Source organism: Aerococcus viridans, assembly GCF_002871935.1.
Taxonomy (GTDB): Bacteria; Bacillota; Bacilli; order Lactobacillales; family Aerococcaceae; genus Aerococcus; species Aerococcus viridans_B.
Genome location: NZ_PNHQ01000004.1, coordinates 1 through 57671, shown reverse-complemented (window position 1 = coordinate 57671; position 57671 = coordinate 1). Strand labels below are relative to the sequence as shown.

General features: G+C 36.1%; 53 protein-coding genes and 1 tRNA gene (1 of these 54 running past the window's edge). 19 read left to right on the top strand and 35 right to left on the bottom strand.

The annotated features are described in order from the left end of the window. From CJ191_RS02500 to nox, 4 genes are all read left to right on the top strand, one after another. Positions 1 to 385, top strand: the 3' portion of a protein-coding gene (locus CJ191_RS02500) for an SIR2 family NAD-dependent protein deacylase (RefSeq protein ID WP_374754464.1). The gene continues 506 nt to the left of window position 1, outside the view; only the last 385 of its 891 coding nucleotides appear in the window; the start codon falls outside the window, past its left edge; its stop codon occupies positions 383 to 385. Continuing rightward, on the top strand, positions 382 to 1407 hold the full coding sequence (locus tag CJ191_RS02495) for a lipoate--protein ligase (protein WP_102198901.1): 1026 nt from the start codon (positions 382 to 384) through the stop codon (positions 1405 to 1407). The genes CJ191_RS02500 and CJ191_RS02495 overlap by 4 nt, the downstream gene beginning before the upstream one ends. 55 nt (positions 1408 to 1462) lie before the next feature. Continuing rightward, positions 1463 to 2683 (top strand): AI-2E family transporter, encoded by a 1221-nt coding sequence (locus CJ191_RS02490; RefSeq protein WP_102198900.1) that lies wholly within the window; start codon positions 1463 to 1465, stop codon positions 2681 to 2683. Positions 2684 to 3096: 413 nt separating this feature from the next. Beyond that, the gene (nox, locus tag CJ191_RS02485) at positions 3097 to 4434 is read left to right on the top strand and encodes a H2O-forming NADH oxidase (protein WP_102198899.1); all 1338 of its coding nucleotides are present in this window, start codon (positions 3097 to 3099) and stop codon (positions 4432 to 4434) included. Positions 4435 to 4515: 81 nt separating this feature from the next. On the opposite strand, the gene CJ191_RS02480 is transcribed toward nox, so the two are convergent. Then, positions 4516 to 5259, bottom strand: a complete 744-nt coding sequence (locus CJ191_RS02480) for an alpha/beta fold hydrolase (protein WP_102198898.1) — start codon at positions 5257 to 5259, stop codon at positions 4516 to 4518. A 259-nt stretch (positions 5260 to 5518) separates the two neighbouring features. On the opposite strand from CJ191_RS02480, the gene CJ191_RS02475 reads away from it, so the two are divergent. From CJ191_RS02475 to CJ191_RS02460, 4 genes are all read left to right on the top strand, one after another. Then, the gene (locus CJ191_RS02475) at positions 5519 to 7666 is read left to right on the top strand and encodes a beta-glucosidase (RefSeq protein ID WP_219721550.1); all 2148 of its coding nucleotides are present in this window, start codon (positions 5519 to 5521) and stop codon (positions 7664 to 7666) included. Positions 7667 to 7807: 141 nt separating this feature from the next. Then, a complete protein-coding gene (locus CJ191_RS02470) occupies positions 7808 to 8248 on the top strand; it encodes a pyridoxamine 5'-phosphate oxidase family protein (RefSeq protein WP_102198897.1) in 441 nt (146 codons plus the stop codon). Between the two features lie 64 nt (positions 8249 to 8312). Then, the gene (locus CJ191_RS02465; RefSeq protein WP_070468685.1) at positions 8313 to 9053 is read left to right on the top strand and encodes a CPBP family intramembrane glutamic endopeptidase; all 741 of its coding nucleotides are present in this window, start codon (positions 8313 to 8315) and stop codon (positions 9051 to 9053) included. A 377-nt stretch (positions 9054 to 9430) separates the two neighbouring features. Beyond that, positions 9431 to 11062, top strand: coding sequence for a C40 family peptidase (locus CJ191_RS02460; protein WP_102198896.1), 1632 nt, complete (start codon positions 9431 to 9433; stop codon positions 11060 to 11062). A 198-nt stretch (positions 11063 to 11260) separates the two neighbouring features. Here the strand turns inward: CJ191_RS02460 and CJ191_RS02455 are convergent, their stop codons facing one another. The 30 genes from CJ191_RS02455 to CJ191_RS02310 form a co-directional block, all read right to left on the bottom strand. Further along, positions 11261 to 12571 carry an ISL3 family transposase gene (locus tag CJ191_RS02455; protein WP_102198895.1) on the bottom strand — a complete coding sequence of 437 codons (1311 nt, stop codon included), beginning with the start codon at positions 12569 to 12571 and terminating at the stop codon, positions 11261 to 11263. Between the two features lie 146 nt (positions 12572 to 12717). Beyond that, positions 12718 to 13122, bottom strand: coding sequence for a GtrA family protein (locus tag CJ191_RS02450; RefSeq protein WP_257994104.1), 405 nt, complete (start codon positions 13120 to 13122; stop codon positions 12718 to 12720). A gap of 2 nt (positions 13123 to 13124) precedes the next feature. Further along, positions 13125 to 14075 (bottom strand): glycosyltransferase family 2 protein, encoded by a 951-nt coding sequence (locus CJ191_RS02445; protein ID WP_102198893.1) that lies wholly within the window; start codon positions 14073 to 14075, stop codon positions 13125 to 13127. Positions 14076 to 14095: 20 nt separating this feature from the next. After that, complete coding sequence (locus CJ191_RS02440) at positions 14096 to 16720, bottom strand: YfhO family protein (protein ID WP_102198892.1); 2625 nt, start codon at positions 16718 to 16720, stop codon at positions 14096 to 14098. A gap of 167 nt (positions 16721 to 16887) precedes the next feature. Then, positions 16888 to 16960 (bottom strand) — tRNA-Arg (locus tag CJ191_RS02435). 14 nt (positions 16961 to 16974) lie between these two features. Beyond that, on the bottom strand, positions 16975 to 17703 hold the full coding sequence (locus CJ191_RS09325; protein ID WP_102198891.1) for an acyltransferase: 729 nt from the start codon (positions 17701 to 17703) through the stop codon (positions 16975 to 16977). Further along, on the bottom strand, positions 17700 to 18983 hold the full coding sequence (locus CJ191_RS02425; protein WP_102198890.1) for a lipopolysaccharide biosynthesis protein: 1284 nt from the start codon (positions 18981 to 18983) through the stop codon (positions 17700 to 17702). The genes CJ191_RS09325 and CJ191_RS02425 overlap by 4 nt, the downstream gene beginning before the upstream one ends. A 3-nt stretch (positions 18984 to 18986) precedes the next feature. Next, positions 18987 to 19889 (bottom strand): glycosyltransferase family 2 protein, encoded by a 903-nt coding sequence (locus CJ191_RS02420; protein ID WP_102198889.1) that lies wholly within the window; start codon positions 19887 to 19889, stop codon positions 18987 to 18989. 8 nt (positions 19890 to 19897) lie between these two features. Further along, a complete protein-coding gene (locus CJ191_RS02415) occupies positions 19898 to 20989 on the bottom strand; it encodes an EpsG family protein (protein WP_102198888.1) in 1092 nt (363 codons plus the stop codon). An 18-nt stretch (positions 20990 to 21007) separates the two neighbouring features. Continuing rightward, positions 21008 to 22063 (bottom strand): hypothetical protein, encoded by a 1056-nt coding sequence (locus tag CJ191_RS02410; protein ID WP_102198887.1) that lies wholly within the window; start codon positions 22061 to 22063, stop codon positions 21008 to 21010. A gap of 4 nt (positions 22064 to 22067) precedes the next feature. Next, positions 22068 to 22871, bottom strand: a complete 804-nt coding sequence (locus CJ191_RS02405; protein ID WP_102198886.1) for a glycosyltransferase family A protein — start codon at positions 22869 to 22871, stop codon at positions 22068 to 22070. Positions 22872 to 22898: 27 nt separating this feature from the next. Further along, positions 22899 to 23651 (bottom strand): glycosyltransferase family 2 protein, encoded by a 753-nt coding sequence (locus tag CJ191_RS02400; RefSeq protein WP_257994103.1) that lies wholly within the window; start codon positions 23649 to 23651, stop codon positions 22899 to 22901. Positions 23652 to 23669: 18 nt separating this feature from the next. Then, positions 23670 to 24836, bottom strand: a complete 1167-nt coding sequence (locus CJ191_RS02395; protein WP_102198884.1) for a nucleotide sugar dehydrogenase — start codon at positions 24834 to 24836, stop codon at positions 23670 to 23672. A gap of 242 nt (positions 24837 to 25078) precedes the next feature. Next, a complete protein-coding gene (gene purR / locus CJ191_RS02390) occupies positions 25079 to 25906 on the bottom strand; it encodes a pur operon repressor (protein WP_102198883.1) in 828 nt (275 codons plus the stop codon). A 161-nt stretch (positions 25907 to 26067) separates the two neighbouring features. Then, positions 26068 to 26868 (bottom strand): metal ABC transporter permease, encoded by an 801-nt coding sequence (locus CJ191_RS02385; RefSeq protein WP_102198882.1) that lies wholly within the window; start codon positions 26866 to 26868, stop codon positions 26068 to 26070. Beyond that, entirely contained in the window at positions 26826 to 27521 is a 696-nt protein-coding gene (locus CJ191_RS02380) for a metal ABC transporter ATP-binding protein (protein WP_070468105.1), read from the bottom strand. Before CJ191_RS02380 ends, CJ191_RS02385 begins: the two co-directional genes overlap by 43 nt. A 26-nt stretch (positions 27522 to 27547) precedes the next feature. After that, on the bottom strand, positions 27548 to 28549 hold the full coding sequence (locus CJ191_RS02375) for a metal ABC transporter solute-binding protein, Zn/Mn family (protein ID WP_102198881.1): 1002 nt from the start codon (positions 28547 to 28549) through the stop codon (positions 27548 to 27550). A 148-nt stretch (positions 28550 to 28697) separates the two neighbouring features. Next, the gene (ispE, locus tag CJ191_RS02370) at positions 28698 to 29579 is read right to left on the bottom strand and encodes a 4-(cytidine 5'-diphospho)-2-C-methyl-D-erythritol kinase (RefSeq protein WP_102198880.1); all 882 of its coding nucleotides are present in this window, start codon (positions 29577 to 29579) and stop codon (positions 28698 to 28700) included. 160 nt (positions 29580 to 29739) lie between these two features. Then, positions 29740 to 29973, bottom strand: coding sequence for a Veg family protein (locus CJ191_RS02365; RefSeq protein WP_003143068.1), 234 nt, complete (start codon positions 29971 to 29973; stop codon positions 29740 to 29742). Between the two features lie 120 nt (positions 29974 to 30093). Then, the gene (gene rsmA / locus CJ191_RS02360; RefSeq protein WP_102198879.1) at positions 30094 to 30990 is read right to left on the bottom strand and encodes a 16S rRNA (adenine(1518)-N(6)/adenine(1519)-N(6))-dimethyltransferase RsmA; all 897 of its coding nucleotides are present in this window, start codon (positions 30988 to 30990) and stop codon (positions 30094 to 30096) included. A gap of 9 nt (positions 30991 to 30999) precedes the next feature. Then, positions 31000 to 31599 carry a ribonuclease M5 gene (gene rnmV / locus CJ191_RS02355; protein WP_102198878.1) on the bottom strand — a complete coding sequence of 200 codons (600 nt, stop codon included), beginning with the start codon at positions 31597 to 31599 and terminating at the stop codon, positions 31000 to 31002. 9 nt (positions 31600 to 31608) lie between these two features. Then, complete coding sequence (locus tag CJ191_RS02350) at positions 31609 to 32406, bottom strand: TatD family hydrolase (RefSeq protein ID WP_102198877.1); 798 nt, start codon at positions 32404 to 32406, stop codon at positions 31609 to 31611. A 61-nt stretch (positions 32407 to 32467) separates the two neighbouring features. After that, a complete protein-coding gene (gene metG / locus CJ191_RS02345; protein WP_102198876.1) occupies positions 32468 to 34486 on the bottom strand; it encodes a methionine--tRNA ligase in 2019 nt (672 codons plus the stop codon). A gap of 170 nt (positions 34487 to 34656) precedes the next feature. Further along, positions 34657 to 35172, bottom strand: a complete 516-nt coding sequence (locus CJ191_RS02340; RefSeq protein WP_102198875.1) for a C40 family peptidase — start codon at positions 35170 to 35172, stop codon at positions 34657 to 34659. Positions 35173 to 35361: 189 nt separating this feature from the next. Further along, complete coding sequence (tyrS, locus tag CJ191_RS02335; protein WP_102198874.1) at positions 35362 to 36627, bottom strand: tyrosine--tRNA ligase; 1266 nt, start codon at positions 36625 to 36627, stop codon at positions 35362 to 35364. A 387-nt stretch (positions 36628 to 37014) separates the two neighbouring features. Further along, positions 37015 to 37194 (bottom strand): hypothetical protein, encoded by a 180-nt coding sequence (locus tag CJ191_RS02330; RefSeq protein WP_102198873.1) that lies wholly within the window; start codon positions 37192 to 37194, stop codon positions 37015 to 37017. A gap of 52 nt (positions 37195 to 37246) precedes the next feature. Then, complete coding sequence (locus CJ191_RS02325; protein ID WP_102198872.1) at positions 37247 to 37927, bottom strand: NAD(P)H-dependent oxidoreductase; 681 nt, start codon at positions 37925 to 37927, stop codon at positions 37247 to 37249. Between the two features lie 99 nt (positions 37928 to 38026). Beyond that, positions 38027 to 39562, bottom strand: a complete 1536-nt coding sequence (locus tag CJ191_RS02320) for an AbgT family transporter (RefSeq protein WP_102198871.1) — start codon at positions 39560 to 39562, stop codon at positions 38027 to 38029. Between the two features lie 196 nt (positions 39563 to 39758). Next, a complete protein-coding gene (locus CJ191_RS02315; protein WP_102198870.1) occupies positions 39759 to 40364 on the bottom strand; it encodes a cyclodeaminase/cyclohydrolase family protein in 606 nt (201 codons plus the stop codon). 54 nt (positions 40365 to 40418) lie between these two features. Next, the gene (locus tag CJ191_RS02310; RefSeq protein ID WP_102198869.1) at positions 40419 to 41114 is read right to left on the bottom strand and encodes a DUF554 domain-containing protein; all 696 of its coding nucleotides are present in this window, start codon (positions 41112 to 41114) and stop codon (positions 40419 to 40421) included. Between the two features lie 207 nt (positions 41115 to 41321). On the opposite strand from CJ191_RS02310, the gene glnA reads away from it, so the two are divergent. Continuing rightward, entirely contained in the window at positions 41322 to 42656 is a 1335-nt protein-coding gene (gene glnA, locus CJ191_RS02305; protein ID WP_102198868.1) for a type I glutamate--ammonia ligase, read from the top strand. A 733-nt stretch (positions 42657 to 43389) separates the two neighbouring features. Here the strand turns inward: glnA and CJ191_RS02300 are convergent. The 3 genes from CJ191_RS02300 to CJ191_RS02290 all read right to left on the bottom strand — a co-directional run bounded on the left by CJ191_RS02300 (position 43390) and on the right by CJ191_RS02290 (position 46150). Further along, positions 43390 to 44223 (bottom strand): DUF975 family protein, encoded by an 834-nt coding sequence (locus CJ191_RS02300; protein WP_102198867.1) that lies wholly within the window; start codon positions 44221 to 44223, stop codon positions 43390 to 43392. Positions 44224 to 44381: 158 nt separating this feature from the next. Then, a complete protein-coding gene (locus CJ191_RS02295) occupies positions 44382 to 45080 on the bottom strand; it encodes a zinc metallopeptidase (protein ID WP_102198866.1) in 699 nt (232 codons plus the stop codon). 62 nt (positions 45081 to 45142) lie between these two features. Further along, a complete protein-coding gene (locus tag CJ191_RS02290; RefSeq protein ID WP_102198865.1) occupies positions 45143 to 46150 on the bottom strand; it encodes an alpha/beta hydrolase in 1008 nt (335 codons plus the stop codon). Between the two features lie 286 nt (positions 46151 to 46436). Here CJ191_RS02290 and CJ191_RS02285 point away from each other — a divergent pair, with 286 nt between their 5' ends. Together CJ191_RS02285 and CJ191_RS02280 are read left to right on the top strand one after the other, a co-directional pair. Further along, entirely contained in the window at positions 46437 to 47054 is a 618-nt protein-coding gene (locus CJ191_RS02285; protein ID WP_102198864.1) for a YkyA family protein, read from the top strand. A 26-nt stretch (positions 47055 to 47080) separates the two neighbouring features. Beyond that, positions 47081 to 48433 carry a putative glycoside hydrolase gene (locus CJ191_RS02280; RefSeq protein ID WP_102198863.1) on the top strand — a complete coding sequence of 451 codons (1353 nt, stop codon included), beginning with the start codon at positions 47081 to 47083 and terminating at the stop codon, positions 48431 to 48433. Positions 48434 to 48571: 138 nt separating this feature from the next. Here the strand turns inward: CJ191_RS02280 and CJ191_RS02275 are convergent, their stop codons facing one another. Then, positions 48572 to 49882 (bottom strand): ISL3 family transposase, encoded by a 1311-nt coding sequence (locus tag CJ191_RS02275; protein ID WP_102198862.1) that lies wholly within the window; start codon positions 49880 to 49882, stop codon positions 48572 to 48574. A 294-nt stretch (positions 49883 to 50176) separates the two neighbouring features. Here CJ191_RS02275 and CJ191_RS02270 point away from each other — a divergent pair, with 294 nt between their 5' ends. The 8 genes from CJ191_RS02270 (at position 50177) to rbfA (ending at position 57592) form a co-directional block, all read left to right on the top strand. Beyond that, entirely contained in the window at positions 50177 to 51661 is a 1485-nt protein-coding gene (locus CJ191_RS02270; RefSeq protein WP_102198861.1) for a DUF1538 domain-containing protein, read from the top strand. Next, on the top strand, positions 51661 to 52314 hold the full coding sequence (locus CJ191_RS02265; RefSeq protein ID WP_102198860.1) for a P-II family nitrogen regulator: 654 nt from the start codon (positions 51661 to 51663) through the stop codon (positions 52312 to 52314). The genes CJ191_RS02270 and CJ191_RS02265 overlap by 1 nt, the downstream gene beginning before the upstream one ends. A 142-nt stretch (positions 52315 to 52456) precedes the next feature. After that, a complete protein-coding gene (gene rimP / locus CJ191_RS02260) occupies positions 52457 to 52933 on the top strand; it encodes a ribosome maturation factor RimP (RefSeq protein WP_102198859.1) in 477 nt (158 codons plus the stop codon). Between the two features lie 30 nt (positions 52934 to 52963). Continuing rightward, entirely contained in the window at positions 52964 to 54289 is a 1326-nt protein-coding gene (nusA, locus tag CJ191_RS02255; RefSeq protein WP_070468976.1) for a transcription termination factor NusA, read from the top strand. Between the two features lie 18 nt (positions 54290 to 54307). Further along, complete coding sequence (rnpM, locus tag CJ191_RS02250; RefSeq protein ID WP_070468977.1) at positions 54308 to 54607, top strand: RNase P modulator RnpM; 300 nt, start codon at positions 54308 to 54310, stop codon at positions 54605 to 54607. Further along, positions 54597 to 54884 (top strand): L7Ae/L30e/S12e/Gadd45 family ribosomal protein, encoded by a 288-nt coding sequence (locus CJ191_RS02245; RefSeq protein WP_070468979.1) that lies wholly within the window; start codon positions 54597 to 54599, stop codon positions 54882 to 54884. The genes rnpM and CJ191_RS02245 overlap by 11 nt, the downstream gene beginning before the upstream one ends. Before the next feature lie 80 nt (positions 54885 to 54964). Further along, positions 54965 to 57184 (top strand): translation initiation factor IF-2, encoded by a 2220-nt coding sequence (infB, locus tag CJ191_RS02240; RefSeq protein ID WP_102198858.1) that lies wholly within the window; start codon positions 54965 to 54967, stop codon positions 57182 to 57184. 15 nt (positions 57185 to 57199) lie between these two features. Beyond that, positions 57200 to 57592 carry a 30S ribosome-binding factor RbfA gene (gene rbfA / locus CJ191_RS02235; RefSeq protein WP_102198857.1) on the top strand — a complete coding sequence of 131 codons (393 nt, stop codon included), beginning with the start codon at positions 57200 to 57202 and terminating at the stop codon, positions 57590 to 57592. The last annotated feature ends 79 nt before the right edge of the window (positions 57593 to 57671 follow it).

Sequence of the window (57671 nt, the reverse complement as noted above, 5' to 3'; positions counted from 1 at the left end):
TATGGAGATTCCTTATGATTTAATTCCTCATTGTCCAAAATGTGGCGCTGTGATGGAAGTAAATAAACGAAAGGCGGGTAAAGGGATGGTGGAAAGTCCAGATTTCTTTGCGCAAAAAGCTCGTTATGATGCCTTCTTGGATGAATACGAGGGACAAGCCATACTCTTTTTAGATATTGGGGTTGGCTATACTACCCCACAATTTATTAAGACACCTTTCCAGGAGCTGACGGCTAAAAACCCTAAAGCCATGTATGTACCGATGAATAAGAAATTATACCGTATTCCTGCTCACTTAAAACAACAAACATATCGTTTTGATGGGGATATTCAAGAAACAATTATTGGTGCAAATGCTTTAATGCAGGAGGCGTTAGCTGAATGATTGTTATCGAACCTATTCGAAACGGTGAATATATGATGGATGGTGCTTATGCCTTAGCGGTCCAAGTCTATGTGCAAGAGCATCTTGAAATTACTGAGCCGATTTTATTACCTTATATTGTAGGGCCAACTGTCCAAGTGGGGCGTTTCCAAAATTCCTTGGTAGAAGTTAACACGGAATATGTGAAGGCACATGATATTCTATTAGTCCGTCGTGATACCGGTGGTGGAACCCTTTATCAGGATGCAGGGCACGTCAATTTCTGTTTCGTATATCCTGGTGATATGGATATATATGGTAACTATGCTAAGTTGTATCAACCAACTATTGATGCCCTTAAAAAATTTGGGGTAAAAGATCTGAGTCAAAGCGGTCGTAATGACCTAGAGATTGCAGGGAAAAAGATATCTGGTGCAGCTATGACCATGAAGAATAATTTAGTATATGGTGGCTTTTCCTTAATGCTTGATGTCGACTATGATGCTATGGTCAAAGCACTCAATCCTAATGAAAAGAAAATCATTTCAAAAGGGATTCAATCCGTTCGCGCTCGAGTTACAGATATTAGAAGTCATCTCGCTCCTGAATATCAAGGCCTATCTAATTTTGCTTTCAAAGATCTTATGGCTGCAGAATTACTAGGGATTGATGATATGAAACAGGCCAAGCGATACATGCTTAATAATGAAGATTGGGCAATCATTGACCAGATGGTAGCAGACAAATATAAGAATTGGTCCTGGAATTTTGGTAATAATCCTAATTATGCCATCAATAATGATGTACGCGTTCCAGGTGTTGGTACAATTGAAGTAACCTTAGAAGTTTCAAAAGGCCATATTCAAAAATGTCGTATTTATGGAGATTTTTTTGGAAAGAAAGATGTCCAAGATATTGAAAACCTACTCATAGGCTGTGCATTAAAGGAAGACGCAGTTATGAACGCTTTAAAAGATATTGACTTAACACCGTATTTTGGTCCGGTTGATTCAACAATTCTAACTCACTTAATTTTAGCCTAATATGCTAAAATATAAATAATTCATAAATATTAAAAAGAGAAAGAGTTGAATTGAATTGAAAAAAATAACTGCCCCAACAAAACAAGGCGTACAATGGTTGGTCTTGATTGCAGTATTGATATTAGCTGTCATCAATTGGTCCTATCTTGTACAGACTGTCACGATGATTTGGTCAGTGATTTTTCCCTTAATTTTAGGTGGAATGATTGCCTTTGTCTTAAATTTATTGATGACTTGGATTGAAAAATATTTATACCCAAACGCAAAAAATAAGTATTTGAAAGGCTCTAGACGACCAGTTGCAATGATGTTAGCTATCTTAGTCGTCTGCTTAGTGATCGCAGCGACAGTTGTCGTTGTGGTACCACAATTGGCTTCAGCAGTGATGACCCTGATTGATGTGGTGCCTGAAGCTGTTGATAATCTAACAGATTGGTTTAACAGTCAAAAAGCTTTAGTTCCTTTAGTGAATCAGTTAGCAAACCAAGCGGATATCGATTGGGGCAGTATCTTTTCTAATGTAGCAAATGGCATTAACAACCTAGCTTCAGGCCTAGCGTCGACATCTATTTCGGTATTAACTACTTCAGTCGGTGCTGTAACGAATATCTTCTTAGGTATTATGTTTGCGATTTATATTCTTTTTTCAAAGGAAAAGTTAGCCAAACAAATGGATCGGTTGCTAGCGGTTTATGTCCGCGATGATATGAATCAATTAATTAAAAATGTGGCACGAGTTGCGAATGAAACATTTTCTAGTTTTATTTCAGGTATGGTAATTGAAGCGATCATCTTAGGTGCTTTAGTCACAGCGGGACTATTGATTCTGCAGGTGCCCTACGCAGCAATGTTGGGAGTCCTTCAAGGTGTAATGGCATTGATTCCAATTATTGGCGCCTTCTTATCTGGTGCAGTAGGGGTAGTGATTCTCCTAGCTTTAAACCCGACTTATGCAGTAGTTTATCTTATTTTTGTCCTCCTTGTTCAACAATTAGAAGGGGACTTAATCTATCCACGTGTTGTAGGAGATTCAATAGGTTTACCAAGTATGTGGGTTTTATTTGCCGTGACTGTTGGTGGCGGCTTAATGGGGATTCCAGGTATGCTGATTGGGGTGCCGTTCTTAGCTTCTATTTATAAAATTATCAAGATTGATGTAGCTTACCGTGAACGTATGATTCAACGGACAAGAGATCAGGATAGTGAACAAAAAGTACAATTTTTAGAGAGTTTACGTCATCAAACATTAACGAATAAAGAAATTGATAAAATATAACATCGTATAAAAATGCACAAACTTTTTCACATATAGAAAATTCACAAGTGAAAAAGGTGAAAATGTTGATATATAGGGAAAAAGCGCTCAATATTTGTGAGTGCTTTTTTCTTTTACCAACAAGCAAAAACACATTTAATACAAAAAATGTACTTAAGAATCCGAATTTGTGAAATAACGAATTTGGATTAAAGGAAAGAATTTATAGATAAATAACAAAAAATGCAATAAAACAACCGCTTTTGAAGATGTATAATAAGTTTTTCACAAACTATCGTTTAAAAATGCTTGATATAGACTTTGTGAGCTTTTAGATATTATACAACTTTGGTTTGTCATCCCTAAAAAATGGTGTTATTCTCACCTTGTAAATAAATGAGCAATAAATATATGCCCCAAGGAGGAAATGTTTCATGAAAGTTGTAGTAGTAGGAACTAACCATGCAGGTATTTCAGCAGCAAACACCTTATTAGATTCAGATCAAGACGTAGAAGTTACATTATTAGACCGTAACTCTAACTTATCGTACTTAGGTTGTGGGACTGCATTATGGGTGGGTCGTCAAATTGATGGTTATGAAGGTTTATTCTACACAAATGCTGCAGATTTCGAAGCTAAAGGTGCAAAAATATCTTTAGAAACAGAAGTAAAAGAAATCGACTTTGAAAACAAAGTGGTTTACGCAGAAACTAAATCAGGAGAAAAATTAGAAGAAAACTATGATAAATTAGTTTTAGCGACTGGATCTCTTCCAATCGCACCTAAATTACCAGGTCATGACTTAGATGGATTACACTTCCTAAAATTATTCCAAGAAGGTCAAGCTGTTGATAAAGCCTTAGCAACAGATGATGCAAATGTTGTATGTGTGATCGGTGCTGGTTACATCGGTGTTGAGATTGCAGAAGCAGCAGCTCGCCGTGGTAAAGAAGTACACATTTTTGACGCTGAAGCACATTCATTAATGAACTACTATGATGAGGACTTTGCAGTAGCTATGGATGAAAACTTACGTGCTAACGGTATTCACACTCACTTTGGTGAACTAGCTGAAGAATACTTAGGCGAAAACGGTAAAGTTACAGGACTTAAAACAACAAAAGGCGAATATAAAGCAGATGTTATCATCAACTGTATTGGTTTCCGTCCAAACGCTGGATTAGGTGCTGACCACTTAGAAAAATTTGTGAATGGTGCTTACTTAGTTGACCGTACTTTCAAAACAAGTGATGATGCTGTGTACGCAGTAGGTGACTGTGCAACAAACTACTCAAACGCTGTAAATGACACAGCTTATATTGCACTAGCATCAAATGCTGTTCGTTCAGGTATCGTTGCAGGTCAAAATATTTTAGGTAACCATGTAGAAGGTGCTGGTATCCAAGGTTCAAATGGTATCGAAATCTTCGGCTTGAAATTAGTATCTACTGGTTTATCAGTACGTGCAGCAGAGAAAAACGGCTTGAAAGTGAAATACACAGACATCGAAGATACACAATTACCAGGTTTCATGCCAGCAGATGAAAACGCAGAAGTGAAATTACGTATCGTATACGAAGAAGAATCTCGTCGTATTGTAGGTGCACAAATGGTATCTCATTATGACGTATCAATGGGTATCCACATGTTCTCATTAGCAGTACAAGAACAATTGACAATTGATAAATTAGCATTATTAGACTTGTTCTTCTTACCACACTTCAATCAACCATATAACTACATCACAAAAGCAGCTTTAAAAGCTGAATAATGAAATCTAGCATAATTTAAAAAAGGGCAACCCTCTTAGCGAACATTAGCTAAGAAGGTTGCCTTTTTTGATATTAGTTTATTAAAGGTGATCTAAAAAGAAAGCTGTCATCATATCCATAGTTTCTGTTTTAACCAAATGGTCCTCATCTTCGTGGATAAAAATAATATTATCTAAATCCGCATGTTCTTTCACAAACGCTGCAGTTTGGTCATAAGGTACACGCCAATCACGCTCACCATGCCAGATAAAGAAAGGTCTACCTGCTAATGTATCTATTTGGCTAGAGAGATCATACCGGTCAACCCAAGCGGTTAAATCGATTAAATCTTCAGGGACAAAATGGTTAGAGAATTGACGAGCATAAGCAATTAATTGGTCTCGATATTGAACGGGTGTCGGCGACCCCATCATACATGACGCTACTTTGATTTCTGGGTGGTGGGTCAATAAAGCGGATGAAGTAAAACCACCCATAGAAGTTCCCCCAACGCCGATACGATCATCTAGAATTAAATTCAGCCGCTTAAAGTGTTGGACAATAGCCCCAAATTCAAATAAGTTACTTTGGATACTTTGCCAAAAAGTTAAAGACGGAATAGCGGATACTGGTTGTTTACGGCTACCATGGTTCATGGCATCTGGTAATATCACCCGAAAACTGACTTGTGCTAATTTACGCCCTTGCGTTAAGTTTAATTCCTTATTTGACTGCCAACCATGGTAATAAACAATCAATGGGAGAGGTACATTGCGGTCTCTTACAGGGACAACTTCAAGTAAAGGTATTTGGCCGATGTGACGTCTTCTAATGGTTATTTTCAATTGTTCTACCCCACAATCATTTTTTCATGTTTTGTTTACTAGCTAGCATAGCGACAGGATTACAAGAATGCAAATATTTAGAATTTACTGTTGTTAGTAGACTCAGCTTGCTTTAACATGGATTAAAGTTTGCAAATCTTGTGCTTTTGGTGTGAGAGAACTGGTCAAAAGGCTAAAATTATTGTATGATAAAGAAAATGATAAGGGTTTCATAAATGCTGGGAGAACTGAAACAAAAATAAAAAAATGGGGGATATATATGGAAATGAATACAAAAGATATGCCTTGGCTAGATACAAGTTTAGAACCTAAGGAACGGGCAGAATTGTTAGTCGCACATATGAATATTGATCAAAAAATCCAGCAATTACACGGCGCAATGGAAACGATTGACATCTATGGGTCTATGGGTAAAATCACTGATGAAGAAGAAATGGCAAGACTAGCTAGTCAAATCCGTGTAGAACGTCACGTTAAAGCCAATGAAGAATTGGGTATTCCACGTTATCGGATTACAAATGGACCAGTTGGTGTTGGTATGGGGGACGGTACACCAAGTCCAAAAGCAACAGCCTTACCAATGACAATTGGTCTAGCTGCATCATTTGATCCGGAATTGGCCTATGCATATGGAGATATCATTGGTGAAGAAACCAAAACATTAGGCCAACATGTATTAGAGGGACCAGCTGTATGCTTACACCGACTACCCATATCAGGACGTAACTTTGAATACTTTTCAGAAGATCCATTCCTATCAGGTGTGATGGGGGTTGAAATTACTAAAGCAATTCAAAGTCATGATGTCATTGCTATGGGTAAACATTTTGCAGTAAATGACCAGGAAGATGAACGCTTCCGTTACTCTGTTGAAATCGATGAAAATGTGTTACGTGAATTATACTTACTACCATTTGAAATGTTAATAAAAGATGGTGAAGTAGCCTCTATCATGTCAGCTTATAACCGATTACGTGGTACTTATGCCACTGAAAATCGTTACTTATTAAATGATATTTTACGTAATGAATGGGGATTTGAAGGATATGTTCAAACTGACTTCTGGTCAGCTCGCTCAGCTGCAGCTTCACTAAACGCGGGATTAGACCATGAAATGCCTGATGCTAAATGGTTAAATGAAACAAATATTAAAGCCGCTTTAGCAGATCAATCACTTGAAGAGAAAACAATCGACCGGGCATTAATCCGTCGTTTCACGCAAATGTTCAAATTTAATGTATTTGAAAGTGAATATAAGCCAGGAGAAATTGATGCTAAGACTAACGGTCAACGTGCACGTCGTATTGGTGAACAATCAGCTGTCTTATTGAAAAATGATCAAAATCTCTTACCACTAGATGCAAAAGCACACGATAATATCTTAATTGTTGGTCAATCAAAATTTGCTGAGTTTGCTACTCAAGGTGGTGGTGGTTCTTCTAAAGTAGACCCATTATATACAGTGGCGCCTAAACAAGGAATGGAAGATGTTTTAGCCGATTTAGATAGTCACACAACAGTGAATACTTTCATTGTGGCGGATGATTTAAGTAACTTAAAAGAGGCAAAAGCAGCTGTAAAGGATGCTGATGCAGTAATTATTATGGCCGGATTAGTCGCAACAGAGGGAATGGACATGGAGACAGCTCACCAACCAAAAGACCAAGATACAATGGTAGATGCATTACTTGGTTTAAATGCACAAACGGTTGTTGTATTAAAAGATTCAAGTCCAGTCGTATTACCTTGGATTGATAAAGCTTCGGCAGTATTAGAAGTATGGAATCAAGGGGTTGAAGATGGCCATGTTGTTGCTGATTTAGTATTTGGTAATGTCAATCCATCTGGTAAAGTGCCAACAAGCTATCCAGCTCGTGATGAAGACACCATCTTTTATGGACATGCAGAACGTCATCCAGGTGTTGATGAAGGCGAAGGATTCCCGACAATTCGTTACTCAGAAGGATTGGAAATGGGTTATCGCTGGTACCAAGCTCAGGAGGTCAAAGCAGGATTTGCATTCGGTCATGGTTTATCCTATACAAGTTTTGCCATTGAAGAAGCTAGACTAGATAACTTAGTGTCAGACGGGCACGAACCAATAAATATTCAAGTTGCTGTAACCAATACTGGCGACCGTGATGGTGCAGAAGTAGTACAAGTTTATGTTGGCATTCCAGTCGATGGACAACCACCGATGCGCTTAGTTGGCTTCAAGAAAGTTCATCTAGCTGCTGGAGAAACATCGGATATCACAATCACTATTGACCCGTTCGCTACTAACCATCCACTAGGTGTATGGGATAATAATACCCACGACTTTATTATTGAACCTGGTGAGTACAAGTTCTATGTAGGAAATGCAAGTGACAACACACCGTTCACTTTAACGCATACAATTCAATAAAATTTAACTTGTCACAACTGGAAAAGACCATCTGTCATTTTCCAGTTGTTTTGATATATTTTTGATTTAGATTTTACTAAAGGATTTCTAGCATTTGCGTTATAATGGAAGAAAGAAGTACAATAAGGGAGATGTTGTAAAATGGCATTACAAGATTACATGAAGTTATTAGAAAATATTGGTGCAGTAGTTTTTGCTACGGTGGATAGTGATGGAAAACCACATACTAGATTTGCGAATATTGGTGTTGCTAATGAAAATGGTATCTTTTTTATGACAAAGCCAGGCAATGAATTCTATACGCAATTAAAAGACAACGAAAATGTATCTATTTCAGGGATGTCCAATGATGAAAATGGTATTCAAGCGATTACGATTGAAGGTAAAGTGCGTGAAGTTGACCAATCATATTTAGAAGATATTTTAAAAGATAATCCTTACGTAAAAGATGTCTATCCTGATGAAGAAGACCGTAAATCAGTTGTGCCACTTCAAGTATATGAAGGAAGTGGCTTCTATATGAATCTAAAAGAACATATAAATGATGCATTTGAATTTTCAGCAAATGAACACAATACTTAATGAATATAAATGAACCTTTTATATAGAAGGAAATTGTAATCAGACAAAAAGTTAGGGGAACTATATGGGGAAAAGGAAGAATAGAAATACTGAAGCTTACTACCAGAATCCAACTAGACAAAAATGGCTTGGCTGGATAGTGGGCGGGGTTAAGGTTATTTTGTGGACATTCGTTTATACGCTAATTGTCTCACTTCCTCAACTATATGTGATGTATGGTGGCCTTTTAGATAATACATGGGTAACTATCATAGGAATTATCAGCATAATCTATATGCTCGCAGTAAGCTACTGGTTCTACCGTCGTTATCAAAAGCAACATCCTGAAAATGTAATCAGTTTAACATGGGATGATGTGCTGAAGGATTTAGGGATATTTGTAGCAATTTTAGGGTTTAAACTGGCCATGTCTTATTTAATGTCTAGGATTTACGGCGAAGACACTACTGTAAATGATGAAGCAATTTTTGGATTACTAGCAGATAATACCAATATATTGTTAGCCTTGAATCTTGGATTAACTGTTATTACGATGGCACCCATAATGGAAGAAATTATCTTCCGCGGCATGATCAGTAAAGGCATGTTCAAAGATAAGCATTTTACGGTAGCCATTATATTATCCTCAATATTCTTCTCGAGTATGCATCTTTCGGGTAATATTATTTCATTTATCATCTATGCAGGAATAGGCGCAGCTTGCTTTATGGCCTATTGGCGAAGCAAAAATATAAATGATGCCATCCTAATCCACTTCTTGAATAATTTACCGGGTGCAATCATGTTAATATTCGGTCTATATTAAAGAATGTTATGTAACAAATACCACTTTGAACGATAGCGTGTCTATAAAAGCACTTGTTCAAAGTGGTTTTTTTACGTTGTTTTCAAGTAATGTTACATTTGTGTTACATAAATGTAATATTTTTGTGTTACGTATAAATGAAAAGTGCGAACTTGAGTATTCTTGAAAAGTTGATTTATTAAGCTTCTGGATAGCTTGTGAATATTTTGAATAGATTAAATTTATAAAGAAACAATAATCCATCTAAAAGTATTAGCTAAATATAAGGAAAAGTGTAAGAAAGAGTAAAGGATTTGTAACCTGATTGTTACGGAAAAGTGTCGATTGCTTGTATATAATAGCAGTTGTAATTAGAAATTTCAGGGGGTAGAAATTTAATGAAGTTTTCAGTAAAAAAAATGGTAGGGACATCGTTAGCGACGTCAGCGGCTTTAGCAGCCTTTTCAACTACTAATGTTTCAGCAGATGAAGTGTATACAATTGAAACGGGAGATACGCTAACTGCTATTTCACGTAAATTTGATTTATCTATTGCAGATATCGTTGAAGCCAATACAATTGAGAATCAAGATTTAATTTTCTCAGGTCATACTTTAAATATTCCGACTGTAGATGCACCAGTTGTTGCTAGCACAAAACGTGTAGCAGATGCATCTAACGTTTACACTGTTGTTGAAGGGGATACTTTAAATAAAATCGCGGCAGATTTTGACACAACAGCACAAAACTTACGTGAATTAAATGGTATTTCAGGTGATTTGATTTTAGTTGGACAACAATTAAAAGTTAAAGGCCAAGTAGAACAAGCAGCAACTGTTGTTGAAGAAACTTCAGTAGTAGATGCACCAGTTGAAACAGCAGAAATAGAAGCTACACCAGTAGAAGCAGAAACTGTGAATAACTACGTTGCAGATGAAAATGGTAACTATACTGTAGTTGCTGGCGACTCTATCAATAAAATTGCTAGTCAATTTGGCGTCTCAGTATCTGAATTACGTGCTCAAAATAACTTATCAAGTGATTTAATTTTAGTTGGTCAAACATTAGCTATTCCTGGTTTAGCTGTTGCGCCAACAGTTGAAGAAGAAGTGGTTGAAGAAGCACCAGTAGTAGCAGAAGCAACAGAAGTAGTTGCTGAAGAAGCAGCTGTTGTTGAAGCGCCAGAAGTTACACAAGTTTCAAATTCAGTAGAAGAAGTAGAAGCAGAGGCAGAAGCTCAAGCGGAAGCAGAAGCAGCAGCCCAAGCAGAGGCAGAAGCTCAAGCGGCAGCAGAAGCAGCAGCTCAAGCAGAGGCAGAAGCTCAAGCGGCAGCGGAAGCAGAAGTAGCAGCTCAAGCGGAGGCAGAAGCTCAAGCGGAGGCAGAAGCTCAAGCGGCAGCAGAAGCAGCAGCCCAAGCAGAGGCAGAAGCTCAAGCGGCAGCGGAAGCAGAAGCAGCAGCCCAAGCAGAGGCAGAAGCTCAAGCGGCAGCGGAAGCAGAGGCAGAAGCTCAAGCGGCAGCGGAAGCAGAGGCAGCGGAAGCAGAGGCAGAAGCTCAAGCGGCAGCGGAAGCAGAGGCAGCGGAAGCAGAGGCAGCGGAAGCAGAGGCAGCAGCTCAAGCGGCAGCGGAAGCAGAAGCAGTAGCTCAAGCTCAAGCACAGTCAGGTAATGTAACAGCATTATTAAATAATGCTTATGCACAAGTTGGCGTACCTTATGTATGGGGTGGAAAATCACCTGCAGGTTTCGACTGTTCAGGTTTCGTGAACTATGTTTACCAACAAACTTATGGGGTTAACGTAGGTGGCTATACTGGTGAGCAACAATATGCTGGTCCAAAAATTGCAGTTTCATCTGCTCAACCTGGGGACTTAATTTTCTGGGGTTCTTACGGTTCTCCATACCATGTGGCAATTTCATTAGGTAATGGACAATACATCCATTCTCAACGTCCTGGTGAAACAGTTCATTCAGAATCAATTAACCCATACTGGGCACCATCATTTGCTGTAAGTATGGCAGCTTATAATTAAGCAATCATTTAAATAATGAATACAAAAGGTCGAGATGATTACCCCCCTCGGCCTTTTTTTATTAGAAATAATTGGCTCTTCGTCAAATCGGACTGATGAGAATAATTTCCAAGTAATCATTGATTGCTTGGTTTTTTTATTTATCATTCATTTCCATTATTCATTATATAAATATTTATCTCCATATCCAAGCAGCCCTTAGGCTGCTTGCGTAATAGGGAGCCCATTTAAATATAGTTTGTTCGTAAGTAATATCCTTGTTCTAAAGTTTTGAAAGTTCCGATATCCATAAGCAATACGTTTAAGCACCTTAATTTTATTGTTAAGACCTTCAATACGGCCATTCGTTAGATGTTTATATTTGAAGGTGTTACCAATAAAGCGCTGTAATTTAATAAATGTGCGTAATACTCGTTTAAGTCCATTAGGGATTATAGCTAGCTTAGTGTGTGCAAGCTGGGTTAGAAATGCTTCAGAATCATTCTCCTGAAGTGCTTCACGCAAGTTATGTACAATGTTATAGGTTGCTTTTAACATCGGATTCTTATCTAATAAATATTCGACAATACCACCGGTATTGGTGAGCCAATCAAACAGCTTGAAGGATTGATAATGCCATGTATCTAGGTTTTCTCTAGGTGTCAAGAATAGTCGCCAGTAGCTTTTATATTTATTGTAAAGTCTATGATCGGAATGTCTAAATTCATTCATCACGGCTACACGTAATTTATTTAATTCTCGATTCAATGCTTGTACTAAGTGGAAACGATCAATAATAATTTTTGCATTAGGAAAAAGCTCCTGAACAATTTCCATATATGGCGTATACATATCCATCGTCACAGTTTTAACACGTTGTCTTGTCTTCAATGGATAAGCAAGGAAATAATCGCGTAGATGTACTTTTTTGCGATCACTTAATATATCTACGATCTGTGAGCTAGTGTTATCAATAAAAATAAAGCTCATGTTTCCTTCAGTATTCTTCACACCCTTGAATTCATCAAAAGCAATATGTTCAGGCAACGGATCAAATATGCTAGGTTTAAGATCATCACCAACGCCGTCAATCACGCGCTGTACAGTATGATCAGAAATATTGCATGTTTCGGCCATATGTTTTAGCGTCAATGATTCTGTCGCTAAGTCCATAACCATGCGCTTTACGCGCTTCGAGATGAAGCAGTTTTCACCCACAACATCTGATTTTGCTGTAAAATAACTCGCGCATTCTTTGCAGTAGTAACGTTGTTTTCGTAGTACTAGATAAGCAGGGAGGCCAGAAACTTTTGTTAACGTAATTCTTGAGGTCTTAGTCCCATTTTTAACGATGTTATGTCCTTCTTTTATACAGCCGCAGGCTGGACAGTACTGGGGATTTACCTCCAATTTAGCATGATAGAATAGCGATAACCTATTATTAAATTTCTTCTCTTCAACCACATTTTTAGTATCAAATATAATATTTTCATCTTTCAATTGTAGGGTAATATTGATAAAATTATTCATGCGAGGATCTCCTATCTATTAGTTGTCGTTAACTTAATGATAATGGAATCCTCGTTTTTTTGCGAAAAAAATTGGACCAATGACTTTTTTAGTCATCAGTCCTATATATTGTAGAGCCGCGATTTTTTGGTGATGAATATCCTCATTTATTTGAATATAAACACTTTACTAAAAATATAATTTAACAAGACGACTACAATTTGTGTGATAAGTTTTGCCCAGCCTTCTCCTATACTTAAATAAGTTAATAAAAGCATGCACAACATATCAATTATAAAAGATAATAAGCGGAAAGTAACAAAACTGGAAAATTCTTTAAGAACTGTGCCCACTGACCACTGTCTTGCTCTAAACACCCAAATTTTATTGGTAATATAAGCAAATATGATAGACAAAATCCAAGCCACTGTATTAGAAATAAAAAGACTTGATACTTGTCTCATCAAAAAGAATGACACAATATTGACTAATGTTGTTAATACACCAAAAACTACATAGATAACAAATTCTTGATTAAATAACTTTTGCTTCAACTGATCTATAAATGCCATCATTAATCCTCATTCAATTCATTCTTTAAATCTGCTTCAGTTTCTTTAATAATAAATATAGGTCTATTTTTAGTTTCTAAGAAAATTTTGCTAATATATTTTCCGATGATGCCGAGACAAAGTAGTTGAATACCACCGATAAACAAGATAATTACCACTAGAGAAGGCCATCCCGCAGTTGGATCTCCAAACATTAATGCACGTAGTATGATGATCAATCCTGCAATAATAGAAACGACAAACATCAAGGCTCCAGTATATGAAGCAATTGATAAAGGAATTTCAGAAAAGTTGATAATGCCTTCAACTGAATACTTAAACAAACTCCAGAATGACCAAGTAGTATTACCAGCGACCCTTTCTCTATTTTCAAATTCTAGATAGACCGTGTTAAAGCCTACCCACGAAAATAATCCTTTTGAAAAGCGATTGTATTCTGTCAATTCAAGAATAGCATCCACCATTCGTCTGGTCATCAACCGATAATCACGTGCACCATCTACAAATTCAGTATCGCTAATTTTATTCATGAGTGCATAAAATTGTTTCGCAAAAAAACTACGAATAGGCGGTTCCCCGTCACGGTCTACTCTCCTTGTCCCAACACAGTCAAGCGTGGGATCTTGGTATAATTTATCAAGCATTACTGGCAGTAACTCAGGTGGATCTTGCAAGTCTACATCCATTAAGGTCACAAAGTCTCCTTTGGCTTGTTTTAACCCTGCATAAATCCCTGCTTCTTTACCGAAATTTCTTGAAAAAGAAATATAGCGTACTTGATCATTCTCTTTAGCTAGCTTTCTCATTTCATTTAAAGAATTATCTGATGAACCATCATTCACAAAAATATATTCAATATCTTGATCCATCAATTGCTTGACCTTTTCCATTTCTTTGTAGAAAAGATGAATAGATTCTTCTTCATTAAAACATGGCACAATTACTGATAACATATTTCTCTGAATCCTCCTTTTTATTGTTGATTCAACAGATGATTTTTAATCCACCCACTAAATTTATTGCTGTTCAGCAAAATTAAAATCAATATAGACGCAATACTTACAACTATTGAACTATATAAATATGGTTGCACAAACTTCATTTTGATATTTAATTGGCCTTTTGGTATTTTAAATCCTATCATACCATTGTTGACATTTTCTATTGCTATTTTTTCATTATTGACTTCTAATTGCCAACCATCTTCATAGAATATCGGTAATACTAAATAGGTATAACCATCACTGTTATCAAAGTTAATTTCTAGTTCATCTTGCGCTAGCTCCAAATTGTAATCTAATTTCTTATCTTCATTACTTCTTGCTTCCAATTGATCATATGATAGTCCATATATATGTTTAATTTCAAAATCATATCCGCTACCTCCAACAAATTCAAAAGTAATTTGATTATCATATGGAATTGAAATTTGATGATGAAATTGTTGCAGAGCATATTTGTTATTTGGTGAGCTCATTCCTATTTCATTACCATTAATTAGATAATTATATTTACCAGTATTATTTTTCGTATCAGCTTTTAATGTATAATCAACCACTACTTCATCAAAATGCTGTTCTGAATTAATGTCTATAGTTAAACTAACATTTTCATCAGATTTCGTTATATAACCATTATTATAGAAATCATTATCTTCTATATGAAATTCTAAAGGATATTCAGAAGTTGATTCAGATATTTTTTCTGTATTCATTGATCTAAATACCCCATTTATTAATTTTGTATCCTTAAAATCATTAGTCGAAAAATGACCTTCATCATATTGTTCCTTCACAGGATGAATAAATGCAAATGGATATGTATTTTTATAAATAGAAAGGTCACCAAACGTTTCTATTTGTTCAAAACCTTCTGGGACGATATATTGATCATTTTCCGTTGCAATCACATAATCTATTTGGAATAAACTATTAATGATTTGTCTACCACCTAGACCATCAATCGAAACACTATTGTCTTTAACATTAGTAATACCAAAATAATCAATGAAATCCCGTTCATATTTATTTTGGAAACTTGAGTAATTATTAAAGGTACTTTGGTTATATGCCATGCCCAAATTAGCCATACCTACATATTCTATACGGTAAAAGCCATTAGCATCGTTCTCAATAAAGTTAATAGCTTGCGATATGTCCGTATTTGGATTTTCAAAAGTATCATATAAATAACCTTTAGTGACTTTTTCCATATTATATTGTTCGAATAGTCGTAAATTAAACTGATTGATAAATGGTATCGTTAATATGAATATCGCCATCAAAGCTCCGTACTGAATCCTAGATTGTTTAGCATAACTAAGCATTAAATAGCATACCATCGCAATACCTATAAGTATCATAAAATATTTTATATTAATGTCTGAGCTATTATCCATAAATTTTAACGTACTATAATAAATCAATAATGTAGGTCCAATAGAGAAGACACTTGATTTTAGAGATTTATGTTTCAATATTTGTTCAATACCAATACCAATGGTAATCGCAATAAATAAATAAGTTATGTAGTGCCATCTATATTGGGGCATACTCAATCCATTAAAAATACTTGCGACCTTAGGACTATATCTCAGCAAGATTAGGACTGTTGTAAAACTGCTAAAAAATCTAAAACCTTTTGATTTATAATTGTTCAATGTAAATATTATGGGTACATATATAAAAGGAATTATTTGTACAGGATCTGATACTAATAAGCTTTTAATTGTAAAAGATTCATTATCCCAAAATGGGGCGAATACTTCTATACTACTCCTGCTATTATCAAGAAATCCTTTAACAAAAGGTATAAATCCTACAGCTGAAATACCTAAACCAAGTAAGCCAAATACTACAATTTGTCGTAATTTTTTTCCCCAGTTTAATTCATTCTCATTTAATTTTATGAACAAACGTATAAAGATATAGCATCCACTTAATAATAAATTTGCAAAAGCAAAGTATCCATTATTAAATAATGTCAAAGCTACACCTAAACTGAATAACCAACCCTTTTTGCCTTCAAAAATATATTCTATTCCTAATAGTATAATTGGCAACCATAACATGGCATCAGTAAAGAATTCCCACAAAACAGCATGTCTAAAATAAATTGGAGAAAAAGCATAAAATGTTGCCGCAAATATGGACACCGGTCTACGTACATTAAATTTTGAAATCAATATAGTAGTCAAATAGGCAATTAAGCTAGATTTGACAATTGAAAGGAGCAAAGAAATTTCTCCCCAATATAAAATATCTGGCGTCCCAATAAGGTGACATTTTTCCAATATCCAAGTTACCAATACCGTCATATAATAAAATATAGACGTCGTATAATAGTAACTTAATTTTGTTAGAAAGTTTCCTCCTCCACTATAGTTAAAACTGTAGAAAAAATTTCCTTTACTAAATTCCTTATATAAGTAATCTTTAAAAATTAACATTTGTTGTGTTTGGTCATTTGGTCCCGCCATCAACAAACTATTATTAATTTGATTATCTAAAAATAATTTATGCATCAGAATGGAGGCAATCACTATTAGTAATAAGGTTAACCATTCTTCCAAAATTAACTTTCTTTTTATACTATTCATCTAATTCCTACTCCCACACTAAAAAATTAAATACAATATTCAACAATACTTTTTAAACGAACTAAACCTTCAAAAAAAAATCTATTAATAGATGCGATACATCTATCAATAGAATTTCTTATTGTAAGTAAAATTTCTAAAAATGTTAGATATAAAAATATAGTTTACGACCCCAAGAAGAATTGAACTTCCGACACCTCGTTTAGGAAACGAGTGCTCTATCCGCTGAGCTATGGGGCCACGACTTATTTATTTTATTCTAAATTCTTCACATAATCAATAAATTCATCATAATTATTAAATTTTGGTTGATTATGTTCTAAATCTCGAGCGAAAGACATAGCATCGTCACCATTCGCTCTTACATTGACACCAAGATTACGAAGTCCATCTAAATCACCAGAATAATAAAGGGGATAAAAATCCCCCATTTGACCAATTTCAGGATAAGATCCAGTAGCTTTCAAATATTCATTTGCATAAAAGACGGCTTCAGATAACAATTTACTTTGTCTTTTTTCAGCATGAGTATTTAAATCAGTAATCACTTTAGCTGGATTTCCAGCTACCACTACATTACTAGGTACATTACCACTAACTACTGCTCCAGCACCGATGATAACATTATCACCTATTATAGCACCTGGTAAAATTATCGTTCTAATACCTATAAATACATTATCACCTATTACAGTTTTTTTCGCACTTGTAACGGTGGTTCCTCCATTAGCTAATCTGAATACTGAACTGGAGTAATCATGTGTCAAAATTTGAGTATCTTTTGTAATCTTACAATATTTTCCAATACTCAATAGATAGGGCCTATTTACATCTATCTGTGTTGATATAGGATCAAAGAAATATGTTCCTTCACCTACCTCAACTCCTTTAGACTTTAAGTAACTCGTATATTTTTCTGAATTATATTTATTTGGAAAAGCAATTCTAAACAAGATTTTTCTAATTTTTAAAACTAACTTCATTTACTTTTCCTTTCTTTTTGACTAATTTTAATCCAGAAGTAAACATAGATGATCAAATACACAGCAAGGTAAGCTAGAGAATAAGTAATAAAGAAAGGTTCAGGGTTTGAAATTGCTAATATATTAAATAAAATAGTTAGGATTATAGATATTGACATTAGTGCACCATTAACTAGAATACCTAATTTTGTCTTATTCACGATATAAATTGTCCCCATAATAGGCGTAACAATAAATCGAGCTAGGAATACAGGCACTAATAATTGTAAATATGTTCCTGCAATGCCCCACTCTGCACCAAAGAAGATTCCAAAGAACCATGGGGCAATAACTGCTAAGACTATACCTATTGGGAATGCAATTCCTAATAGCATTGTAGATGTCTTCTTAAAACTCTTATATACATTCCCAGTATTTTTATACTCTATTGTAGCCTCTTTTAAATATACTTGACGAAGCGAGTTACCAATAACTGTAATCGGTACTCCTATCAGTCTATTGGCTAATGAATAATAACCTGTTACTTCTGAATTGTACAGAAATGAAATCATAATAGGTAGTAATTGTGTAGAAGAAATACTTAATAGCTCTGCAGGAAAAGCATATTTAGGATATTCTGCATATTGTTTAAAAGTGCTACCCAATTCGTTCAAGTTTGGTAGTTGAATTTTATATTGGACTTTTATAATCATATACACAACAACAGCAATATAAGATAATAGATTACCAACAATTAATCCCATATATCCGGTATTTAAAAATACTAGTCCTATTTGAGCTAACCCCATTACTACGACTTTCGCAATAGATACAATTGTCATATCTCTGTATCTTTGTTCACTAAGCAAAGCTTGGAAGAAGGTTTCATAAGCCCCAATAAACCACATAGAAATTGGCAGAACCCAGAACCAATGAGAAGATTCAACACCAAAAATTGCATTCAATTCATTAGGGAAAATTAAAGCTATTATTCCTATAGCGACTGCAAAGAATGAAGATGTACTTAAACTTAGTTCTGTTAATCTACTTCTCTCACTATTTTTATCTGTCATTGCAATTGGAGTCTGCAATCTAAGAGTGGCAAATACTGCTCCAATCAGTAAAAAGGAATTATAAATAGAATTTACTCCAAATTCTGAGGGTGAGTATAATCTAGTTAAAACAGGAGAAAGAATAAAAGAAATCACCTGAGCAACCGCTGTACCACTAAAAAGTACAGAGAAATTTTTAATCAACGAATCTTGCTTCGCTTTGTTAATTAAATTTTTTATAGCTTTCATTTACTATTTCTCCTTGATTATTTTCTTAATATGTTTAATTAAAAATTTAAAGGCATCACGTGTAAATTTAATAGGACGTTCTTTTAAATTGGTGGCTAATACATTTAATCCTAACTTATAATTCTTGTGATTAATGTGATTCCAAAAGGTAGATGCATAATGTTTACTATATATATCATCCTTTAATCCTGGAGAAGCTGCATCTAACTCCGCAATTTTACTTTCAAACGTTTTGAAATAAAAAGCTTTTAACTCATCTAATCTTTTGCCATACATTCTATTTTCACCCTGATTTTTACCACTATCCAACAAAATTTCAGATACATAACCGATAGTATGGTGTTCAAAAAATCTAAGCATAATCTCATAATCCTGATGTCTTTTAAACGATTCATCGAAGCCGTTTAAATGTTTAATCGCTTGACGTTTAAACATTATACTCGATGTCATCGGTGTATAATCCATCAATAGTAGTTCCTTAGCTAAACTACCTGCATATTCTGGATATATATCTACATTATCCTTATTCCAACCACAGTATACAGCATCAAAATTAAGAGTATCTTGTAAAAATTTTATCTGTTTTTCTATTTTATCAGCTCGAAATTGATCATCATCGTCAAGGTAACAAATATATTGACCTGTAGAATGTTGAAATCCAGTATTTCGTGCTGCAGAAGCATTTATATTCTGTGTATGTTGAAAATAGTGCACTCTACTATCTTTAACAGCTCCCATTAATTCAGATGTTTGTTTACGTGAATCTGTATCAGGATCATTATCATCTACAACGATTACTTCAATATTTTTATACGTACTATTTAGCACTGATTGAACAGCTGCCATTAATGTATCCGGTCTTCCATATGTTGGGATAATAACAGATACTAATTCGTTGTTATCCAAATCATCACCTACTCATTTGCTTTCATTAAAATTTTATTATGATAATTCGCTATTTCTTGTCTTAATTGATCATCGCTTCTACTTTCTCTTATAGTTAGTGGTCGCCATTGAAAATCTTGTATGTTATACGGATCAGTCACCATAAATCCTACAAAAACTACGATAAACACTGAAACTACAAGAATACGAGTTAGATATCCAGAGAATAAACGTAGCATGTTGATACTTAGCGCTAAGAATACAATCTCAAATATCTTAAAATAAAAACTCACTCTCATGAATGGCGCAAATTGGAAACTTGCACCATAGAAGAGCATGTACCAAATTAATCCGTTAAATAACATTTGTATTTCTCTAGTATTTCTTACTTTCATATTCCAAATTACAAACATAATGATTACCATCATAAAATAAAATTTAAAATAATGAAAAATACTTAAATTTACATTGAATATGCTATCAATATATTTTGAGTAAGCACTAAATAATGGTAATTTAAAGATCACGGATACATTAAATAACGGTAATATAGAAGCGAGTAACAGTCCATATAAAGCAGTGGCTTTATTGAATTTTATCTTTAAAAATAAGAATGGTATTAGAAAGAACCCTGAGATATGAAATAGCCCACCCACAACGCTAGTAAAAATAGCAGTTCTATATTTATTTTGATAAGCATAATAAAATGCATTAATAAAGAAACTAATGGCCATAAACTGTCTTACTTGAGACATCTGTGCAAAATATATCTCTGAAAACATGTATATGTATAAGACTAATGATACATTTGATTCTAGCTTTTTAATGAATCTAAAGTTGTTTATTAGTGTAATCAATAATGTAAGAAAAATAAATAAACCGAAATAAAGATTTAGGCCCGCAAATAACTCTTGTAGTCCAAAATATAAAGGTTCTCTACCAATATGGCTTCTAAGATAATAACCTAAGTAATTTGGAAAGTCAGTTCCAACCATCCAGCGTTGTCCGAAAACAAACAAGGAATATATAAATGTTGATTTTAGGAAAAAATCTTCGCTCTTCCGTAAATAACTAATTAAAAATAGGACATTTACAGCTATTATATGAACAATCCAAATCATGTCATTCCTCCCTTTAAATTATTCGTTGACTTGAATAATTTTAAGTGAAAGATTATCCAATTTCATTAGTTTCATTTGAGTATTAAACCATTTTCTAGAAGTTTTATTAGGTAATACCACCATGATTACTTCAGAAGATTCTGTCATGAGATTTTTTACACTGTCATCTGCTATATTAGGTATCACTTTAAATTTATTTCCGCTAATTTTTTCTTGAATATCAGAAACATTTAAGTCTTGGCCATTTTCTGAAAGAATTACCTTATTTTTAGAATAAGGAAAATTAACAAAATTAGCAATTTCATCAGAATTATTTAACTTCTCATCGTAAATCATAAAATCTACACTATCATCAATTGCATAACCGAAGGCATAATTTAATTTTTTACCGAATAAAGCATGGATTAAAGCTAATCCAATCCCCACCACAATGCCTAAAATAATACCAATTACAGCATATTTAATTAAGGATTTTATTGAAATACCTGTTTCTTCTTCATCATCATCAATTTGTTTATCCTTAACATTGTATGGACCATCAAATACATATAAGTTATCTTCATCCACAAACGGAATTGAGGAAAGTTTTCCGTAATAATAATTCGCAAGTTTTTCATTTAGTGATTTATCATCTGAAGATGCCACAAAAGTTAGTAAACCAGTACTGTTATTTTGGGTTACTGAAATAATTTGAGATTTTTCCATTAGCTCAGCTGGTAAAAAGTTAGATAATACTTCTTGATTTTTTTCATAATACTCTAGCTCAATTTGTTTCAAATCTATACCAACGTCTGCATTAAGCGTCTCTAATACATTTGGGGAACGGAAATATTCTTCAATAATTCCCTCATTCGTGTACATATTCCCTTCTGCATCTTCAATGTAAAAATCAAATGCTACTGCAGTCTCAATCGCCTCTTCTTCTAAAGCTTCCATACCCTCTGGTGCATTATTAGAAGTTCCTGTCATAAAAGCACCGAGTCCACCCAGTACTAAAGCGAATATTACACCAAAAATTGTGATGATCTTGATATTATCTTTTAAAAATCGTTGAATTTCTATCCAAAGCTGCATCTTTCTACTCCTTATTATTTATATCTTTTTTATATTCCCTTTTTCCATTATACATTTTTCTAATTGCACCCCACATAGTCGAATCTTCTTTGTATTCAGAATATTTTCTTAATGCAAATTGTAATATGAGTAACCAGTAAAATTTATTCGTCATATTATAATATCGGGCACCAATTGCTTTAAAATGTTTTTCATCATAACCTCTATGCCAAGATGAATCACTAATGTCTACTAGACCTATTTCAATAGGTAAGTATAAAATTTTTAACCCTTTACTCAAAGCCGCATAGAGAAAGGTACTTTCTTCCCCATTTGGAAAGTCAGTACCTGCACCGATATTCTCATTGAAAAATATATTATTATCTATGATACTTTTGCGTTTAAAAGTTATTTCAACAGAGGATATTTTCATTGAAGAAAGATAGTTCTCCCAATGTGGTTTTGTTCTAAATGTTTTTTCCCGTTTTGAATTACCGAATCTCTTCACTTGAAAAGCAATGATATCAGCTTCAGGATTTTCTATATAAGCCTTCTCAATTACTGCTGCATAATCATTGTGATATTTCATATCATCATCAGCGATTACACAAATATCTGCTGTTGCATTTCTTAAAGCCAAATTTCGGCTCTTACTCAACCCTGTTTCAGGTGTAGAAAATATTTTATTGATATAGCCATTTCGTTCAATTTCTACGTAATGCTCAAAGGTTCTTTGATTGACGATAACTGCATCAGTACTAAGATTTAAGCTTTCTATAATGTCAAAATCAGTACGATCCATCGTGGCAACAAGTGTTTCGATTTTCATGCTTTTACTCACTCCCTAGCCCCTTCATTAAATTCTACGTAAAATTGAATTCATCACATAATGACAGAAATAATACACAGCTTTTAAAAACGGCAGTTTCTCTAGACGATAATAAGTGTTCCAGGTTCTTTTTAATGCTTGAATCTTATTATCTGAAAGCGAACCCGTTCTAATTCTATAGCGATTAAGGGGTTCATCAAGTAAATAAGCAGCTGGATAATTTCTTAAAATTTGTAACCAAGTTGCAGTATCTTGTCCTTTACGGACTAAAGGCATTCTAAAATCACCTACCAGCTCACGATCAATACAAACGGTACTACATGCTATCGCTGTATTCTTCAATAAACCAGTATAGTTTAATTTGTCAGGTAATTTAGGCGAACTTTTTTTCAGTTCACCTTTTTCATCCATAAACTCAAAATTGGTATAAGTGAAACCATAATTATTATCACGCATAAAACAAAGCTGTTTCTTCAATTTATCTTTATGCCAGACGTCATCACTATCAATAAATGAAATATACCTACCAGTGGCAAGCTCAATTCCTTTATTTCTAGCTACTGCGGCCCCAGAATTTTCAGAAAGTTTTACATATTTTATCCTTGAATCAGAAGAATATTTGTCAATTACCAACTTACTGTCGTCTGTTGAGCAATCATCTACTAATATCATTTCAAAGTTTTTATATGTTTGATTTATAACTGAATCAATTGTATCTGCTATAAAACTCTCAGCATTATAAACTGGTGTAATAATTGAAACTAATGCATCTTGATTCAAATTGTCCAATCCCATCTATTAATTTTCATTAAATAAATCTCTAGTAAATACTTTTGATCTAACTGATTCTAATTCTTTAGCATCTCTATTAGAAATAATAACATCGGCTTCTTGTTTAAAGCTTTCAAAATCATTGTTGACATTTAAACCATTAAATGTTGTTTCTTTAACAGTAGGTTCATAGATAACAATTTCAATACCTTTTTCTACCAATAGATTAATAATCCCTTGGACGGCAGATTCACGGAAATTATCAGAATCTTGCTTCATTGTCAGACGGTAAACGCCGACTACTTTCGGATTTTTATTTGCTATTTCTTGTGCGATAAACTCTTTTCGAGTATCATTTGAGCGAATGATAGCCCCCATCAGTTCATTAGGTACATCCTTATAGTTGGCGTATAATTGTTTAGTATCTTTTGGTAAGCAATAGCCACCATAACCAAACGATGGATTGTTATAAAAATCACCAATTCTTGGATCCAAACTAATACCTTTTATAATTGATTGGGCATTTAGTCCCTTAGAAGCAGCATATGTATCTAACTCATTAAAGTAAGAAACACGCATTGCTAAGTATGTATTGGCGAACAACTTAACCGCTTCTGCTTCTGTCGGTTCCATAAACAGAACCTCTATATACTCTTTTACAGCACCTTCAACAAAAATTGGTGCAATTTTTTGAACAAAATCTGCCGTAGAACCGTAGATTATTCTACTTGGGTATAGATTATCATATAATGCCTTTCCTTCTCGTAAAAACTCTGGTGAGAAGAAAATTTTATCTGTTCCATATTTTTCTTGCATTTTAATTGTAAAACCAATTGGAATAGTTGATTTTATCATCACTGGTACATCAAGTTCCATCTCTTGAGTTTGGGCGATAACTGCTTCAACTGTACTAGTATCAAATGAATTCGTATCGACATCATAGTTAGTCGGTGTCGCAATAATTACTAACTCAGTATCTTTATATGCTTCTTCAGGATCAGATGTTGCTTTAAAGTTTAATTCTTTATTTTGTAGAAAATCACTTATGTAGTCATCTTTAATATGTGATTTCCCTGAATTTAATATTTCTACGATATTTGGATTAATTTCCAATGCTTTTACATTATTATGTTGTGCTAATAACATTGAATTTGCTAGCCCAACATATCCTTGTCCCACTACTGTTATGTTCATTTCTTTATCTCCCTATCTTACATATATGTACTTAACATCATAACATAATGATGTTAGGTATCATTTAAATATACAATTAATAATTATTTCTTAATAATTACTTTTTAAATTCTACCATGACTATTTGCAACATTTAAACATTTTATCCTAAAAAATTCTCTTTTACCTCATATTAGCTGTTTATCACTCAAAAAGACCTACAGACGGCATTTTCCAAATTCGTCTATAGGTCTTTATACTGGTTATTTATTTTCGTTAAACATTGTACCTAGTGTTAATTCGAATCCTTTAGCGAATGATGGGTCTTTTTGTACTTTAATCAATGATTGGTATTCAAAGTCAATTTCGCGGTCCGGTGTGTCAGACTCACATAATACAGCAATCCCTGCACATGTTGAGTTGAATTCTTTTAACATTGAATTCATTCCGGTAATCGTTCCACCACCATTTAAGAAATCATCAATGACTAACACGTGTGAACCTTGTGGTAATGAAGACTTTGTTAATTCCATTTTCTCTACACGACTTGTCCCTTTGGTTGCGTAGTTGATAGAAACTGTAGAGCCTTCGGTTACTTTTGAGTCACGACGTACAATGACAAATGGGATATTCAAGTATAATGCAACCATCTGTGCAATTGGTACACCTTTTGTAGCAATTGTCATGATAGCAGTCGCTTTTGAGTCTGCATAGTAGCTTGCAATAATTTTACCAATTTTACGTAGTTGATCTGGGTCACTCAATAAGTCTGTTAAGTAGAAATAGCCACCTGGTAAAATCCGATCATCTGCAGCTTCTAATTGGTAAATCAAGTTCTCAACTTCTACAACTGCTTCTTCTTCTGACATCATTGGAATATATATGACACCACCAGCAGCTCCAGCTACAGTTTCGATTCTTCCAAATCCACTTAATTCAAATTGTTCTTTTAAAATTGTCAAATCTTCAGAAATGGATGATTTCGCTGATTCATAACGTGACACAAAAAATGTTAAAGAAACCAACTTATGTGGATGGGATAATAGATATTGTGTCATGTCCACTAGACGCGGGCTACGTTTGATTTTCATATAGTCCAACCTTTCAAATTCTTCTTGTATTGATATTCATTATATATTGAATTTATCCAATATGAAAGGAAAATTTGTCATAATGTTCGTTTATTTTTTCTAAAACATAAAAAAATGAGCCAATTCATATATGAACTAGCTCATTTTCTAAACATTCGTAATTAGCCTTTAGTGATTTTAAGAAAACCACTCTCAATGATAAATAATATAACAAATATCCCTACAATGGTTGCACCTGGTGGTGTATCCAGATAATAAGACATTGTCAGTCCAGTAAACATGCCAAACATGGCGATAATAATGCCCACTATGATGACTGAATCAAAATTTTTCATCAGTCGAAGTGCAATTGCTGCAGGCATAACAATAATCGCGGATACTAGTAAGGAACCGGCAATTGGCATAATCAAAGCAATGGCCATACCCGTAATAATTGAAAAGATAACTGAAATCAATCGAACAGGTAATCCTGCAGTATAGGCCGTATTTTCATCAAATGAAATTAAATATAAAGGTCGTTTAAAAATTAAGTAACCAGCTGAGATAAAAATAGCTAAACCAACTAAAATATATACTTGTAAAGATGAAACCGTCACAATTGAACCAAACAGGTAAGCATTAACTGATGCAGCTGAATTCACCTGATTCAAAAGTAATAAAGCTAAGGCCATGCCCCCTGACATCATCATAGCTACGGAAATATCAGAGTAATTGGCATAAATTACCCGTAAATATTCTAAGATTAAAGCTGCTGCTGCCACAAATAAGATCGTTGTAATTGTTGGCTCTACACTAAGTAGATAACCAAACGCAACCCCAGCTAATGAAATATGGGCTAAAGTATCCGCCATTAATGATTGCTTACGCATAATTAATAGTAAGCCTAGAATTGGGGAAATAAATGAAATAGCAGTTGCGGCTATGAATGCCCGTCCCATGAACTCATACTGAAACATCTCCAAGGCGAATTCTCCTCTCTTACTAAATGAATCCTTTTATCGTAATAATCATCTATAATATTGTCATCATGGGTAACCATTAGAATAGCTTTCCCATGTTTCTCTGTATTGTGTCGTAATAAATCATAGAAAGCCGCTCGAGATTTCTTATCCATTCCGGTAGTTGGCTCATCTAATATAAATAAATCGGGGTCAGTCGCAAAGATGCGAGCTAAGCCTATTCGTTGTTTTTGTCCACCAGAAAGATCACCAATTTTTTTATCGCGCTGTTCTTCCATACCTACTGATTTTAAAGCTCTCTCGATATGTAATTTGTCATTTTCATCTAGTTTTTTAAACCAACGATCTTGTTGGAAACGGCCAGACGCTACGAATTCATACACTGTACTTGGAAAGCCTGCATTAAAGCTGTTTAAAGTTTGAGGTACATAGCCTACCTGTAATTTTTGTCCAGCTGCATTGGTTTTAGAAATCTTGGCAGTGCCTTGGTCAGGTGATAAAAGACCAAGTATATTACGTAATAAGGTTGATTTTGCTGCGCCGTTTTCCCCAGTTAAGATGACGAATTCTCCCTGATCTACAGTAAAGGAAATATCATTTAATACGGGTTCCTTGTCCCAGGAAAAACCTAAATTTTTTACTTCTATATAGTGCATCGTATCCCTCCTTTATTTTCTATTATTTAAATATCTTTTTGGATGCCCTTTGCCAAACTCTCTAAATTAGCTTTCATTACTGCAATAAAACCGTCCCCATCTGCTGGATATTGGCTGGTATCAATACGCTCCATTGACTGTAATTCACCAACATTTCCGTCAATTTCTGAAGCAATTGTTGTAGCAATTTCAGTAGCACCACCAGTTTGTCCATAGATCACAGATATATTGTTTTCTTCCATATAAGAAACGATATCGGCAATACGTTTAGGCGATGGTTCAGCTGAATCTGTTAATCCTGTAACTGCTGCTTGATGTAAACCATAACGATTGGCTAAATAGCCAAAGGCAGCATGTTCTGTTAAGAAGGTTTTTGTTTCTGCTGCTTCAAAAATGCTTGCATATTCTTCGTGAACAGCCATCATGTCGTTAGCAAATTGTTCAGCATTCTCTTGATAAGTTTCAGCGTTATCAGGATCTACTTCTGTTAACGCATTAGCAATCGTCCGCGTTTCAGCCACTGCATTTACTGGATCTAGCCAAGTATGTGGGTCCGTTTCATGACTATGTCCTTCAAGGTCATGGTCTTCTGTTTCTTGGTGCGCTTCATCCGAATGTGTGCCCTCTGTTGTTTCACCTACTGTTTCGACATCACCATCGATTAACGCAATGTCTGAAGCAGCTTTGATGATCGTTAAATCAGGATTATCAATCGATTCAAGTAAGGTTGGTACAAACGTCTCCATATCCTCACTATTATATACAAAGACATCTGCTTCATTTAACGTCGCAACATCTCGAGCACTTGGTTCATATTCATGCGCATCTGCATTTTCCATCATCACTGTCACATCAGCATCCTGTCCAACTACCGCATTGGTTAGTGCTTGCATTGGGTAAAAGGTGGTCACAATCTTTAAGCTAGCTTCATCATTTGTGCTTGATGTCCCTTGGTGATTACTACAGGCCGCTAAAAAAGCAATTGCTGTTAAGGCAAGTACACCAAGTATACGTGTCAATTTATTCACAATTTTCTCCTTTTCAAATGATTATTGATATCAACAGTAAACCAAAATAAATCGTAACCGGTACGATTTGACAAAAGCTAATATAGCACACTTACAAAAAGCTAGCAAGTAAAAAAGTCGAGTTCTAGCTCGACCTTTTCCTTAACATTTATATGTCTTTGAATGCATCGTTTATTTCAGGCATTATACGTACCATATAAACTTCTTTGCAAAAACCTCTTAAAGCGTTATAGATGCGCTGACCTCGGCTATGAACTTGTGTAAAGCCAATAATCGTTGGCCCTGAACCAGACATGGTTACCCCATCCGCACCAAAATGGTGCATTTGTTTTTTTAATTGCGCTAATTGTGGATGTTGATTAAACGTCACTGACTCTAATGAATTACCAATTGCAGCCATAAGGTCCTCATAAGACCCAGACTCTAGCGCTTTCAATACTTTTGGTGCATTCGGTTCATAGTTCAAACGTTCAATTTCTAATTGCTTGAAAATCTTTCGGGTAGAAACTGAAATAGCCGGTTTCGCTAGGATAACCCAACATTTAGGTATCGGTTGAATTTGGCGGATTTTTTCTCCACGACCTTCCACTAAAGCCGTTCCACCTGCAATCGAATAAGCTACATCAGATCCAACTTGGTTTGCCAATGTCTGTAATTCATTCAAAGGTAAGTTGATATCCCACAAAGTATTCAGCTTCCGAAATACCGCTGCCGCATCCGTTGAGCCACCACCTAATCCTGCTGCGACCGGGATTCGCTTATCGATAGAAATATGTACACCTGTTTTAATATTCCCTAGTTTTTTCATTAGCTGAGCCGCTTGATAAGCATGATTACGGTTATCCTCTGGCAAAAAAGCACGACTAGTTTCTACAATAATTTTATCTTCTGGAATCAACTCAAAAGTAAGGTAATCAGATAAATCAATAGATGCCATTACCATTGCCACTTCATGATAGTTGTCTGAGCGACGAAATAATATATCTTGAGCAAGGTTGATTTTTGCCGGTGCTACTTCTCCATCCATCATAAGCAAACCTCCCGTCCTATATTTTCCCGTGTAATTATCAATAAGTTTACCAAAAATATCACAGATTAAAAAGAAAAAACCACAATACCAAGCACTCAACTAGTGAAGCTAGATACTGACGGTTTTTAATGTCGTATAATAGATATATGATTTCAATCGCTTATTCGAATTCGATTTCGACTGACTCAGTTAACACATCGGAATAACTATAGCAGATGCGTTCGAATTTATTTTCCTCTTGGTCTAATTCAACCACGAAAACAGCAGGGAAAGTGTCGCTAAGCACCCCTTGGCGTTTCATCACGCGTTTGCGACCAATCTGTTGCGTTAGATGGACGCGTTCACCGATTTTTCCTTCAAGTTCAGCTTTAATAGTTGCAATATTATTTGGCATGCCCTCACCTCTCTACTTTATAGTATATCATAAAATGCAAGGAAATTAAATACCATTTTTGTCTTTTATTGTCAAGAAGTATAACTAAAAAAATTCGGTATATTTTTAGGTTAAATCATCTTAGTCTTGGAAGACTAAGTCGTGTTGATATAGCGCATCTGCTAGGCGTCCAAAATCAGCAATTGTCAATGTCTCTGCTCGTTGTTTTTGCTCAACACCAGCAATCTCAAGTGATTTTAGCATCTTTTCTACAACGGCTTCATCTTTACCGAATGCTGCACGTAAGTTATTCCAAATGGTCTTACGACGTTGTTTGAAGCTTGAACGCACCAAATGGAAGAAGAAGGCTTCGTCCTGCACATGAATTCGTGGTTTGTCTAGCTTATTTAAGGCCAAGATAGCAGAATCAACATTTGGTTGTGGATTAAAGACCGTCCGAGGTACTGTAAATGCAATTTCCGCATCACAATAATATTGGATAGCAACTGAAAGTGACCCGTACGCTTTTGTACCTGGTGCTGCCGTTAACCGTTCTGCCACCTCTTTTTGCATCATCAAGATAAACTGATCAAAGTGGAAGCTTGCTTCAAGTAGATTGAAGATAATGGGTGTTGTAATATAATACGGTAAATTTGCTACTACTACCGTACGGTCTGCAGGCGGAAATGCTGCCATTGTGGCATTCAAGTCGGCTTCCAAGATGTCTTGATGTTTAATGGTCACATTGTCATATGCACTCAAGGTATCGGCTAAAACTGGTAATAAGCGTTGATCAATTTCAAAAGCTAAGACTTCCTTAGCATTAATAGCTAAAAACTCTGTTAAAGCGCCTATACCTGGTCCAATTTCAATTGCATTCGTATCTTTATCCACCCCTGCTACATCAATCATATGCTGTAGAATTTGTGGTTCTGTTAAGAAGTTTTGCCCTAGTGATTTTTTGGCATCCAAATTGAATTTTTTTAGAATAGCACTCGTTCTTGATGGCGTTGCGATATATTTAAATGGTTCATTCATATTTTTCACCTATTTCTTTTGGTAATTTTCTAGTACCTTTGCTACTTGGTCTAAAGATATTTGGAAAAGGGCCAATCGTTTCGCAAGCTGTTTACCATTTACATAACCTAAATGTAGTTGACTAGATAGATACGCTCTACGGTCTTTTGCATCCGGTGTCCCAATCAATCGTAAAGCCATCAAATCTTTTTTTGCAATTAGTGTTAAGTCATGGCTTGCTGAACTATCCGCCAATTGGTAAACATTCGCCAAGGCCTTTTCAATTGCTAAATCAGACGCATGTTCTACCCCTAAACTACCTTTATGATGTGGTTTAGCTTCAGATCTTTCAATAAAAGCATGTTGGACTCCTGGTACAGCATCAACCACCGCTTGCCGTATTTTCGTCCCGGAAATATCTGGATCGGTAAAGACGATGACACCATGAAGTTCCTGTGCCTGTTTGATTTCATGCAATGTGGCCTGGTCAACAGCAGATCCATTCGTCTCAATGGTCGTTACATGATACAGACGTTTTAATCGTTGGGTATCTGATTTTCCTTCAACGACAATGACCTGTTTAATCACTTTCTTTTCATTTGTTGGTGTTCGCTTACTGTCAGTAGTCATATCACGCCACTACTTTCTCTTCACTAGTGCTTGACCATCAAAATCAAGCGCAAATAAATCTAGGGCATTTTGGAAAGTTTGTGCTTCAAAATCTGCTAACGAGCTTTCACGTGTCGCTGCCAATGTTTCTGCTACATAAGCTACAAATGCAGACTCATTGCGTTTACCACGTTTGGGTTCGGGCGCTAAATAGGGTGAATCCGTTTCAATCAAAAGCTTGTCATCCGGTACCAGTTTAGCCGCTTCACGAACTTCTACTGTCTTTTTAAAGGTCGCTACACCAGAGAAGGAGATATGCATACCTAAGTCTAAGAATTTCTCAACCCATTCCGGTGTCTCACCAAAAGAATGCATGATACCACCGAAGTCGCCCACTTTTTCTTCTTTTAAAATGCGGTAACAATCAGCTGTCGCCTCTCTATTATGGATGACAATGGGTAAATGAAACTCTCTGGCGATGGCTAATTGACGACGAAAGACCTTTTCTTGCACTTCACGCGGACTTGTGTCCCAGTAATAGTCTAATCCCGTTTCTCCAACAGCAACTACACGGTCGTCTTCTAAGTTAGAGAATAGATATTTTTCAGCCTCAACATTATAATCCACTGCTTCTGTTGGATGCCAACCGTAGATGCCTACCATATCCCCATTTGCCTTTGTCATTTCTTTGGCACGGTTAATCGTATGATAGTTAAATCCTACTAAAGCAAAACCTTTTACCCCGGCATGTCTCGCTCGAATAATGGTTTCTTCTCGATCCTCATCAAAATCATCTACATTTAAATGTGTATGTGTATCAAATAACATATATTTCCCTTCTTTACTTAGAAAAAGGGGCTGTGACAACAGCCCCTTAATCACATTAGCATTAAGCTATTTCACTACCATTTTCTGCGTTTTCAGGCGCAAATACAACTTGTAGTTTACCATCGTGTTCTGCAGAAAGGATCATCCCCTGAGAGATCTCTCCCTTCATTTTACGTGGTTTCAAGTTTGCAATAATACAAACTTTTTTACCGATTAAGACACTTGGATCTGGATAGAATTCACGAATACCAGATAAGATTTGACGATGTCCTTTGTCACCTGCATCCAATCGGAATTTCAATAATTTATCTGCCCCTTCAACAAAGTCTGCATCAATGACTTCTGCTACTTTGATTTCAACTTTATCAAATACATCATATTTGATTTGTTTGTCCTTAGTAGAAATTAATTCAGTTTCTTCCGGATTAAAACTTTCTGCTTCCTCTTCATCCTCACCAGGTTTTGTAGCTGCCATTTGTGCTTGAATATAAGCGACCTCTTCATCATGGTCTAGACGCGGGAAGATTGGTTGCCCTTTTTCAACTACTTTAATTGTCTCTGGGTATAAACCAACTTTAGCATTTTCAAACCCTGCATTTTCAGCGAAATCTAAGCCTAACTGTTCAAAGATATTCGCTGGTGTTTCAACCATAACTGGTTGAATTAAGATCGCAATAATACGTAATGAATCCACTAAATGGTACATTACTGACTGTAATTTTTCAGCTTCTGCTTCATCTTTAGCTAGAATCCAAGGTGCTGTTTCATCAATATATTTGTTGGTACGTGAGATGATTTCCCATACGTGGTCTAAAGCTACACTAAATTGCAAGTCATCCATTGCTTGGTGGTAAGCAGCTACTTCAGACGCAATACATGCTTCTAATGGTGCATCAAAGTCCGTTACTTGACCTGGGTATGCCCCCACTTGACCTCCCAAGTATTTATTTACCATAGATATCGTACGGTTTAATAAATTCCCTAAGTCATTTGCTAAGTCATAGTTAATGCGGTTGATAAAGTTATCTGGTGTAAATACCCCATCGGAACCAAATTTCACTTCACGCATTAAGTAATAGCGCAATGCATCCAAACCGTAGCGTCCTACTAACATTTCTGGATATACGACATTCCCTTTAGATTTAGACATTTTACCATCTTGCATTAATAACCATCCGTGCCCAAAGATTTGTTTTGGTAGCGGCAAGTCTAAAGCCATCAGCATAATTGGCCAATAAATCGTATGGAAACGTACAATTTCTTTTCCTACAAAGTGAATATTTGCTGGCCAGAATTTTTTAAAGTTTTCAGCATCCACATTAGGGTATCCTAAAGCCGTAATATAGTTTGCTAAAGCATCGATCCATACGTAAACAACGTGTTTAGGATTAGATTTAACCGGTATCCCCCAATTGAAAGACGTACGTGAAACCGCTAAGTCCTCTAGTCCTGGTTTAATGAAGTTATTGATCATTTCATTTTTACGCGTTTCAGGTTGGATAAATGAAGGGTTTTCTTCATAGTATTGTAAAAGACGGTCTGCATACTTGCTCATTCTAAAGAAGTAAGATTCTTCTTTTACTAACTCTACATCATGACCAGATGGTGCTTTACCCCCGATTACTTTGCCATTTTCATCCTTATAAACTTCTGCTAATTGTGTTTCAGTAAAGAATTCTTCATCAGATACTGAATACCAGCCTTCATATTCACCTAAGTAAATATCACCTTGCGCTAATAAACGCTCGAAAATCGCTTGAATCGCTTCAACATGTTGTTTGCTTGAAGTACGCATAAAAATATCATTTGAAATTTTCATTGTCTGCCATAATTCTTGCATACCTGCGGCCATACCATCAACGTATTCTTGAGGTGAGATACCTTGTTCTGCTGCTTTTTGTTGAATTTTTTGTCCGTGCTCATCTGCACCAGTTAAAAACATCACATCAAAGCCATTCGCACGTTTATAGCGTGCTAGTGTATCAGATGCAACAGTAGTGTATGTATTCCCGATATGTAATTTACCACTTGGGTAGTAAATCGGTGTCGTAATATAAAATGTTTCTTTATTTTCAGCCACGAATGAGTGCCCCCTAATATTTGTCTATTCTCGTTCCGTAATAGTATATCATAATTCATCCGTATTTTAAGGGGAACGTCGACATTTACTATCAGTCGTGTTTTGATTAAATGATATGATTTTTCGTATTTATTCAAGTCCTAGATAAAAAGAATGGCGAACTAAGTCTTTTAATTGAATATTACACGATTAGCGAATTGTGGTAAAAATCGATTAACATGACCATAAGTAACCCTTTTCCCTGGACTTGGTGCGTGTAAATAATAACCATCCGCTAGTGCCAGGGCAACATGGTAGACTTGTCCATCTTCTTCAAAGAAATAAAGGTCTCCCGGTTGAACTTGATCAAGCGCAATGCGTTCACCAATGTATTGCTGCTGGTGAGTAGTTCTGGGCATATAGATCCCATTATTCTTAAAAACATATTCGATCAAACCAGAACAATCAAATCCAGACAGATCATTGCCACCCCATATATAAGGTATGCCGATTAGGTCAGTAGCAGTCAAAATGACGTTTTGCCGTTTAGTGTTTGTATCGTAAACTTGGCTGCTTACTTGTTGGTCAGCTGGAATTATCCCTATGTTTACCTTACTTTTGGCAAAAATAGCTTCTGCTTGGAAGCTGGTGTACATCAATATACAAATACAAGTCAACAAGAATAATGGTCGTCTTTTAATAAACAATATAATCACTCCTCTGATTACTATATACGCATAAATAAGGTTAATCTCGACAAACCAAAGCTCTTGTGACTGTATGTTTTACTAAGCATTTTAAAGAGATTTTTACGTATACGAAACCATATGAAAATATGTTTAAAAAAAAAAGACCTGGAACAGTGTCCAAGTCTTAACGTAAAAATATATAATGGTTTATGCATCCTCGATAGTTACTAAGAAATATTTTTTCTTACCACGACGGATAACAATATATTTACCTTCAATTGCGTCTGCAGATGAGATTTCGTAGTCAACGTCTTGTATACGTTGGCCGTTGACGTAAATGGCACCATTGTTAATGTCTTCACGTGATTGACGGCGTGAGCTTTCAATTTCAGCGTCTACTAGCCAAACTGCTAAGTTGTTCGCCTCTTTTGGCATGGTTGATCCTGGCATATTTTTAAAACCTTGCTCAATTTGTTTTGCAGATAAGTCAGCAATATTTCCTTGGAATAAAGCGTCAGTAATCGTTTGCGCATCTTGAAGACCAGCTTCACCATGAACAAAGGTTGTCATTTCTTCTGCTAGACGACGTTGTGCTTCGCGTTTTTCTGGTTCAGTGGCAACCTTTTCTTCTAAAGCATCGATTTCTTCTTTACTTAGGAAAGTGAAGTACTTCAAGTATTTCACTACATCTGCATCATTTTGGTTTAACCAGAATTGGTAGAACTCGTATGGTGAAGTTTTTTCTGGATCTAACCAAATTGCACCACCAGCTGTCTTACCAAATTTTGTACCATCAGATTTCAACATCAATGGGATTGTTAATCCAAAAGCCTTGGTATCTGCACCGGCTTCTTTACGGATTAATTCTAAACCTGAGGTAATATTCCCCCATTGATCTGCACCACCAATTTGTAAACGCACGTCTTCATTCTCAAATAAGTGTAAGTAGTCCATTGATTGTAAAATTTGGTATGAGAATTCTGTAAATGAAATCCCTGTTTCTAGACGCGATGCCACGATATCTTTTCTAATCATCGTATTCACATTGAAACGTTTCCCGATATTACGCAAGAAATCAAGCAAGGTCATGTTTTTTGTCCAGTCATAGTTATTTACCATACGGAAATCTGCATCTTTTTCTTTCAAGAACAAGTTTTCCATTTGACTAGCTAGTTTACGCGCATTATTTTCTACTTGTTCCATTGTTTGTAGGTTTCGCTCTTCTGATTTACCGGATGGGTCTCCAATTGAACCCGTAGCGCCACCGATTAAGATCACTGGACGATGACCTGCTAATTGGAATCGTTTCAGGACCATAAATGGAATTAAGTGACCGATATGTAAAGAGTCACCAGTTGGGTCTACCCCACAGTATAAGCTAATTTTATTGTCTTCAATATATGCTTTTAAACCTTCTTCATCCGTTTGTTGGTTGATAGCACCACGCCATTCTAATTCTTCAATAATGTTCATTTTTTCACTCCTATTACTATTTATTTAAATAAAAAAAGTCCCTGTCATAAGCACTTCCAATTGGAAAAGCCTAGACAGGGACGATCAATTACCGTGTTACCACCCAAATTGTTATAAACACCTGGTTTATAACCACTCATTGTGCGTTATCGGGCACTAGCCGGCGGAATCTTTATGACTATGTGTAATTCACCATCAATCCTTGACTAGTTTGCACCCTCCACTAGCTCGCTTATTACCAGATTAATTGCTACTCCACCAAGATATTGGTGCCATAGTGACTCCCTTGCACAAGATTATTTGCGTATAAAGCATTCGCTTCTCACTGAATTCTATCAAAGTCATCCAATAAGTCAAGCAGTATAACCCTCTTTTTTAAGGTAAAATTTACCACTCTTCATGATTCCAAGCCAAACCATCTAACTGACCCTGAGCTTGAAATAGGCGTTTATCCGTTTCCGCAATTTCAGCTTTGATTTTTTTTAACATAGCGATAGTGGTATAGTCTGTAGCTGTTTCAATTGCTTCATCAATGATTGCCTCTGTCCACTTCAAATTTTTTTCCATATCTTTACTTCGCTCCTTATTCAACGATGCCGCAACAAGCGCTATTTCTCTTTTAACGCCAGCTGGTTTTAGGTAAGTGAGCTTCAATGTCACTCAAATTATCCATTTCCTCCGCCCATTCTGCCGCAACTAATTTTAATTGTTCTTGTAAGGGTTGCTCAAATTCATTGGCAATCAATTCTAATTGGTGAATCAACCAAGCATTACGGTCTGCAAATTTAGCTTGTGTTGGTAGTTCTAAGTATTGTCTAAAGCGAACTAAATTATCTTGTTGAATATGTTCTGGTTGATAAGAGTGTTGGGCTAATACAAAGGGGGAAAGATATTTTAAACCTATGGCACGGGCAAATGATTGATAGGGTCGTAACAATTCCGAAATCGTTACATCTTCTCGGCCACCTGCTTGATATTGTCTCAAAGGCACTCCCACTGAAATGATCACACCAAATTCCTTGCCCTTTAAATCTTTACTATAGCTATCCATGAATGTTTTACTAAAAACTTCTTGAATAAAATCAGCAACTAATCCTGGTGCTTGATACCAAAATAAAGGAAACTGCAAAAACCATCTATCTGCTTCTAGGATAGCTTCTTGATAAGCCCTAACATCTTCTTCAATGAAGGGGCTTTTAATCTGGATAAAAGGAATCGTATCTGGTCTAGCTTCATATAGAAATTGATGGGAAGCTGATGTTTCCATTTCTGGATGACCGCCAAAAATTACACTTACCATTTACTCGCCAACTTTCTCTTAATTTTTAGTCTTCACATTATATGCCCATTCTACATAAGAAAAGCAGCCTAACCAAGTAGACTGCTTTCAAACATATATTTATAGTGAAACTGGTGAGTTTGGCCCAACTGGTAAACCAAGTAGGAACCATATAATCGCCATGATAATCCAAACGATACCAATTGCGATTGAGTAGGGTAATACGTTTGATATTAAACTACCTAGACCAGATCTTTTGTCGTATTTGTATAATACCGAGAGTACAACTGGTATATACGCTTGCATAGGCGTTAATGGATTACTAATACCATCACCAATACGGTAAATAACTTGCGTAAATGCAGGATGGTAACCTAATAGCATAAACATTGGTACAAAAATTGGTGCAAAAATGGCCCATTTTGCGGATGCTGAACCAATAAAGAAGTTTACAAACACGGATAATAAAATAAAACCAATGATCAAGACGATACCATTCGCATTTTCAAGTAATCCTGCCCCTGCAATAGCGATAACAGTTCCCATGTTAGACCATGAGAAGTATGCCATCATTTGACTTGAGAAGAAGATAATCACGATAAAACTGCCCATATCCGCCATGGAAGTAGATAATATCCGAGCTAAATCATGTGAATCTTTAACTTGACCAGTCATCTTCCCATAGACAAAACCTGGTACAAAGAACATGATTGTCATAATGACTGTGATACCGTTCATAAATGGTGAATCAGAAATCAATGAGCCAGTTTCAGGGTTGGCCAAGAATGAATTGGGCATCAAAGCTAGAACGGCAACAATAACGATGGTTATTAATAACGACCAGTTTGCATATTTTACTGCTTTCACTTCTTGATCAGATAATGAACCACCCTCGTGAACAGCAGGTAATTCTTCACCCGCAAATTCAGGTTGATATTCTCCCATTTGTGGTAATGAAATCTTTGTCAATACGAAGTAAATTACCGGTACTAATACGAATGTTGATACGAAGATGAAGTAGTAGTTCATCGCAACATTTAGTTCAATATCTGGTAAAATCGTTTGTGCTGCAGATTCTGTAAACGGGAATACCAAAGCATCCGACATACCTAACATGATATTTGCTGCAAAGGCTGCTAGTGAAGATACATATCCTAATACTGCACCAGCCATTGGATTTAAACCAATTTTCAAGAATGTTAAAGCCGCTAATGGTGGCAATACAATTGGACCAGCATCTCCAGCGATATTAGCAATTACACCTGCAAAAATAATAATCAGTAAAATATATTTCTTAGGTGCTTTTTCTACAACATTCGTTAAGACTGCTTCAAAGTAACCAGTCTTCTCTGCCATCCCTACCCCAAGCATAATGACTAATACAGCCGATAAAGCAGGGAAACCTGCAAAGTTCGCGCCAGCTTCTGCTATCATGCGGGCAAAGTATTCACCAGTTAGTAAATTATTAACAGCAACTACTGAATTGTCTACCGGATTTACAACCGACACGCCAAGCATACTCATCACCCACGATGCTAGGATGACTAGAATACTCAGATAAATAAAAATCATAATCGGTGAAGGCATCTTATTACCCACACGCTCAATACCATTTAGAATCCGAAGTAATCGCGATTCTTTTCCTTTTTCTTCCAACTTGTTTCATCTCTTTTCTTATTGTGATTTTTGCCTATTCTTGCACTATTCTTTTAGAATTATAATGATTTCATTAAATATGTGCAAGTATTTGTTAAATTTTGCCCTATTTCCCTTCGTATTTTGGAAGATAATCTCCATTTTTTCGTAAAAAAAGATCCATATTCATTCTATATGGATCAATTTGTTAGCTTTTTTAACGAGTTGCAACTGTTTCTGTAATTTTATTGATAGCTGTTTCACTTTTTTGGATGAAGTCTTTGCCTTTTTGGTCGAATGCTGTCTGCAAGCTTTCATCTTTCAATAAGAGGACATTTTCTTCGACATTTTCGTTAGCGGCTTGAATAGCTGTTTTTAACATAGCTGTGCCAACGGTCACATCCGCCATAACAGACTTACGACCTAAACTAGCCACTTGTGTCATAATTTCTAATGCTGCTGTTGCATGTTGCATGATTTCTAGAGGAACTTCTGTAGCAATTTTTAAACCTGCTTGAATAGCCCGAGTCCGTTCAACCTTTTCTTCCTCAGTGGCTTTTGAAAGTTTAAATGCACCAAAAAGCTGATTAGATGCCTCTTCGTCTCCTTGTACCAAAGTATATAACGCTTGCTGATGAATGGTCATCTGATCAACAAGGCTTGTTAGTAAATCAACATCCGCTCCTGTCTGCTTTTCAATAGTAATATTTAAAACCATATTCCCAAGTGCTGCGCCCATTGAACCAGCATAAGCTGCTGCTGATCCTCCACCAGGTGCTGATTGACTTGAGGCAAGTGCTTCAATATAAGTATACATTTCCATAAAATTTTCTCCTCTATTTTGAATACGCATTGAACGACTTTCTTCTATTATAGCCTAAAATAAGTTGAAAATTGATATCAAGATTATCGGAATAAACATAGATGGAGAAATATTCATGACTTTAATGTCGGTAATTTGTAGGAGGTTAAAGCCTAACCCCATAATGAGTAAGGATCCTACTGCACCAATTTCTGTAGTCACCATCTCCCCTAATAACGGTGCGATGGATGCAGATAATAGGGATAGTCCGGATTCATAAATCAATAATGGTATAGCCGCAAAAGCTGCACCGATCCCGAGTGTTGACGATATTACAAAGACGAATACGAAATCTAAAATCGACTTGGCATACATCGTGCTATGGTCTAGAAATAAGCCACTTTGTAAGGAGCCAATAATTGCCATAGCACCTACAACGACAAATAAGCTAGCTGATACAAAAGCTTCTTGAAAGGTAGATGCATCACTATTACTGGTAACCTTTTCTTGTAATTTTAAGGCGAGGTGATTAAATTTTCCGTCAAAATCAACTATTTCTCCTATTATAGTGCCTACAACTAATGACAGTACCATAACGATAAGATTTTCTGTTTCAAGTGCACCTTGAACGCCGATAAAAATAACGACCAAGGCAACAGCTGTCATTATCCCTTTTCTAGTATTGTCTTTTAACAAGTGACCAAATGTAGTACCAGCTCTGGCCCCAAATACAATACTGATTGCATTGACTATTGCCCCTAAAATAACCATATTCTTCATCCTCATTTTTTCTTTTTCCATGCATTTCATTATAGCAAATATGAGAATTTTATGTAGTTTATGTGAGATTTTTGTTAATTTCTATTTTTGTGTTATATTTTATAACACAAAACGTTAATTTCTGCTTGCAATCTATTAAAAATAGTTTCATAATACACAAGTAATTAAATTTAGGACGACAAAAAGGAGCAATTTTTTATGCCAACTTGGACAAGAGAAGCAATTTTTGAAGACGCAAAAGAAAAAAATGTACATTTTATTCGCTTAGCTTTTTCAGATGTTAACGGTATCTTAAAAAACGTTGAAATCCCCGTATCACAGCTAGATAAGGCTTTAGATAACGAAATGGCCTTTGATGGTTCTTCTATTGATGGTTTTGTCCGTATTGAAGAAGCTGATATGAAGCTATACCCAGATTTAAATACTTGGACGGTTTTCCCTTGGGGTTCTGATGATAGAAAAGTTGCCATCTTAATTTGTGATATTTACACAACTGAAGGTGAACCATTTGCAGCTGACCCTCGGGGTAATTTAAAACGAGTGGTGAAAAAATTAGATGACTTCGGATTCTCAGCTTTCAACTTAGGTCCTGAACCAGAGTTCTTCTTGTTCAAACTTGCTGAAGATGGCAACCCCACTACGCGCGTAAATGATGTTGGTGGTTACTTTGATGTGGCTCCCGTAGACTTAGGTGAAAACTGTCGTCGTGAAATCGTATTAGTCCTTGAAGACCTTGGCTTTGAGGTTGAAGCTTCTCACCATGAGGTTGCTATTGGCCAGCACGAAATTGATTTTAAATATACTGATGTTGTTGATGCTTGTGATAAAATTCAATTATTTAAATTGATCGTTAAAACTGTTGCGCGTAAATACAACTTACATGCTACCTTCATGCCAAAACCAATTTATGGTATTAACGGTTCGGGTATGCACTGTAACATGTCTTTATTTAAAGGAAATGAAAATGTATTCTTTGACGAAAATAGTGAAACACAATTATCTGAAACAGCTATGCAATTTATCGCTGGTATCCTAGAACATGCAAAAGCAATCACTGCTGTAGCTAACCCAATTGTGAACTCATACAAGCGTTTGGTTTCTGGCTATGAAGCGCCTGTAAATATTGCGTGGTCTACACGTAACCGTTCTCCACTTATCCGTATCCCATCAGCTCGAGGCAAATCAACGCGTGTTGAATTACGTTCAGTTGACCCTGCGGCTAACCCATATTTAGCTCTAGCAGCTATCTTAGGTGCCGGTCTTAAGGGTATCGAAGATGAAATGGTTGCACCAGCACCTATTTCTCGTAACGTTTACAAAATGACTGCTGATGAATTAGTAAATGGTGGTATTGATAAATTACCTAGCTCATTATCCCGCGCTTTAGACGAATTAGAATTAGATAGTATTGTACAAGATGCCCTAGGTACACATATTACAGCTAATTTCTTATCAAGCAAACGTATTGAATGCCAAGAATACTTACAACAAGTAACTGACTGGGAATTAAATACATACTTAGAGCAATACTAATCTAGATAATGAAACACACTTCAAAGAAATTTGAGGTGTGTTTTTCTCAACTCCATAAAAAAGCACATCAACTAATGTGGAGTCCTCAAAAGTTAGATTTTTGGTCTAACTTTTGGGGTCCCCTATAAAGTTCGTGTGCTTTTTTGCTTTATGTAATTTTCAGTAGTCTTCCATCTTATGAGCGAGTTGATGCTTTAGCATATACTCGGTCAAATGCGTTAGAAGTCTCCTGTCTGGACGCCCTGTCTCACATCCTGTTTAGTCGGGTTCGCGTCTCCAGAAAGGACTGCGTTTCAGATGAACTTGTAGCTGACTGCGTCATCTACTGCCTTCATCTTCCAACGGTTCCTTTCTTGGCGTCGACGCTCACACCCTGTTTAGTTGAGCTTGTCAGGGCAGACAGGTGTCCGCTTCAGAAATAGATTGTGTGATGTGCCATCACTACATCTATTTCTTCCATCGTCTCCTGTCTGAACGCCCTGTCTCACATCCTGTTTAGTCGGGTTTGCTCTACCAGCTCAAGTCCTCTTCAGAATAGTTTGCATCACACTTTGTGTGATACGACACTATTCTTCCAGATTCATTGAGCTAAGCGGTCTCGCTCACACCCTGTTTAGTTGGGTTCGCGTCTCCAGAAAGGACTGCGTTTCAGATGAATTTGTAGCTGACTTCGCCATCTACTGCCTTCATCTTCCATCGGTTCCTTTCTTGGCGTCGACGCTCACACCCTGTTTTAAAAGTCGTTCCAGTTTTTGTCGTCTGTATACTGGTCTTCTATGAAACGGTGTTTTCTTTTGAAGATGGATGGTTTTTCTTTTCGTGTAAAGTCTCGGTGACTTGGTCGGGTTGTTTTCACCTTGGTTTGATGATCAGCTGCTAACTCATCTGCTTCAACAATGACTTCTTTAGTGCGATATTGTCTAGCGCGTTTAAGGTTCGATACTTTTTCTGGATAGCCTTTTTCATCTAATGTTTCTTCATAGAAGTTGATCAAAGCGAGGCTGTGGTATGGTTTAACATAGAAATAAGCTAAGCCTAATGTGAATGGTATCAGTAAATACCAGCCGATAAACCGTAAGTTTAACCAGATAAACCGCCATTTTCGCCCTCTCATCATCCGGCGACTTTCAGTAATGGCTTCTCTAGCTGTCAAAATTGGGAAGTCGATAATGAGATAATCTGTCATTGCATAACCCACTCCTTTATAAATCGCTGGTAAGAAGAATAATAATGACCACATGAATATATAAAAACCACGAAGGATATGTGACCAAGTAAATTTTATTGCGTCCCGTATAATTGGTCCTACAATATCACGGTGAATGCGGACTGGTCGTTGATTATTTTTCACCATCAATGAACGGAGATATGCCATATCTGCCCCAGCCATAAAAATGATTGTTCCAAGCCAAATGAAGATACTAATTGGAAAAAGGACAAAAGATATTGCTGTTGGTATTGTACTCATTATCCAAACAATAGCCCAATAAATAATCGTAAAAATAACAAACCAACCTGTATGCTGGTTGAGCGTTTCTTTCGCCTGTTCTTTTAAATTTCTTCTCAACCATGGTCACCCCCTCTTTACTTCTACTTCATCTAATAACAATATATTATCAAAAATCTACTTTTCGTCATCCACCCTAGGACCTATTTCACACAAAAGAATAACCCTGAGCACAATTGTACTCAAGGTTGTCTATTTATCATTATAGCGTATAACGATTAGTCGCGAGAGCGACCTCCAAATAAAATCAATACACGTAATAGTGACAATGCACCTGCTATTGCAGAAGCTACATAGGTCATAGCAGCAGCTTTTAAAGTCTTACGCGCATATGGTAACTCACTTGCCGTTAATACATGACCTTCTTCCATGATTTGTAAAGCCCGTTTCGATGCATCAAACTCTACTGGTAACGTCACCAATTGGAATAGTAAGGTTAGTGAGAACAACATAATGCCAATATTAATAAGGGTTTGGTTAAAACCAGCAATTGCACCAAGAATTAAAATTGGCCAAGATAGTGTAGAACCAATATTCACTACGGGTACAATTTTTTGACGTAATGTCATCATAAAGTACCCTTTGGCATCTTGGACAGCATGGCCACATTCATGGGCTGCAACGCCAATCGCTGCGATAGATGTTGAGTTCGCTGTAGCATCCGAAAGACGTAATACCTTATTACTAGGATCATAATGGTCAGTTAAGTTACCGGAAATACGTTCAACACGTACGTTAGTAATCCCTGAATATTGTAGGATGTACTCGGCAACTTGAGTCCCTGTCATCCCTTTTTCAGTGGTGTATTTACTATATTTATTAAATGTGCGGTTGACGTTAGCACTTGCGATTGACGCAATCACAGCACCAATAATAATTAAGATATAAGTCCAGTCAAACATCATGGGGAAATACATCGAATCACTCCTTTTCTAATATTATAACAGCTTAGCCCACCTTAACCAATACAGATGCTAGGCTATGGATTCATTATTTGTTGATAGATGATATCGATAACTTCCTGACGCTCTGGTATGTTATTCAAATAAAATTCATGATGCATATAATCAAACTGATAGTAGTTACTCATATGATTATGTGCACGCAACCGGCGGTGTAGCCACTTACCATCACAAGCATGACTATCATCCGAACCATTAATAAAATCCACTATTGGCAACGATTCTATCGGCATCTTAGCATAATTTAAAGCGGGGTTTCTTTCCTGCCAAATTGTCTTTAAAGCATTTACCTTTGTAGCATCAAATTGTACATCATCTGGATGAATATGGACATCTTCAAAAGTAGTGTTTAACCAAGGAGATAATAACATAACCCGTTTTATCGGATACCCTATTTGATCCATTCGATCAGCAACTAACAATGCTGGTATTGCGCCTGTATCTGACGCTAAAAAGTAAACGTTTTGAAGGGACCGTCCCATTTTTTTAGCAAGCTCTTCTATTAAAGAAGTGATTCGTCCAGCTTCACTCGCTAAATCATAGTTGGCAAATGAACGGAGTAATGGAATAGATACATTGGCGTCATCTTGAAATTCTTGGTTTATTTTTTGGACAAAATACCACTCACGCTCCTGTAGTGTATGGATGCCACTACCGCCATGAAAATAAATTATCCAGGGTTGATTTTTGTCTTTATCACTAACTTGTGGGTCTGGGGCCGTATTTTGCGCAGTCATGTCAATCATAACCCCCTGTTGTCCACGATGAATCTTTGAAGAATGGTCTCGTGTGATGAAGAATAAGTTTTCGTGGTTGATACTTCGCTTAGCTAAGTCTGCTGTTGCTTGCTGTTTCCTATTTTTAGGAGTGAATCGCTCAGCTTCTCGCTTAATGCGCATACCATCTTGAATCACTTTACTTCGCACCGAACGTTCTTGACTCATAGCATGATAAATATAGCCTACACCTGTTGCAGCTGCTGCGAGGCCTAATCGCCAAAGTCGCTGCTGGTCTTTCTTGCTCATGGTCGTATACTCCCCCTTGATTATTTGTCCATAACATTTTCACTCTTTCTAACATTATATTATATCTAAACCTTACACTTAAAATAGGGACTAAAGTCTTAAATTATGAAAACTAAATTTTAGCAAGTATGTGAGTATATGCTAAAAATTAGATTAATTTCTTGAGAAATCTAGGCTAGTCTCGTATCATTAAAGATACGTTATACTTTATTAATTATTATTGGGATACTATATTCAGTGTCCATCAACCGTTAATATTTAAAAAAATAGAATAAGGAGATAGATAATGGTATTGAAGAAATTATCCATTCTTGCAATTGTTACTGTAAGTATTGGCGCTTTATCAGCTTGTACAGCTTCACCTGACCAAGTAGTTTCAAAATCTGCGACTGATGCACAATCTATGATGACTCAATTGTCAGCTATTCAAACACAAGAAGATGCATTACAAGAGGCTTTTGAGACAGATTTAGCTGCTGATGAAAGTTTAGCTAATTTAACTGATTCTGGAACTGGTGCTACTCGAGAAAACCTACAAACCCGACAAGATGATTTTGAAGAATTATCTTCAATTTTTGAAGATTTCCAAAAACAAGTTGAAAGTCTCAATGGATTTGATGAAACTGATTTTACTGGTGAAGAAGATTTCGCAAACTTCGACCAATCACGTCAATTAGCTTCAAATGTTAACAGTCAAATGAGTGCTTATATTGAACATTATCAAAAAGTTTTAGAACTAGAAGATAATTACTATAATTCTTTAGCGGCTGAAGATAGCGACTTAGATACTTTTTCTAAAGGTTTGGGTGAAATAAATAGCCAATTTGAACAATCTCAAGCTGTGTTGAGTGATATTTTGCCTGACTTAACAAGTTTAGCTGAGAAAACAAATCAAGCACAATAACATTTAATAGAACGGAGGCCAAAACCTTGAATGATCAACAATCAAATTCAAATAATCACTCAACTTTAGACCCGAAAAATGAAGGACCTAAATTCAATTGGAAACTAGTCTTAGGATTACTGACAGCCATTGTATTAGGTTTAGCCTTAATTTTTGGCATCAGAACTGAATGGTTTGGTTTAGCTGATGAAAATCAGCAAGCCCAAACTACAAGTAACGAAAGTACTGAAGAAAGTGCAACAAGTAGTGAGGACAATAATGCGCAAGATCAAAAAATTGCTACTGATAAGACTGCCCTATTAGACCAACCCAAAAACTTACCTTCAAAATTCAGCTATGATTCGGGTTATCATATCGCTTATCCAGAAGATGGGGTAAAAGGGATCTATCTATCAGCAGACGGTGCAACTAATCCAGAGTTACTCCAAGAAAATATCGCCTTAATTGATGAAACCAACTTAAATTCAGTCGTTTTAGATGTAAAGGATGATTATGGTAATATCACAATGGACTTACCTTCAGAAAGTGATGTCTTAAATAACAATGAGACAAATGCGATCGATAACGAGCGTATGATGCAAACTTTTGAAGATAAACAAATTTATCCAATTGCACGTATCACGACATTCAAAGACACAAACTTAGCGACCGCGGATTCCTCTCGTACCTTCCTCACAGAATCTGGTGAAGTTTGGACGAATGACGGTGGTGATGCCTTCTTAAATCCATACAATAAAGATAACTGGGCATACTTAGTTGAAGTAGCTAAATCAGCTGCACGTGCTGGATATAAAGATATCCAATTTGACTATGTTCGTTTTCCTGAAGGTTTTGAGACCTTTGGTGAAACATTGACTTATGACATGGGCGACTACGCTGAATATGGTAAAGCTTCAACTGAAGCACGTCAAATGGTCATTGCTGACTTCCTTGCGTATGCTCGCGAAGAGCTTAAACCATATGATGTGGATGTTTCTGCAGATATTTTTGGTTATGTTACTGATGTTGTCGCTACACCTGGTATCGGACAAAACTATAATATGATGGCAGAAAATGTCGATGTAATTTCATCAATGATTTACCCTTCTCACTGGGGACCAGGCTATTTTGGTTTAGATTATCCTGATTTATATCCGTATGAGGTCGTTCAAGCCTACATGGAAAAAGAAAATGCTTTAAACGCTGAACTAGATGATGCACCGGTTTCTAGACCATGGTTACAAGACTTCACCGCTTCTTATTTAGCGGATGGTACTTATACCGAGTACGGCACCGCTGAAGTACAAGAACAAATTGACGCCATAATTGAAAGTGGCACAAATGAATACTTGTTATGGGACGCCTCTAACGCCTATACAAGAGGTGTGGATTATAAATAGTCATTAAAAAATCGGCTCTTCGTCAAATCGGACTGATGAGAATAATTTCCAAGTAATCATTGATTGCTTGGTTTTTTTATTTATCATTCATTTCCATTATTCATTATATAAATATTTATCTCCATATCCAAGCAGCCCTTAGGCTGCTTGCGTAATAGGGAGCCCATTTAAATATAGTTTGTTCGTAAGTAATATCCTTGTTCTAAAGTTTTGAAAGTTCCGATATCCATAAGCAATACGTTTAAGCACCTTAATTTTATTGTTAAGACCTTCAATACGGCCATTCGTTAGATGTTTATATTTGAAGGTGTTACCAATAAAGCGCTGTAATTTAATAAATGTGCGTAATACTCGTTTAAGTCCATTAGGGATTATAGCTAGCTTAGTGTGTGCAAGCTGGGTTAGAAATGCTTCAGAATCATTCTCCTGAAGTGCTTCACGCAAGTTATGTACAATGTTATAGGTTGCTTTTAACATCGGATTCTTATCTAATAAATATTCGACAATACCACCGGTATTGGTGAGCCAATCAAAAAGCTTGAAGGATTGATAATGCCATGTATCTAGGTTTTCTCTAGGTGTCAAGAATAGTCGCCAGTAGCTTTTATATTTATTGTAAAGTCTATGATCGGAATTTCTAAATTCATTCATCACGGCTACACGTAATTTATTTAATTCTCGATTCAATGCTTGTACTAAGTGGAAACGATCAATAATAATTTTTGCATTAGGAAAAAGCTCCTGAACAATTTCCATATATGGCGTATACATATCCATCGTCACAGTTTTAACACGTTGTCTTGTCTTCAATGGATAAGCAAGGAAATAATCGCGTAGATGTACTTTTTTGCGATCACTTAATATATCTACGATCTGTGAGCTAGTGTTATCAATAAAAATAAAGCTCATGTTTCCTTCAGTATTCTTCACACCCTTGAATTCATCAAAAGCAATATGTTCAGGCAACGGATCAAATATGCTAGGTTTAAGATCGTCACCAACGCCGTCAATCACGCGCTGTACAGTATGATCAGAAATATTGCATGTTTCGGCCATATGTTTTAGCGTCAATGATTCTGTCGCTAAGTCCATAACCATGCGCTTTACGCGCTTCGAGATGAAGCAGTTTTCACCCACAACAGCTGATTTTGCTGTAAAATAACTCGCGCATTCTTTGCAGTAGTAACGTTGTTTTCGTAGTACTAGATAAGCAGGGAGGCCAGAAACTTTTGTTAACGTAATTCTTGAGGTCTTAGTCCCATTTTTAACGATGTTATGTCCTTCTTTTATACAGCCGCAGGCTGGACAGTACTGGGGATTTACCTCCAATTTAGCATGATAGAATAGCGATAACCTATTATTAAATTTCTTCTCTTCAACCACATTTTTAGTATCAAATATAATATTTTCATCTTTCAATTGTAGGGTAATATTGATAAAATTATTCATGCGAGGATCTCCTATCTATTAGTTGTCGTTAACTTAATGATAATGGAATCCTCGTTTTTTTGCGAAAAAAATTGGACCAATGACTTTTTTAGTCATCAGTCCTATATATTGTAGAGCCTTTTTTTAGGCATTATTTTTGATGTCAATTTCAGATTATGTTAACATGATATTATGTTTAATGTTTTCAAATGAATTCATTTATTTAACAGTTAAATATGCAACAAATTATACATTATAATAAAAAAGTTTTTTGTTGCATTTTTTGTTATTAATTATTTAAAAAGGAGGAATTATATGCAGTTATTGCTAGATAAGTTTAAGGAAGTAATATCTTCTGTTTTACCAATCGTTATCCTTGTATTCGCATTATCATTTACATTAGTCGATGTACCCGGAGATATGATGATTAGATTTGGTATCGGTTCAATTTTATTAATTATAGGTTTAACCGTATTTCTATTCGGGGTAGATATTGGTATGACACCAATTGGAAATTATTTGGGAGATTCAATTATTCGCTCCAATTCCCACTTAATTGTGTTGCTTTTATCTTTTTTTATTGGATTCTCTATTACCGTAGCCGAACCAGACCTATTAATTTTAGGCCAACAAATTTCTGATGCAACGGGTGGCATTTTAGGGTCACAAATGATTGTTGTCGTTGTATCAATAGGTGTGGGGGTTATGATTTCCTTAGGTGTTTACCGCGTAATGAAGAACGTTGCGTTAAAATGGTTCTTCTTAATCGTCTATGGCTTGATTGCTTTATTATCATTTTTTGCAGATTCAACATTCCTAGCTATGTCGTTTGATGCCTCAGGTGCAACAACAGGGGCTTTAACCACCCCATTTGTTTTAGCTCTTAGTACCAGTGTATCAGCTAAAAAAGGTGGTAAAGGAGCAGAAGATGATTCCTTTGGTCTAGTGGGTGCCATGTCAACCGGGCCAATTTTAGCGGTACTAATCATGTCATTAATACAAACATCCACATTCCAAAGTAATAATGAAGCTTACCAGTATACAGATGGTATCCTAAGTCCATTTATAGAAAATCTAGGGCATACACTTCAAGAATCAATTGTATCGTTAGTGCCTATTTTAATTTTATTCATCATTATGTTTTATTTCCACAGAAGGATAAATAAACATGGTCTTCGTCGTATTGCTATTGGGATAATATATGTATTGATTGGGTTGACTTTCTTCCTAATTGGAGTTAACCAAGGATTTATGGATATGGGACGTTACCTAGCTACTGAATTAGCAACAAATCATGAAGCTTTATTGCCGTGGTTAGGTTTGGTTATGGGACTGGTGGTTGTCCTAGCTGAGCCAGCCGTACATGTTCTTGGTGACCAAGTTGAAGATGTAACTGGTGGACATATCCCTAATAAGTTGTTATTATTTTCCTTATCGATTGGTGTAGGTTTAGCTGTTACAATGTCAATGGTTCGTATTATGGTCCCTGGCGTTGAATTATGGCACTTCTTATTACCAGGATTTGGCTTATCTATACTATTAAGCTTCTATGTACCTAACCTATTCACAGGTATCGCCTTTGATGCTGGTGGGGTCGCATCTGGTCCAATGACGGCAACTTTCATTTTAGCCTTTGCTCAAGGAGTGGCCGCTACGTTACCACAAGCAGATGTCTTAATAGATGGATTTGGTATCATTGCGATGGTAGCAATGACACCAGTGTTAATGGTTCAGATTCTAGGATTAATTTACAAACTACGTGTTAAAGATAAAAAAACAGTGAATGAGGGGGTTAATTGATGACTGTAGAATCAGTGGCATTTTTTGCAATTGTCAACCATGGTATTGGACAGAAGGTACTAAAAATCGCTAAACAACATGGTACTGGTGGCGGAACATTGGTCTTATGTGAGGGCACCATTCCAAATAAATTTCTTAATTTAATGGGTTTGGATGAATCAAAGAAAGAGATGATGATTACATTAGCCCCTAAGGAATACGAAAAAATAATTCATGAAAAGATTACTGAGAAAATGAAATTAGATAAAAAAGGTTTGGGTATCTTGTTTTCTGCTGATACTTCAAGCGTGTACGGTAGTCATGTGTTTAATCGAGCATTTGAAAAAGAAGGTGGAAATATGGGTGAATATCAATTATTAGTAACAATCGTTGACCGCGATTCAGGAGACGATGTCGTAGTGGCAGCTCGTAATGAAGGCGCTAAAGGTGCGACAATTCTTCATGGTAGAGGGACAGGTACCACTGAGATTTCTAAACTTTTCAACATTGAAATTCAACCTGAAAAAGAAATCGTCCTTTTAGTTGTTGAGTCTGAAAAGGTTAAACCTGTTTCTGAAAATATACATGCTGCGATGGGATTAGATAAACCAGGTAGTGGGGTTATCTTTTCAATTCCAGTAAATCAAGTAACAGGTTTAGTGCAAAATCTGTAAAAATCGCACAGTAGCAACAATTATTGCTTATCAAATTTGTATATGCTATACTGTTTAAGTAGAAAGAAGACAGTGATGGAGTGAGCGGCGACGCTCACTTTTTTCATGGTAGTAAGTTAAAATCAGAAAAGCGAGGGGAAATATGGCTAAAGTAACTGACCAAATGCAAGAAATTGTTCAACCAATTATTGAAGACTTAGGCTTTATATTGTTTGATATCGAATTTGTTAAAGAAGGAAAATCTTGGTTCCTAAGAATTTACGTGGATAAACCAGGTGGTGGTATTGCAATAGAGGATTGTGTCACAGTTAGTGAACATATTTCTGAAGCGATTGATCAATTAGAGAATGACCCAATCCCGCAAGCTTATTACCTTGAAGTATCTTCTCCAGGTGCAGAACGCCCATTGAAGAATAAAGCTGATGTTGAAGCAGCGATTGGTGAATGGGTATTCTTGTCATTCTATCAAGCCATTGATGGACAAAAAAATATTCAAGGCCGTCTACTATCTGTTTCAGATAATGCATATGAGATTGAAACTAAAGATAAAACACGTAAAGTGGTAGTAACAGTAGATAAAACAAATGTATCCTTAATCAGATTGGCCATTGAATTTTAAAATTAATCATTTTTGAAAGAGGGAATTTAGATGAGTAAAGAGATGTTAAGAGCCTTCGAAGCGCTTGAGGATGAAAAAGGCATTTCAAAAGAAGTTATTCTGGACGCTTTAGAGGCTGCTTTAGTTTCAGCTTATAAACGCAACTATCAACAAGCACAAAACGTTGAAGTAAACTTCGATGCAAAAAAAGGTGACATTAAAGTATTCGCAGTGAAAGAAGTCGTAGATTTAGTGATGGACTCACAACTTGAAGTATCTTTACAAGATGCTCATGACTTAAACAAAGCCTATGAAATTGGTGACAAGATCAAATTTGAAGTAACACCAAAAGATTTTGGTCGTATTGCTGCGCAAACTGCAAAACAAGTCATTATGCAACGTGTTCGTGAAGCTGAACGTTCGATCATCTATAATGAATATATTGATTATGAAGATGACATTTTAACTGGTATAGTTGAACGTCAAGACCGCCGTTATGTATATGTAAGCTTAGGAAAGATTGAAGCAGTTATCTCACCGGAAGGTCAAATTCCCAATGAAACTTTCCAACCACATGAACGTGTACAGGTTTATGTTGAACGTGTAGAAAACACAACTAAAGGACCTCAAGTATATGTCTCTCGTAGCCATCCAAGCCTTCTAAAACGATTATTTGAACAAGAGGTACCAGAAATTTTCGATGGCACAGTTGAAATTAAAGCTATCGCACGTGAAGCTGGTGACCGTTCTAAAGTAGCAGTCGTTTCAAATGATACAAATATTGATGCCGTTGGTACCTGCGTGGGTCCACGTGGTTCTCGTGTACAACGAATTGTGGATGAGCTAAAAGGTGAAAACATGGATATTGTTCAATGGTCTGATGACATGGCGACATTTATTTCAAATGCCTTGAACCCAGCGGATGTATTATCTGTACACTTTGTACCAGGTGAAACATCTTGTGTGGTAGTAGTACCAGAAAACCACTTATCACTAGCAATTGGCAAACGTGGTCAAAATGCGCGTCTAGCTGCTAAATTAACGAATCACAAAATTGATATCAAATCAGAAGCTGACTTCGCTGCTTATGTACAAACAGAGGAATATGCAGAACGTTTTGCTGAAAAAGAATTAGTAGATGAAGATGTAGAACCAATCTTAGCCGAAGATATCGAATCTATAGAAGAATATGATACAGTAACAGAAGGCACTGAACCAATGGATGAAGCAGATTTGATAATTGCAGCCGATGTGAATGAGGGCAATGTTGACGCTGAGACTTTTGAAAGTCAAGTTGATGATGTTGAATTAAATAATGATGGTTTAATCGGGGAAGAAGATATAGATCAACAAGAACGTTTAAACGAAGAAGGCTAAGATTAGGTGGGATCAAACATGAAACAGCGGAAAGTTCCTATGCGAAAATGTGTTGTGACGAATGAAAGTTTTCCTAAAAAAGAATTAATTAGAATTGTTCGTAATCCTGAAGGTATCGTTGAAATTGATCCAACAGGAAAGAAAAATGGGCGTGGTGCTTATGTATCACTAGATCCTGAAGTTGTGCAAAAGGCTTGGGATAAACATTTGTTAGATAGACACTTAAATGTCACCATTTCGGATGACTTTTATAGTGAATTGAAAGCTTATGTTGCACATCAAAAAGCCAGAAAAGAGCTTTTTGAAAATGAACAATAATAAGTTAAAACTATTAGGATTAGCTCAGACAGCAAGTAAACTTGTTTCAGGTACAGAAACTGTTATGAAAACAATTCAACAAGGAACAGCTATACTAGTTGTCTTTGCATCCGATGTTAGCGAGCAAACTAAGAAGAGCATAGAGAACAAATGTGCTTTTTATGAAGTGGAATGTATTCAAATGTTTACAACAGAAGAAATTTCCAGTGCGCTTGGTAAAAAGAGGTCAATGATTGCTTTCTTGGACCAAGGATTTGTAAAGAGCTTTAAAAAATAAATTAGAATTTTACGTATATTTTTACATCAAATAGGAGAGTAAAAAGTATGAGAGATTAGTAGAATAAGGAAGGTGATGACATGTCAAAAAAACGTGTCTACGAAGTTGCTAAGGAAATTGGCGTATCAAGTAAAGAGTTATTGAAAGCTGCAGAAAGTGCAGGTTTTGAATATTCAAGCCATATGGCATCAATGACTGAAGACGAAGTGAATAAGCTGAAAAGTAGCTTTGCAAATAAATCAGCAGCAAAAGATGAACATAAAAATCAACCATTTAAAAAAGCTGCAGAAAAGCCTGTTGCTAAAGGTACTGATAAAGCAAATGCTAACCAAAAACAGCAGCAAAACAAGTCACAAAATCGCAACAACCCAGCAAAAGAGAATAAAAATATGAATAATCAAAAAAATAATTCTAAAAATAACAAGAATAATAAAAACGGCGGATTTAAAGGAAAAGGCAAGAAAGGGAAGAAAGGTCGTTTTAACAATGACCAAAATCGTCCTCAAGGTAACCCGGTACCACAAAGAAAAAATAAGCCACTACCAGAAAAAGTGGAATATTCTGAAGGTATGACTGTTGCAGATATTGCTAAAAAGATTCACCGTGAGCCAGCTGAGATTATCAAAAAACTATTCTTGATGGGTGTACCAGCTACACAAAACCAAGCGTTGGATAAAGATGCGATTGAATTGATTCTAGACGAGTATGGTGTGGTAGCTGAAGAGAAAGTAATCGTTGATCAAGCAGATTTCGATCATTACTTTGAAGATGCTAAGAATGCAGACGAAGAAGAATTGGAAACTCGTCCTGCAGTTGTTACAATCATGGGGCACGTCGACCATGGTAAAACAACTTTACTTGATTACTTACGTAACGCTCAAGTTGTTGATGGTGAAGCAGGTGGTATTACTCAACATATTGGTGCCTACCAAGTACGTGAAAACGATCGTTTAATCACTTTCCTAGATACACCAGGACATGCAGCATTTACGACAATGCGTGCACGTGGTGCTGATGTAACAGATATCGTTATACTAGTTGTCGCTGCTGATGATGGTGTTATGCCACAAACCGTTGAAGCGATTAACCATGCAAAAGCAGCTGGTGTGCCTATCATCGTTGCAGTAAACAAGATTGATAAACCTACAGCTAATCCTAATCGCGTAATGCAAGAACTAACTGAATATGGTCTAGTTTCTGAAGAATGGGGTGGGGACACAATCTTTGTGAACATCTCTGCTAAATTTGGACAAAATGTAAGTGACTTATTAGAAATGGTCTTATTAGTTGCTGATGTTGAAGAATATAAAGCCGCACCTAATCGTTTAGCTTTAGGTTCTGTGATTGAAGCCCGTCTTGACTCGTCTAAAGGGGCTATTGCAACCCTATTAGTCCAAGAAGGTACGCTACGAGTTGGAGATCCAATCGTTGTTGGAGATACCCATGGACGTGTACGTGTAATGACTAATGATACTGGTCGTCGTATTAAACAAGCGGGGCCATCTACACCAGTAGAAATCACTGGTTTGCAAGAATCACCACAAGCTGGTGACCGATTTGTAGCATTTGATGATGAAAAAACTGCCCGTGCAGTTGGTGAAGAACGTGCTAGTCGTGCATTACAACAACGCCGTCAAGCCAACCAAGCCGTAACGCTTGATAACTTATTCGAAACGCTACAAGAAGGTGAATTGAAGTCTGTAAATGTTATCATTAAAGGTGATGTGCAAGGGTCTGTTGAAGCATTGGCTGGAAGCTTGAAAAAAATTGAAGTTGAAGGTGTTAAAGTAAATATTGTTCACCAAGCAGTTGGTGCTATTAACGAGAGTGATGTTACTTTAGGTCAAGCGTCACAAGCTTTAATCATTGGTTTCAACGTGCGTCCTACACCGCTAGCTAAAGCACAAGCAGATGCAGATGAAGTAGAATTGCGTCTATATAATATTATTTACGATGCGATTAATGATGTAGAATCAGCTATGACTGGTATGTTAGACCCAGAATTTACGGAAGAAGTAACGGGTACAGTACAAGTTCGTGAAACATACAATGTTTCTAAAGTGGGGACAATCGTTGGTGGTTACGTATTAGATGGTACTATTTACCGTAATTCAAAAGTACGTGTTATTCGTGATTCAATTGTCATCTATGATGGTCAATTAGCTTCATTGCGTCGTTTTAAAGATGATGTAAAAGAAGTAACTCGTGGTTTCGAATTAGGTCTTACAATTGAAAACTACAACGATATTAAAGTTGACGATGAGATTGAAGCATATCGCATGGTTGAAGTTAAAAAATAAATGAGGTGAAGCACAATGGCAAAATTTAGAGCTGAACGTGTAAGTCAAGAAATACTTCGTGAAGTTAATGACATCTTGAGAAAGACTGTCAAAGACCCTCGTGTTGAAGGTATTACAATTACTGATGTAGAAGTTACAGGTGACTTACAGCAAGCAACTATTTTCTACACTACATTGAGTGAATTAGCCAGTGAACGTGACAAAGCCCAAAAAGGTTTAGAAAAATCTAGCGGATTAATCCGATCAGAAATTGGTAAACGCCTAAATATTTATAAAACACCAGAAATATTCTTTGAGCGTGACCGTTCAATCGAATATGGTAATCATATTGATCAATTGCTAGCACAATTGAACCAAACAGATAATTTAAGTGGTTCTGTGTCAAATAGTGTTGGTGACCAAAAATAAATAATCACAGTTATTTTTTTAATTAAGTTTTTAATAAAGGAGGGGTCATGTTTATTTACAAGATAAGCATGGCCCTTTT

Excerpts from the sequence above, each read along its gene's own strand:
- CJ191_RS02495 (WP_102198901.1), top strand. The coding sequence starts at position 382 with ATGATTGTTATCGAACCTATTCGAAACGGTGAATATATGATGGATGGT.
- nox (WP_102198899.1), top strand. The coding sequence starts at position 3,097 with ATGAAAGTTGTAGTAGTAGGAACTAACCATGCAGGTATTTCAGCAGCA.
- CJ191_RS02475 (WP_219721550.1), top strand. The coding sequence starts at position 5,519 with ATGGAAATGAATACAAAAGATATGCCTTGGCTAGATACAAGTTTAGAA.
- CJ191_RS02470 (WP_102198897.1), top strand. The coding sequence starts at position 7,808 with ATGGCATTACAAGATTACATGAAGTTATTAGAAAATATTGGTGCAGTA.
- CJ191_RS02465 (WP_070468685.1), top strand. The coding sequence starts at position 8,313 with ATGGGGAAAAGGAAGAATAGAAATACTGAAGCTTACTACCAGAATCCA.
- CJ191_RS02460 (WP_102198896.1), top strand. The coding sequence starts at position 9,431 with ATGAAGTTTTCAGTAAAAAAAATGGTAGGGACATCGTTAGCGACGTCA.
- CJ191_RS02455 (WP_102198895.1), bottom strand. The coding sequence starts at position 12,571 with ATGAATAATTTTATCAATATTACCCTACAATTGAAAGATGAAAATATT.
- CJ191_RS02450 (WP_257994104.1), bottom strand. The coding sequence starts at position 13,122 with ATGGCATTTATAGATCAGTTGAAGCAAAAGTTATTTAATCAAGAATTT.
- CJ191_RS02445 (WP_102198893.1), bottom strand. The coding sequence starts at position 14,075 with ATGTTATCAGTAATTGTGCCATGTTTTAATGAAGAAGAATCTATTCAT.
- CJ191_RS02440 (WP_102198892.1), bottom strand. The coding sequence starts at position 16,720 with ATGAATAGTATAAAAAGAAAGTTAATTTTGGAAGAATGGTTAACCTTA.
- CJ191_RS09325 (WP_102198891.1), bottom strand. The coding sequence starts at position 17,703 with ATGAAGTTAGTTTTAAAAATTAGAAAAATCTTGTTTAGAATTGCTTTT.
- CJ191_RS02425 (WP_102198890.1), bottom strand. The coding sequence starts at position 18,983 with ATGAAAGCTATAAAAAATTTAATTAACAAAGCGAAGCAAGATTCGTTG.
- CJ191_RS02415 (WP_102198888.1), bottom strand. The coding sequence starts at position 20,989 with ATGATTTGGATTGTTCATATAATAGCTGTAAATGTCCTATTTTTAATT.
- CJ191_RS02410 (WP_102198887.1), bottom strand. The coding sequence starts at position 22,063 with ATGCAGCTTTGGATAGAAATTCAACGATTTTTAAAAGATAATATCAAG.
- CJ191_RS02405 (WP_102198886.1), bottom strand. The coding sequence starts at position 22,871 with ATGAAAATCGAAACACTTGTTGCCACGATGGATCGTACTGATTTTGAC.
- CJ191_RS02395 (WP_102198884.1), bottom strand. The coding sequence starts at position 24,836 with ATGAACATAACAGTAGTGGGACAAGGATATGTTGGGCTAGCAAATTCA.
- purR (WP_102198883.1), bottom strand. The coding sequence starts at position 25,906 with ATGAAAATCAAACGTAGCCCGCGTCTAGTGGACATGACACAATATCTA.
- CJ191_RS02380 (WP_070468105.1), bottom strand. The coding sequence starts at position 27,521 with ATGCACTATATAGAAGTAAAAAATTTAGGTTTTTCCTGGGACAAGGAA.
- ispE (WP_102198880.1), bottom strand. The coding sequence starts at position 29,579 with ATGATGGATGGAGAAGTAGCACCGGCAAAAATCAACCTTGCTCAAGAT.
- CJ191_RS02365 (WP_003143068.1), bottom strand. The coding sequence starts at position 29,973 with ATGCCAAATAATATTGCAACTATTAAAGCTGAACTTGAAGGAAAAATC.
- rsmA (WP_102198879.1), bottom strand. The coding sequence starts at position 30,990 with ATGAATGAACCATTTAAATATATCGCAACGCCATCAAGAACGAGTGCT.
- rnmV (WP_102198878.1), bottom strand. The coding sequence starts at position 31,599 with ATGACTACTGACAGTAAGCGAACACCAACAAATGAAAAGAAAGTGATT.
- CJ191_RS02350 (WP_102198877.1), bottom strand. The coding sequence starts at position 32,406 with ATGTTATTTGATACACATACACATTTAAATGTAGATGATTTTGATGAG.
- tyrS (WP_102198874.1), bottom strand. The coding sequence starts at position 36,627 with ATGAACATTATTGAAGAATTAGAATGGCGTGGTGCTATCAACCAACAA.
- CJ191_RS02330 (WP_102198873.1), bottom strand. The coding sequence starts at position 37,194 with ATGGAAAAAAATTTGAAGTGGACAGAGGCAATCATTGATGAAGCAATT.
- CJ191_RS02325 (WP_102198872.1), bottom strand. The coding sequence starts at position 37,927 with ATGGTAAGTGTAATTTTTGGCGGTCATCCAGAAATGGAAACATCAGCT.
- CJ191_RS02315 (WP_102198870.1), bottom strand. The coding sequence starts at position 40,364 with ATGGAAATGTATACTTATATTGAAGCACTTGCCTCAAGTCAATCAGCA.
- CJ191_RS02310 (WP_102198869.1), bottom strand. The coding sequence starts at position 41,114 with ATGGTTATTTTAGGGGCAATAGTCAATGCAATCAGTATTGTATTTGGG.
- glnA (WP_102198868.1), top strand. The coding sequence starts at position 41,322 with ATGCCAACTTGGACAAGAGAAGCAATTTTTGAAGACGCAAAAGAAAAA.
- CJ191_RS02295 (WP_102198866.1), bottom strand. The coding sequence starts at position 45,080 with ATGTATTTCCCCATGATGTTTGACTGGACTTATATCTTAATTATTATT.
- CJ191_RS02290 (WP_102198865.1), bottom strand. The coding sequence starts at position 46,150 with ATGAGCAAGAAAGACCAGCAGCGACTTTGGCGATTAGGCCTCGCAGCA.
- CJ191_RS02285 (WP_102198864.1), top strand. The coding sequence starts at position 46,437 with ATGGTATTGAAGAAATTATCCATTCTTGCAATTGTTACTGTAAGTATT.
- CJ191_RS02275 (WP_102198862.1), bottom strand. The coding sequence starts at position 49,882 with ATGAATAATTTTATCAATATTACCCTACAATTGAAAGATGAAAATATT.
- CJ191_RS02270 (WP_102198861.1), top strand. The coding sequence starts at position 50,177 with ATGCAGTTATTGCTAGATAAGTTTAAGGAAGTAATATCTTCTGTTTTA.
- CJ191_RS02265 (WP_102198860.1), top strand. The coding sequence starts at position 51,661 with ATGACTGTAGAATCAGTGGCATTTTTTGCAATTGTCAACCATGGTATT.
- rimP (WP_102198859.1), top strand. The coding sequence starts at position 52,457 with ATGGCTAAAGTAACTGACCAAATGCAAGAAATTGTTCAACCAATTATT.
- nusA (WP_070468976.1), top strand. The coding sequence starts at position 52,964 with ATGAGTAAAGAGATGTTAAGAGCCTTCGAAGCGCTTGAGGATGAAAAA.
- rnpM (WP_070468977.1), top strand. The coding sequence starts at position 54,308 with ATGAAACAGCGGAAAGTTCCTATGCGAAAATGTGTTGTGACGAATGAA.
- CJ191_RS02245 (WP_070468979.1), top strand. The coding sequence starts at position 54,597 with ATGAACAATAATAAGTTAAAACTATTAGGATTAGCTCAGACAGCAAGT.
- infB (WP_102198858.1), top strand. The coding sequence starts at position 54,965 with ATGTCAAAAAAACGTGTCTACGAAGTTGCTAAGGAAATTGGCGTATCA.
- rbfA (WP_102198857.1), top strand. The coding sequence starts at position 57,200 with ATGGCAAAATTTAGAGCTGAACGTGTAAGTCAAGAAATACTTCGTGAA.